45 protein-coding genes and 1 pseudogene (2 of these 46 cut by a window edge) are annotated in these 57671 nt (G+C 71.4%); 30 read left to right on the top strand and 16 right to left on the bottom strand.

Going from position 1 to position 57671, the window contains the following annotated elements:
• The 3 genes from ACGF5U_RS06255 to ACGF5U_RS06245 all read left to right on the top strand — a co-directional run.
• Positions 1-518, top strand: partial view of a thiamine ABC transporter substrate binding subunit gene (locus tag ACGF5U_RS06255; protein ID WP_392710794.1) — the end only. Its footprint begins 574 nt before the window's first position; the window shows 518 of its 1092 coding nt (coding positions 575-1092); the start codon falls outside the window, past its left edge; it ends in the stop codon at positions 516-518.
• 101 nt (positions 519-619) lie between these two features.
• The gene (locus ACGF5U_RS06250) at positions 620-2227 is read left to right on the top strand and encodes an ABC transporter permease (RefSeq protein WP_392711275.1); all 1608 of its coding nucleotides are present in this window, start codon (positions 620-622) and stop codon (positions 2225-2227) included.
• Positions 2228-2229: 2 nt separating this feature from the next.
• A complete protein-coding gene (locus ACGF5U_RS06245) occupies positions 2230-3270 on the top strand; it encodes an ABC transporter ATP-binding protein (RefSeq protein ID WP_392710793.1) in 1041 nt (346 codons plus the stop codon).
• A gap of 167 nt (positions 3271-3437) precedes the next feature.
• On the opposite strand, the gene ACGF5U_RS06240 is transcribed toward ACGF5U_RS06245, so the two are convergent.
• From ACGF5U_RS06240 to ACGF5U_RS06215, 6 genes are all read right to left on the bottom strand, one after another.
• A complete protein-coding gene (locus tag ACGF5U_RS06240; protein WP_392710792.1) occupies positions 3438-4418 on the bottom strand; it encodes a hypothetical protein in 981 nt (326 codons plus the stop codon).
• Positions 4419-4496: 78 nt separating this feature from the next.
• Positions 4497-5627 carry an LOG family protein gene (locus tag ACGF5U_RS06235; RefSeq protein ID WP_392710791.1) on the bottom strand — a complete coding sequence of 377 codons (1131 nt, stop codon included), beginning with the start codon at positions 5625-5627 and terminating at the stop codon, positions 4497-4499.
• Positions 5628-5694: 67 nt separating this feature from the next.
• Positions 5695-6858, bottom strand: coding sequence for a hypothetical protein (locus ACGF5U_RS06230; protein ID WP_392710790.1), 1164 nt, complete (start codon positions 6856-6858; stop codon positions 5695-5697).
• Positions 6840-7568, bottom strand: coding sequence for an ABC transporter ATP-binding protein (locus tag ACGF5U_RS06225; protein ID WP_392711274.1), 729 nt, complete (start codon positions 7566-7568; stop codon positions 6840-6842). Before ACGF5U_RS06225 ends, ACGF5U_RS06230 begins: the two co-directional genes overlap by 19 nt.
• Before the next feature lie 215 nt (positions 7569-7783).
• Complete coding sequence (locus ACGF5U_RS06220) at positions 7784-9154, bottom strand: aspartate aminotransferase family protein (RefSeq protein ID WP_392710789.1); 1371 nt, start codon at positions 9152-9154, stop codon at positions 7784-7786.
• Positions 9155-9156: 2 nt separating this feature from the next.
• Positions 9157-9663 (bottom strand): Lrp/AsnC family transcriptional regulator, encoded by a 507-nt coding sequence (locus tag ACGF5U_RS06215; protein ID WP_392710788.1) that lies wholly within the window; start codon positions 9661-9663, stop codon positions 9157-9159.
• Between the two features lie 215 nt (positions 9664-9878).
• Here ACGF5U_RS06215 and ACGF5U_RS06210 point away from each other — a divergent pair, with 215 nt between their 5' ends.
• The 3 genes from ACGF5U_RS06210 to ACGF5U_RS06200 all read left to right on the top strand — a co-directional run bounded on the left by ACGF5U_RS06210 (position 9879) and on the right by ACGF5U_RS06200 (position 12656).
• The gene (locus ACGF5U_RS06210) at positions 9879-11315 is read left to right on the top strand and encodes a gamma-aminobutyraldehyde dehydrogenase (protein WP_392710787.1); all 1437 of its coding nucleotides are present in this window, start codon (positions 9879-9881) and stop codon (positions 11313-11315) included.
• Positions 11316-11559: 244 nt separating this feature from the next.
• Positions 11560-12087, top strand: a complete 528-nt coding sequence (locus ACGF5U_RS06205) for an HXXEE domain-containing protein (protein ID WP_392710786.1) — start codon at positions 11560-11562, stop codon at positions 12085-12087.
• 32 nt (positions 12088-12119) lie between these two features.
• A complete protein-coding gene (locus ACGF5U_RS06200; protein ID WP_392710785.1) occupies positions 12120-12656 on the top strand; it encodes a hypothetical protein in 537 nt (178 codons plus the stop codon).
• 389 nt (positions 12657-13045) lie between these two features.
• Here ACGF5U_RS06200 and ACGF5U_RS06195 read toward each other — a convergent pair whose 3' ends face one another.
• Positions 13046-13360 (bottom strand): hypothetical protein, encoded by a 315-nt coding sequence (locus ACGF5U_RS06195; RefSeq protein WP_392710784.1) that lies wholly within the window; start codon positions 13358-13360, stop codon positions 13046-13048.
• Positions 13361-13369: 9 nt separating this feature from the next.
• Positions 13370-13585 carry a hypothetical protein gene (locus ACGF5U_RS06190; RefSeq protein ID WP_392710783.1) on the bottom strand — a complete coding sequence of 72 codons (216 nt, stop codon included), beginning with the start codon at positions 13583-13585 and terminating at the stop codon, positions 13370-13372.
• On the opposite strand from ACGF5U_RS06190, the gene ACGF5U_RS06185 reads away from it, so the two are divergent.
• A complete protein-coding gene (locus tag ACGF5U_RS06185) occupies positions 13577-14020 on the top strand; it encodes a hypothetical protein (protein ID WP_392710781.1) in 444 nt (147 codons plus the stop codon). The genes ACGF5U_RS06190 and ACGF5U_RS06185 overlap by 9 nt on opposite strands.
• Before the next feature lie 109 nt (positions 14021-14129).
• Here the strand turns inward: ACGF5U_RS06185 and ACGF5U_RS06180 are convergent, their stop codons facing one another.
• Positions 14130-14684, bottom strand: a complete 555-nt coding sequence (locus ACGF5U_RS06180) for a hypothetical protein (protein WP_392710780.1) — start codon at positions 14682-14684, stop codon at positions 14130-14132.
• Positions 14681-21883: pseudogene (locus tag ACGF5U_RS06175) on the bottom strand (polymorphic toxin-type HINT domain-containing protein); the annotation flags it as partial. The gene ACGF5U_RS06180 and the pseudogene ACGF5U_RS06175, both read right to left, overlap by 4 nt.
• A gap of 62 nt (positions 21884-21945) precedes the next feature.
• Here ACGF5U_RS06175 and ACGF5U_RS06170 point away from each other — a divergent pair.
• On the top strand, positions 21946-23295 hold the full coding sequence (locus tag ACGF5U_RS06170; protein WP_392710778.1) for an FG-GAP repeat domain-containing protein: 1350 nt from the start codon (positions 21946-21948) through the stop codon (positions 23293-23295).
• Positions 23296-23344: 49 nt separating this feature from the next.
• On the opposite strand, the gene ACGF5U_RS06165 is transcribed toward ACGF5U_RS06170, so the two are convergent.
• Both ACGF5U_RS06165 and ACGF5U_RS06160 read right to left on the bottom strand, forming a co-directional pair.
• On the bottom strand, positions 23345-24151 hold the full coding sequence (locus ACGF5U_RS06165; RefSeq protein ID WP_392710777.1) for a glycerophosphodiester phosphodiesterase: 807 nt from the start codon (positions 24149-24151) through the stop codon (positions 23345-23347).
• On the bottom strand, positions 24136-25161 hold the full coding sequence (locus ACGF5U_RS06160; protein WP_392710776.1) for an adenosine deaminase: 1026 nt from the start codon (positions 25159-25161) through the stop codon (positions 24136-24138). Before ACGF5U_RS06160 ends, ACGF5U_RS06165 begins: the two co-directional genes overlap by 16 nt.
• A gap of 86 nt (positions 25162-25247) precedes the next feature.
• On the opposite strand from ACGF5U_RS06160, the gene ACGF5U_RS06155 reads away from it, so the two are divergent.
• A complete protein-coding gene (locus ACGF5U_RS06155; RefSeq protein WP_392710775.1) occupies positions 25248-25874 on the top strand; it encodes a DUF4190 domain-containing protein in 627 nt (208 codons plus the stop codon).
• 154 nt (positions 25875-26028) lie between these two features.
• Here ACGF5U_RS06155 and ACGF5U_RS06150 read toward each other — a convergent pair whose 3' ends face one another.
• Positions 26029-26586, bottom strand: a complete 558-nt coding sequence (locus ACGF5U_RS06150; protein WP_392710774.1) for an NADAR family protein — start codon at positions 26584-26586, stop codon at positions 26029-26031.
• Positions 26587-26761: 175 nt separating this feature from the next.
• Here ACGF5U_RS06150 and ACGF5U_RS06145 point away from each other — a divergent pair, with 175 nt between their 5' ends.
• The 8 genes from ACGF5U_RS06145 to ACGF5U_RS06110 all read left to right on the top strand — a co-directional run bounded on the left by ACGF5U_RS06145 (position 26762) and on the right by ACGF5U_RS06110 (position 36621).
• Positions 26762-28279, top strand: coding sequence for a gamma-aminobutyraldehyde dehydrogenase (locus ACGF5U_RS06145; RefSeq protein ID WP_392710773.1), 1518 nt, complete (start codon positions 26762-26764; stop codon positions 28277-28279).
• Between the two features lie 69 nt (positions 28280-28348).
• On the top strand, positions 28349-29596 hold the full coding sequence (locus ACGF5U_RS06140; RefSeq protein WP_392710771.1) for a spermidine/putrescine ABC transporter substrate-binding protein: 1248 nt from the start codon (positions 28349-28351) through the stop codon (positions 29594-29596).
• Positions 29597-29639: 43 nt separating this feature from the next.
• Positions 29640-30788 (top strand): ABC transporter ATP-binding protein, encoded by a 1149-nt coding sequence (locus ACGF5U_RS06135; RefSeq protein WP_392710769.1) that lies wholly within the window; start codon positions 29640-29642, stop codon positions 30786-30788.
• The gene (locus ACGF5U_RS06130; RefSeq protein WP_392710768.1) at positions 30785-31720 is read left to right on the top strand and encodes an ABC transporter permease; all 936 of its coding nucleotides are present in this window, start codon (positions 30785-30787) and stop codon (positions 31718-31720) included. The genes ACGF5U_RS06135 and ACGF5U_RS06130 overlap by 4 nt, the downstream gene beginning before the upstream one ends.
• Positions 31720-32520 (top strand): ABC transporter permease, encoded by an 801-nt coding sequence (locus tag ACGF5U_RS06125; RefSeq protein WP_392710766.1) that lies wholly within the window; start codon positions 31720-31722, stop codon positions 32518-32520. Before ACGF5U_RS06130 ends, ACGF5U_RS06125 begins: the two co-directional genes overlap by 1 nt.
• A gap of 39 nt (positions 32521-32559) precedes the next feature.
• On the top strand, positions 32560-33978 hold the full coding sequence (locus ACGF5U_RS06120; protein WP_392710765.1) for an NAD(P)/FAD-dependent oxidoreductase: 1419 nt from the start codon (positions 32560-32562) through the stop codon (positions 33976-33978).
• Positions 33979-34209: 231 nt separating this feature from the next.
• Positions 34210-34725 carry a hypothetical protein gene (locus tag ACGF5U_RS06115; RefSeq protein WP_392710764.1) on the top strand — a complete coding sequence of 172 codons (516 nt, stop codon included), beginning with the start codon at positions 34210-34212 and terminating at the stop codon, positions 34723-34725.
• Positions 34726-34791: 66 nt separating this feature from the next.
• A complete protein-coding gene (locus ACGF5U_RS06110) occupies positions 34792-36621 on the top strand; it encodes a chitinase (RefSeq protein ID WP_392710763.1) in 1830 nt (609 codons plus the stop codon).
• Here the strand turns inward: ACGF5U_RS06110 and ACGF5U_RS06105 are convergent.
• The 3 genes from ACGF5U_RS06105 to ACGF5U_RS06095 form a co-directional block, all read right to left on the bottom strand.
• Positions 36572-37375: a phosphatase PAP2 family protein gene (locus tag ACGF5U_RS06105; RefSeq protein WP_392710762.1), complete on the bottom strand. Its 804-nt coding sequence runs from the start codon at positions 37373-37375 to the stop codon at positions 36572-36574. The two genes, ACGF5U_RS06110 and ACGF5U_RS06105, sit on opposite strands and share 50 nt — an antisense overlap.
• 92 nt (positions 37376-37467) lie before the next feature.
• A complete protein-coding gene (gene gabT / locus ACGF5U_RS06100) occupies positions 37468-38802 on the bottom strand; it encodes a 4-aminobutyrate--2-oxoglutarate transaminase (protein WP_392710760.1) in 1335 nt (444 codons plus the stop codon).
• Positions 38803-39110: 308 nt separating this feature from the next.
• Positions 39111-40133, bottom strand: coding sequence for a LuxR family transcriptional regulator (locus tag ACGF5U_RS06095; protein WP_392710759.1), 1023 nt, complete (start codon positions 40131-40133; stop codon positions 39111-39113).
• A 536-nt stretch (positions 40134-40669) separates the two neighbouring features.
• Here ACGF5U_RS06095 and ACGF5U_RS06090 point away from each other — a divergent pair.
• From ACGF5U_RS06090 to ACGF5U_RS06030, 13 genes are all read left to right on the top strand, one after another.
• Positions 40670-41215 (top strand): stress protein, encoded by a 546-nt coding sequence (locus ACGF5U_RS06090; RefSeq protein WP_392710757.1) that lies wholly within the window; start codon positions 40670-40672, stop codon positions 41213-41215.
• Between the two features lie 95 nt (positions 41216-41310).
• The gene (locus ACGF5U_RS06085) at positions 41311-41814 is read left to right on the top strand and encodes a stress protein (protein WP_392710756.1); all 504 of its coding nucleotides are present in this window, start codon (positions 41311-41313) and stop codon (positions 41812-41814) included.
• A gap of 141 nt (positions 41815-41955) precedes the next feature.
• Positions 41956-44238 (top strand): ATP-binding protein, encoded by a 2283-nt coding sequence (locus tag ACGF5U_RS06080; RefSeq protein WP_392710755.1) that lies wholly within the window; start codon positions 41956-41958, stop codon positions 44236-44238.
• Between the two features lie 293 nt (positions 44239-44531).
• Positions 44532-46196, top strand: a complete 1665-nt coding sequence (locus ACGF5U_RS06075; RefSeq protein ID WP_392710754.1) for a PucR family transcriptional regulator — start codon at positions 44532-44534, stop codon at positions 46194-46196.
• 463 nt (positions 46197-46659) lie between these two features.
• Positions 46660-47610 (top strand): EamA family transporter, encoded by a 951-nt coding sequence (locus tag ACGF5U_RS06070; protein WP_392710753.1) that lies wholly within the window; start codon positions 46660-46662, stop codon positions 47608-47610.
• 152 nt (positions 47611-47762) lie between these two features.
• A complete protein-coding gene (locus tag ACGF5U_RS06065) occupies positions 47763-49208 on the top strand; it encodes an aldehyde dehydrogenase family protein (protein WP_392710752.1) in 1446 nt (481 codons plus the stop codon).
• Between the two features lie 164 nt (positions 49209-49372).
• Positions 49373-51310, top strand: coding sequence for an acyl-CoA dehydrogenase family protein (locus tag ACGF5U_RS06060; protein WP_392710750.1), 1938 nt, complete (start codon positions 49373-49375; stop codon positions 51308-51310).
• A 120-nt stretch (positions 51311-51430) separates the two neighbouring features.
• Positions 51431-52696, top strand: a complete 1266-nt coding sequence (gene dxr, locus ACGF5U_RS06055; protein ID WP_392710749.1) for a 1-deoxy-D-xylulose-5-phosphate reductoisomerase — start codon at positions 51431-51433, stop codon at positions 52694-52696.
• A complete protein-coding gene (locus ACGF5U_RS06050) occupies positions 52693-53994 on the top strand; it encodes a M50 family metallopeptidase (RefSeq protein ID WP_392710748.1) in 1302 nt (433 codons plus the stop codon). Before dxr ends, ACGF5U_RS06050 begins: the two co-directional genes overlap by 4 nt.
• 174 nt (positions 53995-54168) lie before the next feature.
• Positions 54169-55326 carry a flavodoxin-dependent (E)-4-hydroxy-3-methylbut-2-enyl-diphosphate synthase gene (gene ispG / locus ACGF5U_RS06045; RefSeq protein WP_392710747.1) on the top strand — a complete coding sequence of 386 codons (1158 nt, stop codon included), beginning with the start codon at positions 54169-54171 and terminating at the stop codon, positions 55324-55326.
• Between the two features lie 136 nt (positions 55327-55462).
• A complete protein-coding gene (locus ACGF5U_RS06040) occupies positions 55463-56308 on the top strand; it encodes a GNAT family N-acetyltransferase (protein WP_392710746.1) in 846 nt (281 codons plus the stop codon).
• A 30-nt stretch (positions 56309-56338) separates the two neighbouring features.
• Positions 56339-56875 carry a GNAT family N-acetyltransferase gene (locus ACGF5U_RS06035; RefSeq protein WP_392710744.1) on the top strand — a complete coding sequence of 179 codons (537 nt, stop codon included), beginning with the start codon at positions 56339-56341 and terminating at the stop codon, positions 56873-56875.
• A 254-nt stretch (positions 56876-57129) separates the two neighbouring features.
• Positions 57130-57671, top strand: the 5' end (the start) of a protein-coding gene (locus ACGF5U_RS06030) for a proline--tRNA ligase (protein ID WP_392710743.1). The gene runs 1153 nt beyond the window's last position; only the first 542 of its 1695 coding nucleotides appear in the window; the start codon lies at positions 57130-57132; its stop codon lies off the right edge, out of view.

The following is a 57671-nucleotide window of genomic DNA, read 5'->3' as shown; positions in this document are numbered from 1 at the left end:
GCACGGCCGCCGCCTACGGGGACACCGGCTGGCAGGACTACTGGAAGAAGCTGAAGGCCAACGGCGTGAAGGTGGTCGACAGCTGGGAGATCGCCTACAACCAGGAGTTCTCCGGCTCCGCCGGCGGCAAGCAGGCCAAGGCGGACCGGCCGCTCGTCGTGTCGTACGCCTCCAGCCCGCCGGTCGAGGTGCTGTACGCCGACCCGCAGCCGAGCGAGGCGCCCACCGGCGTGTCCACCGGCACCTGCTTCCGGCAGATCGAGTTCGCAGGGCTGCTGACCGGCGCGAAGAACGAGGCCGGCGGCAAGGCCCTGATCGACTTCCTGATCGGCAAGCGGTTCCAGGAGGACATGCCGCTGCAGATGTTCGTGAACCCGGTCGCCGACGACGCGAAGCTGCCCGCGCTGTTCACCCAGCACGGCGTGGTGGTCGACAAGCCGGAGACCGTCGCCCCTGACAAGATCGCCAAGAACCGGGACGAGTGGATCCAGACGTGGTCCTCGCTCGTCCTGAAGTGACGGACCCGCCGGCCGACGGCCGGCCCGCCCGAGGCGGGACCGCCAGGGGCGGGACGGCCAGGGGCGGGACGGCCAGGGGCGGGCTGGTCAGGGGCGGGCTCCTGCTCCTGCCCCTGGCCTTCTTCGCCCTGTTCTTCGCCTACCCGGTCGCCGCGATCGTCGGCCGGGGGCTGAAGGCCGACGGGGTGTGGAAGTTCGGCCGGCTCGGGCAGGTCCTGAGCCGGCCGGACATCCTCGACGTCCTGTGGTTCACCACCTGGCAGGCACTCGCCTCCACCGCGCTCACCCTGCTCGTCGCGCTGCCCGGCGCGTACGTCTTCGCCCGGTTCGACTTCCCCGGCAAGCAGCTGCTGCGGGCCGTGGTGACCGTGCCGTTCGTCCTGCCGACGGTCGTCGTCGGCACGGCGTTCCTGGCGGTCGTCGGCCGAGGGGGGCTGCTGGACGACCTGTGGGGCGTACGGCTCGACACGACCGTATGGGCGATCCTCCTCGCGCACGTCTTCTTCAACTACGCCGTCGTCGTCCGGACGGTCGGCGGCCTGTGGGCCCAGCTCGACCCCCGGCAGGAGGAGGCCGCCCGGGTCCTCGGGGCGTCCCGGCTCGGCGCCTGGCGGCGGGTGACACTGCCGGCGCTCGCACCCGCCGTCGCCGCCGCCGCGCTGATGGTGTTCCTGTTCACGTACACCTCGTTCGGTGTCGTGCTGATCCTCGGCGGGCCCGGCTACCGGACCCTGGAGGCGGAGATCTACCGGCAGACCGCGCAGCTGCTGGACCTGCCGACGGCCGCCGTGCTCACGCTCGTGCAGTTCGCCGCGGTCGGCGGCATCCTCGCGGTGCACGCCTGGACGGTACGGCGCCGGGAGGCCGCGCTGCGGCTGGTCGACCCGGCGCGGACCGCCCGCCGGCCGCGCGGAGCCGGACAGTGGGCCCTGCTCGGCGGCGTCCTCGTCTCGGTCGCCGTGCTGCTGCTCCTGCCGCTCGGGGTGCTGGTCGCCCGGTCGCTGGACGCCTCCGGCGGGCTCGGGTACTACCGGGCGCTGCGGTCGGCCGGCTCCGGCGGCGGCACCTTCCTGGTGCCGCCGATGGAGGCGGTCTGGAACTCCCTCCAGTACGCGCTGGCCGCCACCGCGATCGCCGTGGTCGTCGGGGGGCTCGCCGCCGCCGCGCTGACCCGGCGGGCGGGCCGGCTGGTGCGCGGCTTCGACGCGCTGCTGATGCTGCCGCTCGGCGTGTCCGCCGTGACCGTCGGTTTCGGTTTCCTGATCGCGCTGGACGAGCCGCCGCTGGACCTGCGCACCTCGTGGATCCTGGTGCCGCTCGCCCAGGCCCTGGTCGGGGTGCCCTTCGTCGTACGGACCATGCTGCCCGTCCTGCGGGCCGTGGACCCGAGGCTGCGCGAGGCGGCCGCCGTACTCGGCGCGTCACCGCTGCGGGCCTGGCGGGAGGTGGACCTGCCGATGGTGCGGCGGGCGCTGCTGGTCGCCGCCGGGTTCGCGTTCGCCGTGTCGCTGGGCGAGTTCGGGGCGACCGTGTTCATCGCCCGCGCCGACAGCCCGACCCTGCCGGTGGCCGTGGCACGGCTGCTCGGCCGGCCCGGCGAGCTCAACTACGGGCAGGCCATGGCGCTGTCCACCATCCTCATGGTGGTCTGCGCGGTGGCGCTGCTGCTGCTCGAACGTGTTCGTACCGATCGCTCGGGAGAGTTCTAGACATGCTGGCGCTGGAAGGCGTGACCGTACGCTTCGGGGCCCGGGACACGGCGCGGACCGCCCTCGACGCGGTGGACCTGACGGTCGCCGACCACGAGATCGTGTGCGTGCTCGGGCCGAGCGGCAGCGGGAAGTCGACGCTGCTGCGGGTCGTCGCCGGGCTCCAGCACGCCGACGCGGGCCGGGTGCTGCTCGCGGGCGCCGACCAGGCGGGCGTGCCCGTGCACCGGCGGGGCGTCGGCCTGATGTTCCAGGACCACCAGCTGTTCCCGCAGCGCGATGTGGGCGGCAACGTCGCGTTCGGGCTGCGGATGCACGGCGCGTCGCGGGCCGAGCGGGCCGCGCGGGTCGCCGAACTCCTCGACCTCGTCGGGCTGCCCGGCACGGAACGGCGCTCCGTCGCCGCCCTGTCCGGCGGTGAGCAGCAGCGCGTGGCGCTGGCCAGGGCGCTGGCCCCCCGGCCCCGGCTGCTGATGCTGGACGAGCCCCTCGGCCAGCTCGACCGGGGGCTGCGTGAGCGGATCGTGGTCGAGCTGCGCGGACTGTTCGGGCGGCTGGGCACGACCGTGCTGGCCGTCACCCATGACCAGGGGGAGGCGTTCGCCCTCGCCGACCGGGTCGTGGTGATGCGCGACGGCCGGATCGCCCAGGTGGGCACGCCCACCGAGGTGTGGGAGCGGCCCGCGTCCGAGTTCGTGGCCCGGTTCCTGGGCTTCGACAACGTGGTGGCGGCGCGGGTGGGCGGCGAGGCGGCCGACACGGTGTGGGGCAGGGTGCCGGTGCCCGCCGGTACGCCGCAGTGCGAGACGCGGCTGCTGGTGCGGCCCGCCGGGGTGCTGCTCGGCGATCCGGCGGACGGGCTGCGCTGCACCGTGGAGGCGCGGACGTTCCGGGGCCATCACGTCGCCGTGCGGTTGCGGCCGTCCGGCGGGGACGCGCCGCCGCTGGAGGCGGAGTGCGGCCTGCGCGACGCGCCGGAGCCGGGCGCGGCGGTCGGGGTGACGTTCGCCCCGGACGAGGTCGTCGTCCTGGACGCCGCCTGACGCCGCGCGGGCCGCGAACGCGGCGGGTACGGCACCCCTGGCGCGGCGGGCCGGGCGGCCCCGTAACGCGGCGGGCAGTGCGCCCCCGGAACGCGCGGGCCGGGCGGCCCCGTAACCCGGCGTCCCAGGGGACGGCACGGCTCCGCCGGGTGGGCGGAGCCGGGTGCTCAGCCGACGGCGGCGGGCGCGCGTTCCGGTTCGGCTCCGGCCCCGTCGTCGGCGCCCGGTGCCGCCGGCCCGCCGTGGCCTTCCGGCGCGCCGAACCAGGCGACGGCCACCGCGCCCGCCACGGCGAGGACGAAGCCGAGCACGGCGAGCCAGCCCAGACCGGCGCGGGCCGCGTCGCCGAGCCACAGCACGCCGATCGCGCCGGGCAGCACCGTCTCACCGACGACGAGCGCGGCCGTGGCGCCGTTCACGGAGCCGATCTGGAGCGCGACGGTGTGCAGGTACATACCGCCGAACCCGGCGACGAGGATCGCGTACAGGGCCGGGTCGGTGAGCAGCGTGAAGGGGTCGAACGGATCGATGCCGCCCAGGATGCGCACGCCGACGCCGAGCGCGCCGAAGCCCAGTCCGGACAGCAGACCGGCGAGGATCGCGGCCCGTGCGCCCAGCAGCCGTACGACCACGGTGCCGCCGACGATCAGCAGCAGCGAGATCGCCAGCAGCCACCAGTGGGTGCTGATCGGGGTGTGTCCGCTGCCCTCGGGCCCTGCCGCCGTGGCCAGGAGCACCAGCGCCGAGCAGACGACGCCGATCGACGTCCATTCGGCGCGGGTCAGCCGGATGCCGAGCATCTTGACGCTCAGCACGGCGGTGATCACCAGGTTCGCGCTGATCACCGTCTGGGACAGGAACAGCGGCAGCATCCTGGCGGCCAGCGCGCCGAGTCCGAAGCCGATGAAGTCGAGGATCGTGCCGACGATGAACTCCCAGGTCATCGCGGCCTTCGCGGTGGACGACAGGGACGGGCCGCCGTGCTGGGTGACCCCGGGAGCGGCGGTGGGACCGGTGCCGGAGCCCGCTCGCGCTCTCGCCGCCGCGGCCTCCTGACGCGCGGACCTGCGCGAGCCCACGGCTTGCAGGACCGAGCCCGTGCCGTAGCAGATCGAGGCCGCGATGGCCGTCAACAGTCCTATGAGCACACCGGGCTCCGTTCCGAGATGGTCTGTACCGTCTGCCAGACGTCGGTTCGGTGCCGAAAGTTGCTTCTGTCTGTTTCGCTACGTGGCCGACGCGAGCCGCAGCAGCTCCTCCGCCGCTTCCTCCACCGTGTCGACCAGCGCGATCCGCGGCGCCATCGAGCGGCCCTCGGCCAGCGCCCGCAGCAGCGGCCACGCGGGCAGGTGCTCGGTCCAGTGCGTACGGTTCACCAGGACCATCGGGGTCGGTTCGCCCCGCGACTCGTAGTAGTTGGGCGTCGCGTTGTCGAAGATCTCCTGCACCGTGCCGGCCGCGCCCGGCAGATAGACCACACCGGCCGTGCAGCGCGCGAGGAGGCCGTCCTCGCGGGTGGCGTTGGCGAAGTACTTGGCGATGTGCTCGGCGAACGCGTTCGGCGGCTCGTGCCCGTAGAACCAGGTCGGGATGCCGATCGAGTCGCCGCCGCGCGGCCAGCGCGCCCGCACCTCGAACGCCACGCGGGCCCAGGCGCCGATCGACGGCGCGTACGACGGCTCCTTGCCGAGCAGCAGCAGCGCGTCGTCCAGCATCCCGTCGGGGTGCGGCGCGGCGTACGCGCCCAGGTTCGCGGCCTCCATCGCGCCGGGACCTCCACCGGTGGCAACCGTCAGCCCGGCGCGGCTCAGCGTGCGGCCGAGCCGGGCGGCGCCGGCGTACGCGTCGGTGCCCCGAGCCATGGCGTGGCCCCCCATGACACCGACGACCCGGGCACCGGCGAGCCGCTCGTCCAGCGCGTCGGAGACGGAGTCGTCGTGGACGGCGCGCAGCATCGACGCGAAGACGTCGCCGTCCGCCAGGGTCCGCTGGAACCACTCGTACGTCAGGGCGTCCGGCGTGGCCCCGTACCCGTGCTCGGCCAGGGCCGTGAACAGTTCGTCGGGGGAGTAGAGCAGCCCCCGGTACGGGTCGAACGGCAGATCCGGTACGGGCGGGAACACGAGCGCCCCCTCGCCCCGTACCTTCGTCGCCGCGTCCGGCAGCATGGGGCAGCCGAGGAACACGGCTCCCGTGGTGTCGACGGACAGCAGGGCGAACGTACGGTCCGTCAGATCGACGGACTGGACGCGGTGTCCGACGAGGCTGCCGCGCGCGACGACCGCGTCGAACTCCTCCAGCGTCTCGATCTCTCGGTCGTGGCCGTGCGGGTGTCCATGCCGGTGAAGGTGCGCCATGCGGCCACGATAGGCCCTGCCCGGCGGCGAGTTGCCCCCTGCCCCCGAGGTGGCGGGGGCGCCCGGGTCAGTACCGCAGCGGCAGCGCCGCCAGCAGCGCCACGGCCCACGTCAACGGTCCGAAGACGGTCAGCAGGAGCCCGGCGCGCAGGGCGGCGGCCGTACGCAGCATCGACGCGGGGGCGCCGAGCCGGATCAGCGCGGCCGTCGTCCCGGCCCGGCACTGGCGGGTCTCCAGCGCGGCGGTGAGGAGCGTGGCCAGGGTGCAGGCCATCACCAGGCCCGCGCCGAGACCGGTCAGCGGCCCGAGCGGGCGCCCGCCCGCCCCGTGCAGGACGGTCGCCGTGATCGTGGCCGACCCCACCGCGCACACCACGCCCAGGGGCCGCCCGATCCGGTGCGCCTCCTCCATCAGGGCGCGCCCCGCGAGCAGCCGGGTCGGTCCGGGCCGCAGCGCCTGGAGCAGTCGGCCGCACAGGTGGGCGAGGCCCGGCCCCGCGACGGCGAGCCCCACCGCGGTGAGCAGCCAGCCGGCGAGGACCCCGACCGGCCCGCCGTCGAGCCCGCCAGGCAGCAGCGGCGGCGCCGTACCGGTCGTGCCGAGGGCCGCGTACGTCTCGACGGCGAGCCCGACCGCCATCAGCGCCACACCCCAGGCCAGCCCGGCCGGTTCGGGCGCCGGGTCGAAGGGGTCCTTGGCCTCCTCGCCCGCCGCCTGGCCGCGTCGCGGGCGCAGCGTCAGACCGGTGGCGGCGGACGCGGCGACCGGGACGACGGCGAGGAGCGTCAGCGCGGCCGGCAGGGGCAGCGGCGCGCCCGCGTCGAGCAGCTCGGCCGCGGCCCCGTCGAACGGCAGGCCCGTGAGGTCGCCCCGCAGGTGCAGGTAGAACAGGAGCGCCAGGGCGGAGCCGAGGGCGCAGGACACCGCGGTGGACGTGGCCGCGATCGCGGCGAGCCGTACCGGACCGAGGCCCAGGGACGACAGTCCGGGCCGGGGCCGGGTGCCCGGGTCCGTACGGGCCACCGCGACCGCCAGATGGACCGTCGCGGCCAGCGGCAGGACGCACCACAGGAGCCGTGGCACGGACGCGGACGGTTCGCCGGGGTTCGCGACGGCGTGGCCCAGCGTGTACAGGAGCAGGAAGCCGACCCCGGCCGACGCGGCGGTCACCAGCAGCCGGCGTGCCAGGACGACCGCGTGGCCGCCGCGGGCTAGACGGAGAGCGAGCACGCGTCGCGGCCCTCCGCTGCGTCGAGCTGTACGGGGTTGGCGCGCCGCCCGTCGACGAGCGTGACCGCGCGGTCGGCGAGGGCGGCGACGTCCGCGTCATGGGTGGCGAGGACGACGGTGATGCGGTGGGAGCGCGCGGCGGCGGTCAGGGTGCGCAGGACCTGGGAGCGGTCGGCGCTGTGCAGGACCGCCGTCGGCTCGTCCGCGAAGAGGACGGCGGGCATGGCGACGAGGGCCCGCGCGACGGCGGTGCGCTGGCGCTGCGACTGGAGCAGGGCGTGCGGCCGCTTCATGGCACAGGCGCCGATGTCGAGGCGCTCCAGCCACTCCAGGGCGGTCTCCTTGGCCGCGCGGTGGGGGAGGCCGCGCAGCAGCAGCGGGAGGGCGGCGTTCTCCCAGGTCTTGAGTTCGGGGACCAGGGTGGGTCGCGGGTCGATCCAGCCGAAGCGGTCGCGGCGCAGCCGCTCGCGCTGGAGCGGGGTCATGGTGTGGACGGGGGCGCTGTTGAACCAGACCTCGCCCTGGTCGGGGACGACCTGGCCGGACAGACAGCGCAGGAGGGTCGTCTTCCCGCAGCCGCGCGGTCCGTGCACGGCGAGGATCTCGCCCTCGCGTACGCCGAGGGAGACTCCGCTCAGCGCGGGCGAGCCGCTCAGCGTGTGGTGCAGGGAGCGCGCCCACAGGACGTCGTTGTCGGGCGGGGCCACCATGTCAGTCACACCTCAGATCCGCTCGGAGCCGTCGATTTCCCCCCGAAACGGTGGGAACGTAACACGTGGCTCATCGGGGCCCAACGGTGTGGCACGGCATCCGGAAACGCCCGTGGCCCGGATGCACCCGTGTGGGTGAAGCCGGGCCACGGTCGGCCGACGACGGGCGGTCGGGGGAACCGCCCGGGGGAGCCCCGCGAGGGGCGCCCGTGCGATCAGAGCTTGGTCCAGGCCTCGGTGAGGGTGGCCCGGAGGATCTGCTCGATCTCGTCGAACGTCGACTGGTCGGAGACCAGCGGCGGGGCGAGCTGGACGACCGGGTCGCCACGGTCGTCGGCGCGGCAGTACAGGCCGTTGTCGAACAGCGCCTTGGAGAGGAAGCCGTACAGGACGCGCTCCGTCTCCTCGTCGTCGAACGACTCCTTGGTGACCTTGTCCTTGACCAGCTCGATGCCGTAGAAGAACCCGTTGCCGCGCACGTCGCCGACGATCGGCAGGTCGTGCAGCTTCTCCAGGGTCGACCGGAACGCGCCCTCGTTGTCCAGCACGTGCTGGTTGAGGTTCTCGCGCTCGAAGATGTCGAGGTTGGCGAGGCCGACGGCCGCGGAGACCGGGTGGCCGCCGAAGGTGTAGCCGTGCAGGAAGGTGTTGTCACCCTTGTAGAACGGCTCGGCGAGGCGGTCGGAGATGATGCACGCGCCGATCGGGGAGTAGCCCGACGTCATGCCCTTGGCGCAGGTGATCATGTCCGGCACGTAGTCGAACTTGTCACAGGCGAACATCGTGCCGAGGCGGCCGAAGGCGCAGATGACCTCGTCCGAGACGAGCAGCACGTCGTACTTGTCGCAGATCTCGCGGACCCGCTGGAAGTACCCGGGCGGCGGCGGGAAGCAGCCGCCGGCGTTCTGCACCGGCTCCAGGAACACCGCGGCGACGGTGTCGGGGCCCTCGAAGAGGATCTGCTGCTCGATCTGGTCGGCGGCCCAGCGGCCGTACGCCTCGGGGTCGTCGCCGTGGATCGGGGCGCGGTAGATGTTGGTGTTCGGCACCTTGTGCGCGCCGGGGACCAGCGGCTCGAAGGGGGCCTTGAGGCCCGGCAGGCCGGTGATCGACAGGGCGCCCTGCGGGGTGCCGTGGTAGGCGACCGCGCGGGAGATGACCTTGTACTTGGTCGGCTTGCCGACCAGCTTGAAGTACTGCTTCGCCAGCTTCCAGGCGGTCTCGACCGCCTCTCCGCCACCGGTGGTGAAGAAGACCTTGTTCAGGTCGCCGGGGGCGTGGTGGGCGAGGCGCTCGGCCAGCTCGACGGCCTTCGGGTGGGCGTAGGACCACACCGGGAAGAAGGCGAGCTCCTGGGCCTGCTTGTAGGCGGTCTCGGCGAGCTCGGTGCGCCCGTGGCCCGCCTGGACCACGAAGAGCCCGGCGAGACCGTCGAGGTAGCGCCTGCCCTTGTCGTCGTAGATGTAGGTTCCCTCGCCGCGGACGATGGTCGGGACGGGGCTGTTCTCGTACGACGACATGCGGGTGAAGTGCATCCACAGGTGGTCGTAGGCGGTCTTTGACAGGTCGCTGCGGGAGTTGCTCACGGCTATCGGGTTCCCCACATGTAGGTCTGCTTCTTGAGCTTGAGGTAGACGAAGCTCTCGGTGGAGCGAACGCCGGGGAGGGTCCGGATGCGCTTGTTGATCACATCCAGCAGGTGGTCGTCGTCCTCGCAGACGATCTCCACCATCAGGTCGAAGGAGCCCGCGGTCATCACCACGTACTCGCATTCGGCCATGGCCGTCACCGCGTCCGCCACCTGCTCCACGTCGCCCTCGACGTTGATGCCGACCATCGCCTGCCGACGGAAGCCCACGGTGAGCGGGTCGGTCACGGCGACGATCTGCATCACGCCCTGGTCGAGGAGTTTCTGGACGCGCTGCCGTACGGCCGCTTCCGAGAGGCCGACGGCCTTTCCGATGGCGGCGTAGGGACGGCGTCCGTCCTCCTGGAGCTGTTCGATGATCGCCAGGGACACGGCATCGATCGCGGGGGACGATCCGTTGCCGGGCCTGGAGTCTGCGCTTCGGCTGGCCACAACCTCACTGTGCACCGAGACTCGTCGGTCTCGCAACCCCAGATCGATGAAATTCGTTGTTCTGAGGTCTGGATCTCACTGAATCCGAAGTTATGGAGCGTCGGGCCTGTTGAAAGCGTCGCCTCAGCGATTAGGGTAGGTGTCTCATCCACCGGACACCGATCCTGGGAAGCAGGGCCGGCACCGAGTCGGATACAGAGATCGTCAGGAATCGACAGGAGGGGTGGCTTGTGACCACCGAACTGCGTCGTCTGCGCAACTACATCAACGGCGAGTTCCGCGATGCCGCCGACGGCAGGACCATCGACGTCGTCAACCCGGTCACCGGTGACGTGTACGCCACTTCTCCGCTCTCCGGGCAGGCCGACGTGGACGCCGCCATGGAGGCCGCGGCCGCCGCCTTCCCGGCCTGGCGGGACACCACCCCCAGTGAGCGGCAGAAGGCCCTGCTGAGGATCGCCGACGCGTTCGAGGAGCGCGCCGAGGACCTCATCGCCGCGGAGTGCGAGAACACCGGCAAGCCGATCGGCCTCACGCGAAGTGAGGAGATCCCGCCGATGGTGGACCAGATCCGCTTCTTCGCCGGCGCGGCCCGGCTGCTCGAGGGCCGCTCGGCCGGCGAGTACATGGAGGGCATGACCTCGATCGTCCGCCGCGAGCCGGTCGGCGTCTGCGCGCAGGTCGCGCCGTGGAACTACCCGATGATGATGGCCGTGTGGAAGTTCGCGCCGGCCATCGCCGCGGGCAACACCGTCGTGCTCAAGCCGTCCGACACGACACCCGCGTCCACCGTGCTGATCGCCGAGATCATCGGCTCCATCCTGCCCAAGGGCGTCTTCAACGTCCTGTGCGGCGACCGCGAGACCGGCCGGGCCATGGTCGAGCACCCGACGCCCGCGATGGCCTCCATCACCGGCTCCGTACGCGCCGGCATGCAGGTCGCCGAGTCCGCCGCCAAGGACGTCAAGCGCGTCCACCTGGAGCTGGGCGGCAAGGCCCCGGTCGTCGTCTTCGAGGACACCGACATCGCCAAGGCCGTCGAGGACATCTCCGTGGCCGGCTTCTTCAACGCCGGCCAGGACTGCACCGCCGCGACCCGGGTGCTCGTCCAGGAGTCCGTCCACGACGAGTTCGTCGCCGCGCTCGCCAAGGCGGCCGCCGACACCAAGACCGGCGCCCCGGACGACGAGGACGCCCTGTACGGCCCGCTGAACAACGCCAACCAGCTGGCGCAGGTCAGCGGCTTCATCGACCGGCTGCCCGCGCACGCCAAGGTCGAGGCCGGCGGCCACCGCGTCGGCGACAAGGGCTACTTCTACGCCCCGACCGTCGTCTCCGGCCTCAACCAGGACGACGAGATCGTCCAGAACGAGGTCTTCGGCCCCGTCATCACCGTCCAGTCGTTCCGCGACGAGGAGCAGGCGCTGGAGTACGCCAACGGCGTCGAGTACGCGCTCGCGTCGTCCGTGTGGACCAAGGACCACGCCCGCGCCATGCGGATGTCCCGGTCGCTGGACTTCGGCTGCGTGTGGATCAACACCCACATCCCGCTCGTCGCGGAGATGCCGCACGGCGGCTACAAGAAGTCCGGCTACGGCAAGGACCTGTCGGCCTACGGCTTCGAGGACTACACCCGCATCAAGCACGTGATGACGTCCCTCGGCTGACGGACGATCCGTGCGTGACGGCACGCCGTGAACGACGGAAGGGCGGGCCGGGAGACACTCCCGGCCCGCCCGCCCGTCTCGCCGGGCCGCGCCGCGCCGCGCCCTGCGCGGCAGAACGCGCGCATGAGCACCACGCGCGCACGAGCTGAACGCGCGTACGAGCACTACGCGCGTACGAGCACTACGCGCGTACGAGCACAACGTGCGGACGAACGAACCACGCGCGTACGAGCACAATGCGTCTATGACACGGAACACCGACCTCGCCGTCGCCTACGGCCTGTTGGCCGCCTGGGCCCTGCACGACGCGGAGGAGGTGGCCTTCGGGCCACGCTGGCTCCGCGACCACCTGCCGGAGCTGCGCGAGCGGTTCCCCGGTGTCCCCGAGCGGATATGGCGGGCCGCCGAGGCCGTGGACCAGCGGGAGTTCACCGTCGCCGTGGGCCTCATGGGCGGGATCGTCGCCGCCGCATCCGTCGCCGGGCACCGCACCGGCGGGCGGTCCGGCTTCTACCAGGCCGCGCTGACCGGATTCGGGCTGCACGGGCTCGTCCACCTCGCCCAGGCCGCCGCCGTACGCGGCTACACGCCCGGCTCCGTGACCTCGCCGCTGCTCGTCGTCCCGTTCACGCTGTGGGCGCGCGGCCGGCTGCGCCGCGCAGGGGTGCTGCGACCCGCCCGTACGCGCGACGCCGTGACCGGACTGGCCATGGCGGCAGGCGCCACCATCCTCTCGCACGCCGTCGCGCGAAGGGTCACCGGGGCCCGGTGAAGGGCCGGTAAACCCCGGCGTACGCTGCGGACATGACCGAGGCAAGCGCCCTACTACGGCGCATTCGCGTGTGGTTGGTGTTCTTCATCGTGTGCCTGGTGCTGAGCGGGGCGACCGCCTTCCCGCTCGTCACCGAACTGCGCCTGACCGAGGAGGCGCTGACCGGCTGGGCGGCGCCCGTCGCGGACACCTTCCCCGGCCTGCTGGAGTGGATCCAGCGGGTCAGGGAGGGCCTCGGCACCGCCGACTCCCGGTACCCGTTCCTCCTCTACGGCACGGACTGGCTCGCCTTCGCGCACCTGGTGATCGCCGTCGCCTTCTACGGCCCCTACCGCGACCCCGTCCGCAACATATGGGTGATCGACTTCGGTGTGATCGCCTGCGCCGGGATCATCCCCCTCGCGCTGATCTGCGGTCCGATCCGTGGCATCCCGTTCTGGTGGACCGTGATCGACATGTCGTTCGGGGTCTTCGGCGTCGTACCGCTGCTCCTCGTCCGTCGGCTCATCAAGCGCCTGGAGGCGCTGACGGCACCCGTCGGCACGGTGCCGCGAACGCTGCTCGTGTGACCCGCTCGTGCACTGCGGCGATGTACCGCTGCTGGGGGTGTCGGTAAGCCCGGCGGTCGCGGTCATGGTGGTGGTCGTCGTCGCGGACGTGGAGGCACGTCGGACGGAGATCAGCGGCGGCGGGAGCGCGGCACCGATCGCGCGGGCGATGCTCGCGGAGGGGCTATGGCTGGAAAGGCGGGGCGGGGCGTCCACAGGGGAAAGGCAGGAGCCCCGACCGATGTCCCGGTCGGGGCTCCTGTTGGGTGCTCCGCTGTGGCCGGCCCGGCCGCAATCCTCGTGTCTGATCATGCGGATGGCGACCTTCACGGTACGTGTGAGGGCCCTGCCGGAGACCGTCTCCGGCAGGGCCCTCACCCATCGCTATTCAGGTGTCGCGGCGTGCGCGACTACGCGGCAGGCCATCGCTGCAGTGCTGTGACGATCTCTTCGAGGCGGGCCTCGAAGTCCGCGGAGGCCATATCACCGCGGCCGTAGAACTCCCAGAGTTCCACGAGTTCGTCGACGAGCTCGCCTTGACGGATAAGAAGCTCCGCCAGCTCGAGCCCGGGGGTCGACGCCTTGCCACCGGCGAGCATCCAAAGGGTCGCGGCGGCGTCGGCGGAGATACCCCTTCCGGCGATCTCCACCGCCCGCCACGTCACTCTGCTGTCACCGGCGATCTGCAACAGCACATCGAGTGCCTCGGAGTTCCTTGCAGTCATGTGCCTCTCTCACCTTCTCCTGCCGCCGCTACCGCCGAGCAGTCTGGTCGCCCACGGGATCGCGGCTCTGCCTTCGGAGAGGTTCGGTTCACCTGCGTTCAAGACCCGCATGCAGTAGTTGAGACAGTTGTTGCTCAACTCGGTGTACTGACGCCAAGAACCTTGATTGTTCCGCTGGAAATCCAGCGCGGCCCGTTCGTCCGGGATTTCGAACGTATGGGTCATGATTCCAGGGTCACCACCGTAGGGGCCGACGACGGCTACGCCGTCATGCGACATGAGGTGGTGGGAGCCAGGTCGTTTGTGTCTGTCACTTCGACGCTGAAGTGGTTGCCTCCCGCCGTGGTAGTGCAGCGTGGCGAGACCGGCGACCGGGCAGGACTCACCGTCGTTGTGGGACAGAAGCGCTACGTCTGCCGCCAACGCGTAGTACGTGTGCGTGTTGCCGACGGTGAGGTTGTGGACGGAGGCCGCCTGGGCGGTCCAGCGCTTGGGGCGGCGATCTGGAGGCCGGACGGAGCCGGCGGCCTGATCCGGGTGCCGACTGCCGCGGTCGCGGTGGTCATCGAGGACGGCGAGGCACGTCGGACGGAATCAGCGGTGGCAAGGAGCCCGGCACCGATCGTGCGGGCGATGACGGTGGAGGCGCTGCGGCTGTAAGGCGGGGCGTTCGTAGGGGAAAGGCAGGAGCCCCGACTGATGTAACAGTCGGGGCTCCTGTGGGCGCTCCAGTGTGCCCGGCCCGGCATGACCGGGCCGGGCCGCACTGCTAGTGGCTGTCGAGCCAGCGGCGTGCCGCCGGACTCAGCGGCGGTTCGTCAGGCTCGTCCATCGCTCCCTTCGCCACCCATTCGGCGAACCGTCGGAGGACCTGTGAACGATGCGGCGTCGGCAGCACGGAGGTGCTGATGTCGTGCTCCCACGTCGTCGCGAAGCACAGCACGTTGCCGTCGAGCGAGAGCATGCTGAACTCGGGTCGGCAGGGCGCGCTGCCGAGCAGCCCGGCAGCACCCTTCCCCATGATGTCCCACTCACTCTGCAGCTCGACGCAGAACCACCGCGAGGGGCTGTTCTCGTCGGGGCTGAGTGCGAGCAGGAACCTGCGGTCGGTCTCGGAGAAGAGCCCACCTTCGACCGACAGCCGGTACCAGTCGGCGTTCGCCTTCTCGTGCAGGAGCGGGTCGTGGATGTCTAGCATCGCCTCGACGCGGCCTTCCTCAGCTGGGCAGCTCGCCGCCTGGCCGGCGACGAGGGGCGGGATGAGCCCTTCGGGCTCATTCCATACGTCCACGATCAGCAGACCCGCTGCTGCGAGAGATTTCATGAGTGTGCGTTCAACCAACTCTGCGGTGGTGCGTTATGTCTGCCAGGAAGACGCCCGGCGTATCCGTACTCGTGGATCTGATTGTAGTTGTGCCCCAGTACGTACCCGACTACGCCGTCCGCGCGGACGAGCACACGGGTCAGGGTGTTGTTCGCGTTCGTGCTCCGGCCGTTGCCGACGCCGGTGTAGATGGTCGCGCCGTACCACGGGTGGTTGGTGTTGTGGGTGCCGTTGGGCCTGCGGGCATCGAACCAGTCGAGGCCGTTGTGGTTGGTCCGCTGGCTGATCGAGCCGTCCTCCACACCGTTGACGGTGTGGTGGACTTCCTTCGGAATCTCCGACCAGTTGGCCGCGTTCTTGTCCTGTCGCGCCTTGGTGAGCTCAGGCGAGTACGGGTCGCGCTCCGGAGGACCCTCTCCGCCCGTCGGGCAGGTCTCGTTATGGTTCAGGAGCGAGGTGCCCGCAGCCATCACGTAGTACGTGTGGATGTCGGAGACCGTCAGATTGTGAACGGTCGCCGCCTGGGCGGTCCAGCGCTGAATCGCGGTGATCTGGACCCGGGTGCCCGCGCTGGTCTGGAGCCACTGGCCCGATGCCAGCTCGGTGGCCTTCAGCCAGGCACGGAGTTCGGGGACCCAGAACGGGTGACCCTCGGTCGCGGTGACCTGGGCCGTCTTCGCGCCGGCCGTGCCGTCGATATCGACGGTGATCTTGACGAGGTGCTTGAGGCCCTGGCCCTTGATCTCGGCCGTGACCGTCTCGGTCCGGGTCTCACCGGACACGGGGTCGGTCGCGAGGACCTTGTCGCCGGTCCTGACCTTCTCGATCGGCTTGGTGGAGCCGTCCGCCATCAACACCTTCGTGCCGGGCACGAAGCTGTTGCAGCCCGCCTTGCCTGAACCACCGCCACCGCTGGAGCCACCCGCGCTGCGGGAGGAACCACCGGAGCTGCCGCCCGGCTTGGACGTACTGGGCTTGGTGGTGCTGCCTCCGCCCTGGGAGGAGGACTTCGGTGCGGCCTTGGCCTGGGACTGCTTCTGAACCGGGTTACCGGTCTTCTTCTTTGCGGCCGCCGCCGCTTCGGCCTTCCGTTTGGCGGCCTCGGCTGCCTTCTTCTTGGCCCGTTGCGCGGCCTCCTTCTTGGCCTTCTCGATCGCGGCCTTCTTGGCCTTCAAGGCCGCGGCCTCGGCGGCCTTGGCGGCCTTCAGGACCTTCTCGGCGGCAGCCTTCGCCTTCTTGAACGCCTGGATGGCGTCGATCGTGCGGTTGACCGCCTTCAGGACGGACGGGATCTTGCCCAGCTTGGCCCACGGGATCGCCCCGATGATCATGCTGCCGCAGGACCACATGTCACCGCCGAAGCAGGCCATGGCGTCGCTGAGACCGATGAAGTCGCTCAGGATGCTCCAGGCGGCAGCGAGGATCACCGAGGTCAGGGACTTGCCCATGGTGGCCTGTGCCTGCGCGACCTGCGCCGCGGACAGGCCCGCGCCGGCCAGGGCCGCCGCCTTCTCCGAGGCGGTCAGCGCGATGGCCAGACCGGTCGGGTCGGAGTGCGTGACCGGGTTGTTGTGGGCGTAGACGTACCCGTTGGCCTGCAGCGGGTCGTTCAGGTCCATCTGCGGGTCGGCGGACAGGAAACGTCCGACGACCGGGTCGTAGAACCGGGCACCCAGCAGTGTGTAGCCGGACCCGTCGTCCCGGGTCTTGCTGAGGAACCCGGTGTGGGCCTGCATGTTGACACCGACCGTGCCCGCACCGCGCTGGTTGCCGAACGGGTCCTGCTTGCGGATCCGCACCGCCATCGTGCCGCTCATGGCGACCTCGGCGTAGGTCGAGCCCTGGTGGTCACTGGTCAGGCCGACCAGGCTCTCCGGGCCCATGCCGTAGGCGTAGCGCATGACCGCACCACCGGGGGTGGTGTAGGTGCGCTGGGTGTTGACCAGGACACCGCCCTGCTGGACGGTGACCTCCGTGTCACCCAGGTGCAGGGTGGCCGTCTTGCCCTTGATGGTGAGCAGCTGCTCGCCGCCGGGGCCGTAGATGTGGCGGGTGTCGTTCTGCGGCGCCCACAGCTGCGCGGCGGAGGTGCCGTCGCAGGCCGCGAGGACGATCGGGGTGCCGCTGGCCGAGTTGCCACCCTGCACCGCCAGGCACAGGTTCGACGCGATGTGCGTGAGCTGACCGGCAGTGGTGCGCTTCAGCTCCTGCGCGGCGGTGCCGTTGCACTTCTGGAGCTGGAGCGCGGACCCGGCCGTGTTCGCGGCCGGCTGGACGCACCAGTCGTCGTACGCCGACAGGGTGCCCCGGTCGGGATTGGTCTGCGGAGCCGTCGGCGTGCCCGGGGTGGGCGTGAACTTCCAGCTCTGCGCCACGGAGGTGTTGCAGCTGTACAGCTGGATCGGCTGTGCGGCGGCCGCGAGCCCGCTCTTGAGGTCGAGGCATTTGTCGGCAAGACCCACATAGGGGGTCTTGCCGCCGGTCCCCGCGCCGGTGATCCGGTCGACCTTGCCGTCAGCCGTCCAGGACAGCGTCTGCTTGTCACCGTTCTGGACGGAGGTGATGGACTTGGTCTGGCCCGTGAGCTCGTACAGACGCTCGGCCTCGGCCTTGACCTGCGTACCCGTGGGGGTGGTGTAGGTCTTCGACACCTTGGTCAGCGTGTGCGGTTGGCTCTTGGCCGCGCCCACACCGTATGCGTACGTGGTGGTCGCGTCCTTGGCCGTGGCGCCGGTCAGGTCCTTTTCGACCAGCTTGGTGCGGTTGCCCAGCAGGTCGTACTCGTACTCCTGCCAGTAGCCCGAACTGTCCTTGCCGCCGGTGACGTTGAGCGTGCCATCGGTGTTCTTCGGACCGGTGCACTTCTCCTGGTCCTTGGAGGTCCAGGCCGACTTCAGCTGACCCAGCGGGTCGTACGTGAAGCACTGACGCTCCTCGATCCCGGTGGCGTGCTCACGGATGCCCGTGACGTTGCCGGCGGGGTCGTAGGCGTACTCGCGGTTGGAGACCATGTTGTTGCCGGGCAGCGGGGTCTGCTCGCGGTAGACCATCTGGTTCTGCAGCTCACCGGTGGACTCGTCGTACGAGTTCTGCGTCCACACGCGGTAGGGCTGCGCGCCCATGGTCGAGCGCAGGACCTGGCCGTACGGGGAGTAGACGGTCTCCGAGCCGTACCAGTCCTTGCCCGAGATCGAGAGCGGATTGCCGTCCTTGTTGTAACGGATGATCAGCTTCTCGGGGTCGAACCTACCGGCCTTCGGAAGGCTCGCCTCCTCCAGCATGCCGTTGTCGGAGAACTTGTAGTCGTACCGGTAATCCGCCGGCACGCCCCATGCGCTGGCTATCGAAGAGGGCAGCGACAGCGTCGTCGAGGTCGGCTGGTAGTCCGTCGTGTAGCCGTTGACCTTCTGCGTGTACGCCAGCCCGTCGGTGTAGCGGGTGGCGGAGGCGGGCATGCCCTTGCCGCCGGCGACGGTGTCGTACGAGAACCCGGCGAGAAGCGTGCCCGTGGAGCTGCTCAGGCGCTGCTCCTTGGGGCGGGACAGCTCGTCGTACCCGTTCCAGAGCGTGATGCCGCGTGCGTCGGTCGTGGTCAGGATCCGGTCACGGTGGTCGTACGTGGTCCGCGTGGTGCCCGTGTCGGGATCGGTCGCCGTCTCCATCCGGCCACGCTTGTCGAACGTCCACGACCACGGGTGGGTCGGGTCGGCCGAGCTGGTCGCCTTCGTCAGGTGACCGCGGTTGTCGTACTCGTAGCGCGTCGACGTGTGACCGTCGGGCGCCGCCGGGTTGATGGTGTCCGTGCGGACGGTGCGGCCCAGGGCGTCGGTGAAGACCCGGTAGGAGGAGTTGCCCTGCGGGTGGATCACCTTGGACCAGTCGGCGCCGTACTCGTAGCGGGTCGCCTTCTCCGGGACCTCCCGGGAGATGGCCTCGGTGGTCCCGGGGGCCATGACCTTGAGGACCGGCATCTCCTCGAGCACGCGGCCGAGGCCGTCGTACTTGTAGCGGGTGATGTTCGGAACCGTGGTGTCCGCGCGCGGGGTGAAGAGCTCCCCGCTGGGTGCGTCCTCGTTCAGGTAGGCGTTGTTGGTCTGGTAGACCTCGCCGGCCTTGTTGTAGAGCGTGTCGGTGATCAGACGGCCGCCGCCGTCCGCCTCCTCCTGCGTCTGGCGCTCACGGCCCAGACCGTCGTAGATGATGACGGCCTTCTCGATCCGGTCCTCGTAGCCACGCGAGTAGGTGGTGACGTACGGAGGCTTGCGGATCTTGCGGGTGGAGTCCTCCGGGTCGGTCTGCTCCGCCGGGATCACGTACTCGGCCTTGAAGTCCGGGATCGCACCCGTGGACTGGGTGCGGCCCGGGGCCCAGGCCTCGGTGAGACGGCCCAGCGCGTCGAACTTGGCCTCGCTCACGTGACCGTTGGCGTCGGTCGTCTTCAGCGCGACCGCTCGGCCCGGCTCCAGCTCCTGGACCTGCGTGTGCCCGAGGGGGTTGGTCTGGGTGATCTTGAACACCTGACCCGTGGGCGGGTCGAAGGTGATCGAGGACTCCCTGAGGTCCGGGTCGATCTGCTTGGTGACACGGCCGAGGGCGTCGAAGGCCACCCTACCGCCGGTCTGGAAGCCGGTGCCGGTGCCGTTCAGCGACCACGTCTCGGTGGCGAGACCGCGGCTCGTGTCGGCGATCGGGGTGCCGTACGCCGTGTTGTCGTACGCGGTCCGCGTCGCGGCACTGAGCGTGGTGAGGTCGGCCCAGTTGGCGTTCGCACACGGGGTGGGCGAGACGAGGACCTGCTTGGACAGACCGATGAGGTTCTTGCCCGTGTGGTGCAGGTACTCGAGCTTGGTGCAGGAGTCGTCACTGGTCTTGTCGGCGGCGGTGTCGCCGAACGACTCGACGTAGGTCGGCAGACCGTAGGTCGACTCGAACGTCGTCTTGGTGCGGACAGTCCGCAGCTTGCGGGTGTCGTCACCCGTGCCGGAGGACTTGGTGTACGCGATCTCCTCGGGCTCGGTGACGCGCCAGGCCTTCAGCGGGTCCAGGCCGTCGCCGCGGGCGCGGCTGGCGAGCTCCGTCGCCGCGGGGACGGTGAGGCTGCGGGTCAGCCAGTTGGTGTCCGCGTCGGAGGCGTTGGAGTAGCTGAACTCCTCGGCGATGCGGCCGGCGAACGCCTCGCGGTCGTAGACGGTCGCACCGTTGTGGGTGAGCGTGGCGCCCGTGATGTCCTTCATGGGGACGGTGTCGCCCATGCCGCGGTAGAAGCGGGTGACGGCCTTGGTCCTGGGACCGTCTACTCCCGGTGTGTCCTCGGCTGGCGTGGACCCCTCACCGCTGTCGGCGGTGGCCTTGCGCTCGCCCGTGATGACCGTGGTCTGCTCGAAGCCCGCGAAGGTCGAGTAGGTCCGGGTGGACTTCTTCGAGAACTCGGCTTCGGCGAGCTTCCAGCCGGCGTTCTTGTACTCGTACGACGTCAGGGTCGAGTACGAGCCGTCGATGTTCGGCAGCTCCTCGATCGACTCGACCACGTACTTGTGGAACCAGTCGATGTCCTCGATCTCGGAGTCGGGGTGCCAGAACTGCGGGTAGCAGAGCCGGCTGTTGGACTTCAGCGCCGCCGTCTCGGTCTTGCCCGGCAGACCCACGCCGGAGAGGCACTGGCCCTCGCGCGGCTTGTAGGTGACGACCGTCTCGCCGCCGTACTCGTTGATCACCCGCTCGATGCGCAGGCGGGAGAAACGGGGACGCGGGTCGTTGGCACCCCGCAGGACACGGTTCGGCATGTCCTCGGAGTTCGACTCGAACCGCACCGGGTTCAGCTTGACGAAGGCGTCCGTCGAGCCGTTGCGGGCGTAGCCGGTGCGCTGGATGGACTCCAGCCACAGCGCGGTGTTCACGCCGGTCTTGAGCACCGGGAAGCTCTGCTTGAGCTGGAACTCGTCGACGACCTGGCGCGCGCTGGTGTCGGTACGCCGCTGTGCGGAGGTGGTGATCTTGTCCAGGCGCTTGCGGGACCAGAAGGTCGGACCGGCGTTCCAGCACTTCCGCGTGTACGTCGCGGTGACCGCCTCGCAGCGCAGGTCCGCCGGGGTGTCATACCAGATGCGGTACTTGCCCGGATCCTTGTCCGCGAAGTTCGCGTCCGAGCAGGTCAGCGTACCCTCTGTGAAGCAGCGCTCCTCGACCTTGAAGCTGACGCGGGCCGGGGCCGTCGCGGAGAAGATGTTGCTCCTGCGCTGGCCGTAGTGGATGTGCGACAGGTAGCCGCCGCGGTCGTACTTGACCGGGCCCTTGAAGTAGAAGTTCTTCGCGTAGTAGTTCTGCTCCTTCTCCCACCACAGGGACATGGCGTTGCCGTGGATGTCCTCGATGTAGTCGAGGCTCCACCGCCAGCCCTGGGTGCAGGAGGAGGCCTTCCAGTCGGTGGTCGTCGGCCCCTTGTAGCAGTCCTCGTCGGGGTGGTTGCCGTACACCGGCACGGTCAGGACCGACTTGGTCTGCGGGTCGTCGTTGGCGGTGCCGTTGTCCGACCAGCCCGGGAGCTTGTTCAGACCGAAGTGGTACTTCGTGCCGTCCCTGGTGGTGACACGCCAGTACTCGCCCTGGTAGGCGCCGTTGCCGGTGGCCTCGCCGGTGACCCGCTCGATCTTCGAGCCGTCACCGTTGGCGGTGAACCACTTGCCCTTGGACGAGTCCCACACCAGCTCGGTCGTCATGCCGCCCAGGGAGAGGGTGGCGTTGTTCGAGCCCCAGCAGAGGTCAGCGGTCTTGTGGGTCGCGTTGTTCGCCCCGGCCTTCTTGGCGTCCTGGCGGCAGTTGACGTACGTCCGGGTGATCGAACCGGGGTTGTAGTCCCAGCCGTCACCGATCCAGGATGCCTGGTTGTTGGACGCCGAGGTGCGGCCGTCGACCGTCTGCGACGAGTAGCTCAGGTTGACCTTCGGCATCAGACCGCCGGCGGTCTCCGGCACCTGCACCTGGTACGAGTAGGTGAACGCGCCGTTCGACGAACCCGCCGCCCAGGAACCCGAGGACAGCAGCGGCGAGGCGGTGAAGTCACCGGTCGCCGAGGCGCCGGTGTCCATCGCGCCCACGACCTGCCGGCCCGAGGCGGCCGCCACCGGGAAGGCGGCCTGCACCGCGCCAGTCGTCTTCGAGGAAGCGCCCCTCTCCGGCAGCAGGTTCGCGACCGGAACGGAAGACCGGCACGAGCACCCGGAGCGAGTACGTCGCCACCCCGTCCTCCACCGGCTACGGCCAGATGGTCATCCCGGCCACCGATCCGCTGCTGAAGGACATCACGACCAACACCCTGTACTCATGGGACGTACGCGCCGAGGACGCGGCCGGTGCGGTCTCGACGTACTTCCCGGACGGCACCGAGCCGTGCCGGATCACCGTCGACCCGACGGCCCCGCCGCAGCCGGACATCACCAGCACCGTGTTCACGGAGGCCACCAGCGACGGCAAGACCTGGGCGAAGGTGAACTTCGGCAAGCCAGGCGACTTCACGTTCACCGCGGCCGGCGCGACCAAGTTCCGCTGGGCCTTCGAGGGCGTCGGCTATGTCGACGCGCCGCCGCCGGTCAACGGCAAGGTCACGATCAGCAACGTGACGCCGAAGCACGCGGGCCCGAACGTGCTGACCGTCTACGCCTACGACGCCAGCGGCAACAGGAGCATCCGCGGGGACTACCGGTTCTACCTGCCTCCGCGCGACAGGGCCGACGGCCCCGGCGACACCGGCGGCGACGACATCGCCGACCTCCTCGTCGTCGACGCCAGGGGCAACCTGCGGAACTGCGTCGGCTCTCCCGACGGCGAGCTGTACACCTGCCTGGCCGCCTCCTACGTGACCGCCGGCAAGAAGCTCGACCCCGCCGGCCACTGGTGGAACGGCAGCAAGGCGGCGCTGATCGCGCACTACGACGACGTCTACCCCGGTGACGGTTCGACCGACCTGTTCTCGGTCTCCCCGGACGGCCGGTTCTGGCTCTACCCGGGCGACGGCTACGGCAGCTTCAACGTCGACGACCGCATCAAGATCCGCCTGCCCGCGGGCACCCCGGAACCGTCCACCTGGACGCAGATGAAGGCGATCGGCGACATCACCGGCGACAAGAAGCCCGACGTGGTCCTGCGGGCCGGCACGGGCTTCTGGGTGCTGTCCGGCTACACCGGCGGCGCCTTCGAGTCCGCCACGCTGATGTGGGCGACCGCCTGGGACCGCCGCGACATCGTCAACCTCGCCGACATCAACAAGGACGGGACGCCCGACCTGCTCTGGCGCAACCTGGACAACGGCAACATGTACGTCCGCCACGGCAAGCCCGGGACGGGCACAGGCAGCGTCGACCTGGACTCGCTCAAGCTGGCCTCCAACTCCCTGAACGGTGACGTCTCCTACGGCACCAACTGGACGGAGGCCAACGTGGGGGTCGCGATCGGCATCCCGGACATCAACGCCACCAAGGACGGCGTGCCGGACATCTGGGCGCGCTTCGAGGACACCGGAAACATCAAGGTCTACCACCCGTCCACCACCAACACGAACGCACCGGTCAAGACGGTGCTGTCGGTGGACTGGCGCACCGTCAAGTCCTTCGGCTGACCCCGTTCCCCACTCTGTGAGCCCCCGGCGCCCTCGCGGCACCGGGGGCTCACCCCGTTCCGTCCCCGTCCTCCCCGTCCCCGTCCGCGATCGCCGCCGGGACCGTATAACGCCCGGTGGGCGCTCGCCTCCCGGACGGCGGGCGCAGTACGGAGGCCAGCGCGTCCACGCGGTTGGTGGTGATCGAATCCACCCCGTCCGCGATCAGCCTCCGCATGGTCCTGCGGGTGTCGGCGGTCCAGGCGGACACCAGCAGCCCGTCCCGGTGGACCCGGTCGGCCAGCGGCCGGCTCAGCAGCCCGAAGCGGTAGTTGAGCCAGCGCGGCGCCACGGCGTCGAGCAGGACGCGCCGGGGCGGGGCCAGGGTCGTCCAGGTCAGGGCGATCTCGGCGGCCGGGTCGACGGCCCGGACCAGCAACATCGCGGCCGCGCCCGAGCAGTAGTACACGCGGTCGGCCGCGCCGCACTCCCGGACCGTGCCGACGACGGCCCGCACCGCCGCCTCGTCCGCGCCCGGCAGGTCGATCATCACCCGGTGCCCGTCGGTCGCGAGCAGCGCATCGCGCAGCGTCGGCACGCCCTCCGGGCCCGTCAGCTCCCGCACGTCGGCGAGCGTGAGCGCGCCCAGCCGCCGGTCCACGCGCCACAGCCGCTTCAGCGTGTCGTCGTGGAGGAGCACCGGGACCCGGTCGGCGGTGACCCGGACGTCGATCTCGACGGCGTCCGCGCCCCGGGCCAGCGCCGAGCGGAGCGACGCGAGCGTGTTCTCCCGGACCCGGTACGGGTCGCCCCGGTGGCCCACGACGGTGACGGCGCGCGGGGCCCCGTGCCCGGGAGCGGTCAGAGGGCGAGCCACTGGTTCGTGTACGCGTCGATCTCGGCGGTGATCCTGGCCTTGCCCGCCGGGTCGAGGAAGGACGCCTCCACGGCGTTCTTGGCGAGACCGGCGACGCCCCGCTCGTCCAGCCCGAGGAGCCGGGCCGCCACTCCGTACTCGTTGTTGAGGTCGGTGCCGAACATGGGCGGGTCGTCGGAGTTGACGGTGACCAGGACCCCGGCCTCGACCATCTCCTTGACGGGGTGCTTGTCGAGGTCGACCACGGCGCGCGTGGCGATGTTGGAGGTCGGGCAGACCTCCAGCGCGATCCGGTGCTCGGCCAGGTGGGCCAGGAGCTCGGGGTCCCGGGTGGCGCTGGTGCCGTGCCCGATGCGCTCGGCGCCCAGCTCGTTCAGGGCGTCCCAGATGGTCTGCGGCCCCGTGGTCTCGCCCGCGTGCGGGACGGAGCGCAGCCCGGCGGCGATGGCCCGGTCGAAGTACGGCTTGAACTGCGGGCGCGGGACACCGATCTCGGGGCCGCCGAGCCCGAACGACACCAGGCCCTCGGGCCGCAGGTCGACGGCGAGCCGCGCGGTCTCCTCGGCGGCCTCCAGACCGGCCTCGCCGGGGATGTCGAAGCACCAGCGCAGGATGACGCCGAGTTCGGTCTCGGCGGCGGTGCGGGCGTCCTCGATCGCGGCCATGAAGGCCTTCTCGTCGATGCCCCGCCGGGTCGAGCTGAACGGCGTGATGGTCAGCTCGGCGTACCGGATGTTCTGCCGGGCCATGTCGCGGGCGACCTCGAACGTCAGCAGCCGGACGTCCTCCGGGGTGCGGACCAGGTCCACGACCGACAGGTAGACCTCGATGAAGTGCGCGAAGTCGGTGAACGTGAAGTAGTCGGCGAGCGCCTCGGGGTCCGTGGGTACCTTGGAGTCGGGGTGCCGGGCGGCGAGCTCGGAGACGATCCGCGGGGACGCCGAGCCGACATGGTGAACATGCAGTTCCGCCTTGGGCAGCCCCGCGATGAAGGGGTGCAGATCGGTCATCGGGGTCCTCCGCGCACTGGGGCCGTCCTGGTCACGGCTCATCGTAGGCGGGCCGTTAGCATGACCGGACACGATGGGGGAGGCCCATGTCAGAGAAGAGCGAGCCGAACGATCCCTGGGCGCCGCCGGAGAGCCGTCCGCCCGTGGGCGACGCGCCGCACGGCCGTCCGCCCGTGCACGACCAGCCGACGATGGCGTCCATGCCGGGCGCCGGTTTCGGACCGGTCGGCGGCGATGTGCCGCCGCCCCCGGTCGCGCCCGGAGGGCCCGCGCAGCCCGAGCCCGGCCCGTACGGCTATCCGGCGGCCACCGGTGCCGCGCCGACCGTGGGCGGCTACGGCTACGCCGGCTACCCCGGTTACAGCCCGTACGGCCAGGGCGGCTGGCAGCAGGCCCCCGCGAACGGCATGGGCATCACGTCGATGGTGCTCGGCATCATCTCCGTGGTCGGCTTCTGCCTGTACGGCCTCGGCATGATCCTCGGCGTCCTGGCGCTGATCTTCGGCATCATCGGCCGCAAGCGGGTGCAGCGGGGCGAGGCCAACAACGCGGGCATGGCCACGGCCGGGATCGTCACCGGGGTGATCGGCACCGTGCTCTCCGCGGCGTTCCTCGGCTTCATCATCTGGGCGATCGCCACCGGCGAGGAGTTCGCCTCCGAGAGGGACCGCGACTCGTACTCGACGACGCTGGTCGTGGACACGGCGCACTGAGCTGAGGAGCGGGGCCCGGCCCCGCTCCCGCGCCGACGGCCGCAGGGCCCGCCCGCTCCCGTGCCGACGGCCGCAGGCCCCCGCCCGCGCTCCCGCGCCGACGGCCCCACGGCTCGGCCCGCCTCGCGCCCATGTCGGCTGCCGGGGTCGGGTGCTACGCGCCGGCCGCCGCGCGGAGCCGCTCGCGGGCGTCCATCAGCGCGAAGCCCAGCAGGTTCAGGCCGCGCCAGCGGACCGGGTCGTGGGCGCGCTCGTCGTCGGAGGCCAGACCGATGCCCCATATGCGGTCCACCGGGCTGGCCTCGACCAGCACCCGGCCGCCCGTGGTCAGCAGGTAGTCGCGCAGCTCGGGGTTCTGCCCGAACTTCGCCACGCTTCCGTCGACCACGATGCCGTACCGCTCCCGCTTCCACACCGCCTCGTCGAAGCCGCGCACCAGACGCCCCACCTTCTTCGCGAGGGCCGGGTTCGACGCCTCGACCGCCTTCCGCTCGGCCTCCGCGTCCCCGAACAGCCGGGCCTTCGCCGCCATCATCCAGTGCTCGGCCGTCGCGTACACCACGCCGTCGACCGTGAACGGGGCCGGCCACCACTGGCTGAGACAGCTCGGTCCGATCGCCCCGTCGGGCCTTGGACGGTGGCCCCAGAAGTGCAGATACTTGACCCGTTCACCCGTGCTGACCTGCTCGATCAGCGCATGCGCTCGTTCCATGCACGCGAGTGTCCCAGTCGCCACCGGCACCGCGTACGGAGATTTTCGGCATGGCGCGACACATGGTCGACAGAATCCGTCGCGTAACCAAAAGGCAACAACGGAATCCCTTGTTGGGTGGGCATCCCTCTGTCAGGATCGGCACTCAACTCAGGCTGGGACAACGGAGAGCGTCATGGGCAACCGCTTCCAGGCACAGGAAGTGCGGGACCGTTTCACCGCCGGCGCGCAGTACATCGGCGGCCGGCAGCGACCCGGAACCTCGGGCCGCGACCACACCGTGGTCGACCCCGCCACCGGCGACGACGTGTTCACCTACGCGCTCGCAGGACCCGCCGACGTGGACGCGGCCGTCGCCGCCGCCCGCGCGGCCTTCCCCGGCTGGTCCGGGGCCACACCGGGCGAGCGCTCCGACGCGCTCCACCGCCTGGCCGGCGTACTCGCCGAGCGCGCGGAGGAGTTCGCCCAGGTGGAGTCGGTCCAGTGCGGCAAGCCGCTCAAGCTGACGCGCGAGTTCGACGTGCCCGGCACCGTCGACAACACCGCCTTCTTCGCCGGGGCCGCGCGGCACCTCCAGGGCCAGTCGGCGGGCGAGTACAGCGGCGACCACACCTCGTACATCCGCCGTGAACCCATCGGCGTCGTCGGCTCCATCGCCCCCTGGAACTACCCGCTCCAGATGGCGGCCTGGAAGATCCTCCCCGCCATCGCGGCGGGCAACACGATCGTGCTCAAGCCGGCCGAACTGACCCCGCTGACCTCCCTGTTGTTCGCCCGGGCCGCCACCGACGCGGGCATCCCGGACGGTGTCGTCAACATCGTCACGGGCGCCGGCCGCGACGCGGGGGAACACCTGGTGAGCCACCCGGACGTCGCGATGGTCTCGTTCACCGGCTCCACACCCGTCGGCAGGCGGGTCGCCGAGCTCGCCACCGCCACCGTCAAGCGCCTGCACCTCGAACTCGGCGGCAAGGCGCCGTTCGTCGTCTTCGACGACGCCGACCTGGAGGCCGCCGCGCACGGCGCGGTCGCCGGCGCCCTCATCAACACCGGCCAGGACTGCACCGCAGCCACCCGCGCCTACGTCCAGCGACCGCTGTACGACGCGTTCGTCGCACGCGTCGCGGCGCTCATGGAGACCGTCCGGCTCGGCGACCCCTTCGAGGACGGCACCGACCTCGGCCCGCTGATCAGCCACGCCCAGCGCGACCGCGTCGCCGCCTTCGTGGACCGCGCCCGCGCCCACGCCACCGTCGTCACCGGCGGCGAACCCCTGAAGGACCACGCCGGCGCCTACTACCGGCCCACCCTCGTCACGGGCGCCGCCCAGGACAGCGAGATCGTGCGGAGCGAGATCTTCGGCCCCGTCCTCGTGGCGCTGCCCTTCGACACCGACGACGAGGGCCTCGCCCTCGCCAACGACACCCCCTACGGCCTCGCCGCCTCCGCCTGGACCCGCGACGTCTACCGCGCCGGACGCGCGACCCGCGAGATCAAGGCCGGCTGCGTCTGGATCAACGATCACATTCCGATCATCAGCGAGATGCCGCACGGCGGCTATCGGGCGTCCGGCTTCGGAAAGGACATGTCGACGTACTCCTTCGACGAGTACACCCAGGTCAAGCATGTGATGTACGACAACACGGCGATCGCCAGGAAGGACTGGCACCGCACGATCTTCGGGGACCGATAGACCGCCAGACCGTCCAGGGGCGCCGCCCGACCACCGGCCCCCTTTCCCCATCGCGAAAGGGCACAGCGCATGGAGCAGTACGAGCCCGACAGCCTGTCCGCGGCACAGCTCGCGGCGATGCGGCGCAGCATGACCAACGGCAGGGCCTCCCTCACCCGCCGTTCGCTGCTGCGCGCCTCGGGCGTCGGCGCGCTCACCCTCGGCGGCCTCGCCGGGCTGAGCGCGTGCGGTATCCCGCCGGCCAAGCGGGAAGGCACCGGTCCCGCCTCCACCGACCACTCCGCCAAGGAGAAGGAGCTCACCTTCTCCAACTGGACGCAGTACATCGACATCAGCGAGGACGAGAAGCGCCGCCCCACCCTGGAGGCGTTCACCAGGCGCACCGGGATCAAGGTCAAGTACACCGAGGACATCAACGACAACGTCGAGTTCTTCGGCAAGATCAAGCCCCAGCTCGCCGCAGGTCAGGACACCGGACGCGACCTGATCTGCGTCACCGACTGGCTCGCCGCGCGCATCATCCGGCTCGGCTGGGCGCAGAAGCTGGACCCGGCGAACCTCCCCACCGCGTACGCCAACCTGGCCCCCCAGTTCCGCAGCCCCGACTGGGACCCCGGGCGCGCCCACTCGTACCCGTGGACGGGCATCTCCACCGTCATCGCCTACAACATCAAGGCGACCGGCGGCCGCAGGATCGACTCCGTGACCCAGCTCCTCGACGACCCCCGGCTCAAGGGCAAGGTCGCCTTCCTCTCCGAGATGCGCGACTCCATCGGCATGACCCTGCTCGACATGGGCAAGGACCCCGGCGCCTTCACCACGGCCGACTTCGACACCGCGCTCGGCCGCCTGCAGAAGGGCGTCGACACCCGGCAGATCCGCCGCTTCACGGGCAACGACTACACCGCCGACCTCAGCAAGGGCGACCTCGCCGCCTGCCTCGCCTGGGCCGGCGACCTCATCCAGCTCCAGGTCGACAACCCCGACATCCGGTTCGCGATCCCGGCCGCCGGATACATGACGTCCACGGACAACCTGCTGGTCCCCGCCAACGCACGGCACAAGACCAACGCAGAGAAGCTCATCGACTACTACTACGAGCCCCCGGTCGCCGCCCAGCTCGCCGCGTACATCAACTACGTCTGCCCGGTCGACGGCGTACGCGAGGAACTCGCCAGGATCGACGAGTCGCTGGCGTCGAACACACTGATCCTCCCCGACAAGGCCATGGCCGCCAAGTCGCACGCCTTCCGCTCCCTCACCAGCGAAGAGGAGACGGCGTACGAGGAGAAGTTCGCCAGGCTCATCGGTGCCTGAGCCGCCCGCCGCCCGCCCCCTCACCAACCCTGGGACCGCACCCATGACTGACACGCACACCGGCGGCGACGTCCGCCTGACCGGGATCAGCAAGACCTACGGGTCGTTCACCGCCGTCCACCCGCTCGACCTCACCGTCCCCCAGGGCTCGTTCTTCGCCCTGCTCGGCGCCTCCGGCTGCGGCAAGACGACCACCCTGCGCATGATCGCCGGCCTGGAGGACCCCACCACCGGCACCGTCCACCTCGGCGACCGCGACGTCACCGACCTGCCGCCGCACAAACGCCCCGTCAACACCGTCTTCCAGTCGTACGCGCTCTTCCCGCACCTCGACATCCGCGAGAACGTCGCCTTCGGGCTGCGCCGCCGCGGCATCAGGTCCGTGGACAAGCAGGTCGCCGAGATGCTCGACCTCGTCCAGCTCGGCGACAAGGCCCGGCACAAGCCGCACCAGCTCTCCGGCGGCCAGCAGCAGCGCGTCGCCGTCGCCCGCGCGCTGATCAACCACCCGCAGGTGCTCCTCCTCGACGAGCCGCTCGGCGCCCTCGACCTCAAGCTGCGCCGCCAGATGCAGCTGGAGCTCAAGCGCATCCAGACCGAGGTCGGCATCACCTTCATCCATGTCACCCACGACCAGGAGGAGGCCATGACCATGGCCGACACGGTCGCGGTGATGAACGGCGGCCGCGTCGAACAGCTCGGCGCGCCCGCCGACCTCTACGAGAAGCCCCGCACCACCTTCGTCGCGAACTTCCTCGGCACCTCCAACCTCATCGAGGCCGAGGTCGAGGAGACCGGCTCCGACATCGTGGTCACCGCCGGCGGCGGCAGACTGCGGCTCCCCGCCGACCGCTGCTCCGCCACCGTCCGCACCGGCGGGAAACTCCTCGTCGGCGTCCGCCCGGAGAAGATCTCGCTCGCGCACGCCGACGACGCGGGCGCGATCCCCGGCGGACGCGACAAGGTCACCGGCCGGATCGCCGACTCCTCCTACATCGGCGTCTCCACCCAGTACGTCGTGGAAAGCCCGGCCGGCGCCGCCCTGCAGGTGTACGAGCAGAACATCGAGCGCGATCCGCGCCTCGTCCCCGGCACCGAGGTCGTCCTGCACTGGAACCCGGCCCACGCCTTCGGCCTCGACGGCGACCAGGCCATCGACGCGGGCGTGGAGACGGTGGAGGCCGCCTCATGACGACCCTCACCGAGACGCCACCGGCCGCCGAACCGCCCGCCGAGGCGCCCGTCGCCCGCAAGAGGTCCACGCGCAGGCGGCTCGTCCCGTACTGGCTGCTCCTGCCCGGCATCCTGTGGCTGCTGGTCTTCTTCGCGCTGCCGATGGTCTACCAGGCGTCCACCTCCGTGCAGACCGGCTCCCTGGAGCAGGGCTTCGAGGTCACCTGGCGCTTCGCCACCTACTGGGACGCGCTCGCCGAGTACTACCCGCAGTTCGCCAAGTCCGTCCTGTACGCCGGTACGGCGACACTGCTGTGCCTGCTGTTCGGCTACCCGCTCGCCTACCTCATCGCGTTCAAGGCCGGCCGCTGGCGCAATCTGCTGCTCGTCCTCGTCATCGCCCCGTTCTTCACCAGCTTCCTCATCCGTACGCTGGCCTGGAAGACGATCCTCGCGGACGGCGGCGCCGTCGTCGGAACCCTCGACGCGCTGCACATCCTCGATGTGACGAGCCGTCTGGGACTGACCGAGGGCGACCGCGTGCTCGCCACGCCGCTCGCCGTCGTGTGCGGTCTGACGTACAACTTCCTGCCGTTCATGATCCTGCCGCTGTACACCTCGCTGGAGCGGATCGACGGCCGGCTCCACGAGGCCGCCAAGGACCTGTACGCGTCCCCCGCCACCACCTTCCGCAAGGTGACGTTCCCGCTGTCCATGCCGGGGGTCGTCTCCGGCACGCTGCTCACCTTCATCCCGGCCAGCGGCGACTACGTCAACGCCGAACTGCTCGGCTCGACCGACACCAAGATGATCGGCAACGTCATCCAGTCGCAGTTCCTGCGGGTCCTCGACTACCCGACGGCGGCCGCGCTGTCCTTCATCCTGATGGCCATCGTGCTGATCATGGTCACCGTCTACATCCGCCGGGCCGGAACGGAGGACCTGGTCTGATGATCCGCTGGATACGGCGCAACGTCGTCGTCATCGCGGGCCTGCTCACGCTCGCCTACCTGATGCTGCCCAACGTCGTCGTCATGGCGTTCTCGTTCAACAAGCCGAACGGCCGCTTCAACTACTCCTGGCAGCGGTTCTCGCTCGACGCCTGGAAGGACCCGTGCGGCGTCCCCGACCTGTGCGGCTCGCTGACCCTGTCCCTCCAGCTCGCCGGCTGGGCCACGCTCGGCGCCACCGTGCTCGGCACGATGATCGCCTTCGCGCTGGTCCGCTACCGCTTCAGGGCCCGCGGCGCGATCAACTCGCTGATCTTCCTGCCGATGTCCATGCCCGAGGTCGTCATGGCGGCCTCGCTGCTCACGCTCTTCCTCAACATGGGGGCCGAGCTGGGCTTCTGGACGGTCCTGATCGCCCACATCATGTTCTGCCTCAGCTTCGTGGTGGTGGCGGTCAAGGCCCGGGTGATGTCCATGGACCCCCGCCTGGAAGAGGCCGCCAGGGACCTGTACGCGGGACCCGTGCAGACCTTCCTGCGCGTCACCCTGCCGATCGCGGCGCCCGGCATCGCCGCCGGTGCGCTGCTCGCGTTCGCCCTCTCCTTCGACGACTTCATCATCACCAACTTCAACGCGGGCTCCACCGTGACCTTCCCCATGTTCGTGTGGGGATCCGCGCAGCGCGGCACGCCCGTGCAGATCAACGTCATCGGTACGGCGATGTTCGTCATCGCGGTGCTGGTGGTCGTCGCCGGCCAGGTGGTCGCGAGCCGGCGAAAGCGCACCGAACACCTCCGATAGATCCGGATACTCCGGAAGTTCCCGAGGGAGTTGGAAACCATGGCCCCAGTCGCCATGCGTACGGCCGCACAATCACTCTCGGACGCCCAGCCCGTCCCCTTCTGGCTGGAAGACCCCGGCAAGCCCGGCGCACTGCCCGCCCTCACCGCCGTCGAGCACTGCGATCTGCTCGTCGTCGGCGGCGGCTACAGCGGACTGTGGACCGCGCTCCTCGCCAAGGAGCGCGACCCACGGCGAGAGGTCGTCCTGATCGAGGGCCGGGAGGCGGGCTGGGCCGCCTCCGGCCGCAACGGCGGCTTCTGCGCCGCGTCCCTCACCCACGGCTTCGGCAACGGACTGGCCCGCTGGCCCGGTGAACTGGCGCGGCTGGAGGAACTCGGCGAACGCAACCTCGACGCCATCGAGGAGGCCGTCGCCACCTACGGCATCGACTGCGACTTCGAACGGACCGGCGAGATCGACGTCGCCACCGAGGCCCACCAGCTCGCCGAGCTGCGCGAGACGTACGAGGCGGCCGACCGGCTCGGGCTCGCCGGCGACCTGGAGCTCCTCGACCGGGACGCGGTCCGCGCCCAGGTCGACTCGCCCACCTTCATCGGCGGGCTCTGGGACCGGCGCGGGGTCGCCCTGCTCCACCCCGCCAAGCTCGCCTGGGGCCTGCGACGGGCCTGCCTGGAGCGGGGCGTGCGGATCTACGAGAACACCCGGGGCCTGGACCTGACCCGCGCCGGGGCGGGCATGGCCGTGCGCACCCCGTACGGCCGGGTCGTCGCCCGTCAGGTCGCGCTCGGCACCAACATCTTCCCCTCACTGGTCAGACGCGTCCGCGCCTACACCGTCCCCGTGTACGACTACGCGCTGATGACCGAACCGCTGACGGCCGATCAGCTCGCCGCCATCGGCTGGAAGAACCGCCAGGGCCTCGGCGACAGCGCCAACCGGTTCCACTACTTCCGGCTCAGCGCCGACAACCGGATCCTGTGGGGCGGATACGACGCGGTCTACCCCTTCGGCGGCCGGGTCCGCGCCGAGCTGGACCAGCGGCCGGAGACGTATCTGAAGCTGGCCGAGCACTTCTTCCGCTGCTTCCCGCAGCTGGCGGGGGTCCGCTTCAGCCACGCGTGGGGCGGCGCCATCGACACCTGCTCCCGGTTCTCCGCCTTCTTCGGTACGGCGCACGGCGGCCGTGTGGCGTACGCCGCCGGGTTCACCGGGCTCGGTGTGGGCGCCACCCGGTTCGGCGCCGATGTGATGCTCGACCTGCTGTCGGGCGAACCCACCGAGCGCACCGCGCTGGAGATGGTGCGCTCCAAGCCGCTGCCGTTCCCGCCGGAGCCGTTCGCCTGGGCGGGCATCGGCCTCACCAAGTGGTCCCTGGCCCGCGCCGACGCCAACGGCGGGCGCCGCAACCTGTGGCTGCGCGCGATGGACCGGCTCGGGCTCGGCTTCGACAGCTGACGCGGGCGGGCCGGGCCGGGTCTCGTTCCGGGGCACGTACCGGCCCGGCGCCGACCCCTCACCCCGCTGGTTCCCGTGGCGCCCCTCACCGCGCCGGTCGTGCGCCCCCGTGCGCCGGTTCACTCCATCGTGCCCGCCGAACCCGCGTAATGATCCACGACCACCCTCCTCTCCCCGTGTGGACGCACTGCTCACAGGGGCAGTCACAGACGGACATGGAGGCTGTGGGCGATGACTGGTTCGGGGGCTTCGGGAACGGGTCCCGGCGGTTCGGGGGCGCAGGGCGCGGCCGGCGCCAGGGCGGCGGTGGAGTGGCTGGCGTCGGCGGCGCCGGACCCGGACGCCTGCCGGTGGGAGTGGGAGCGCCATCCGCTCGGGGTGGCGCTCCTCCCGGCCGGACGGCGCTGGGACGTGCTGATCATCCCCGGCAGGCTCGGCTACCCCACCCTCGACGTACTGTCCCGGCTCGTCGACCGGCCGGGACCGGTCCTCGCCGACTTCGGCGAAGAGCGCATGGGCTTCTTCGTCCCGGCCGGCACGGCCGCGCGCTGGGTCGGCACCGGGATGCGCAGCGCCGGGCGCGGCACCTGGATCGTCGTCCCGTACCCGGGCCGGACCTCCGGCGGGGTGCGCTGGCTGGTGCTGCCGGACGGCGCCGGCACCCTGACCGATCCGGCGCTGCTTGAGCTGGCCCTGCACGAGGCGGCGGGGCAGCTCGCGCGGGAGGAGGACGACCGCAGACCTTGACAACCCGATTGGTCTGGACCATGTTGTGCGCGCCGTACCTCGACACCCCCACCCCCAGAGGCAGTTGTGGACCGCACCAGCCGCGCCACCCGCACCAGACCTCTCGCCGTCGCCGTGGCGGCCGTCCTCGCGGCGGGCGGACTCGTCGCCTCCGCACCCGGCGCCGCCCAGGCCGCGGACTCCGAACTCGCCCGCAACGGCGGCTTCGAAGCCGGCCTGGACGGCTGGACCTGCACCGCCGGCAGCGGAACCGCCGTCACCGCCCCCGTCCACGGCGGCAGCCGCGCCCTCCGGGCCACCCCGGCGGGCAACGACAACGCCCGCTGCTCCCAGACGGTCACCGTCCGCCCCGACTCCGCGTACACGCTCAGCGGCTGGGTCCGCGGCGGCTACGCGTACCTCGGCGCGTCCGGCACCGGCACCGCGGACGTCTCCACCTGGACCCCGTCCGCCCCCGACTGGCAGCGGCTGACCACGAGCTTCCGCACCGGCCCCGCCACCACCACGGTCACCCTCTACACCCACGGCTGGTACGGCACCCCCGCCTACCACGCCGACGACCTGTCCCTCACCGGACCGGCCGGCGACCCGGTCCAGCTCCCCGCCGCGCCCACCGGTCTCACGGCCGGTACCCCCGCCCCGTCCAGCGTCCCGCTCAGCTGGCAGCCCGTCACCGGCGCGACCGGCTACACCGTCTACCGCGACGGCGCCAAGGCCGCCACCACGACCGGCACGTCGGCCACCGTCACCGGCCTCGCCGCCGCCACCCGGTACACCTTCCACGTCACGGCGACCAACAGCGCCGGGGAGTCCCCCCGGTCCGCCGCCGTCACCGCCACCACCGCGCCCGGCGGCACCGGACCCGGACCCGGCCCCGGGCTCCCCGCGCACGCCCTCGTCGGCTACCTCCACACGAGCTTCGCCAACGGCTCCGGCTACACCCGCCTCGCCGACGTCCCCGACACCTGGGACGTCGTCAACCTCGCGTTCGGCGAACCGACGTCGGTGACCTCCGGCGACATCCGCTTCAGCCTCTGCCCCGCGTCGGAGTGCCCCGGCGTCGAGTCCGCCGCCGAGTTCAAGGCGGCCGTGAAGGCCAAGCAGGCGGCAGGCAAGAAGGTGCTGATCTCCATCGGCGGCCAGAACGGACAGGTCCGGCTCGCCACCACGGCCGCCCGCGACGCCTTCGTCACCTCCGTATCGAAGATCATCGACGAGTACGGTCTCGACGGCCTCGACATCGACTTCGAGGGCCACTCCCTCTCCCTCGACACCGGCGACACCGACTTCAGGAACCCCAAGAGCCCCGTCATCGTCCACCTGATCTCGGCGCTGAAGACACTGAAGGCCAGGTACGGCCCCGGGTTCGTCCTGACCATGGCCCCCGAGACCTTCTTCGTCCAGCTCGGCTACCAGTTCTACGGATCGGGCCCCTGGGGCGGCCAGGACCCGCGCGCCGGCGCCTACCTGCCCGTCATCCACGCCCTGCGCGACGACCTGACCCTGCTCCACGTCCAGGACTACAACTCGGGCCCGATCATGGGCCTCGACAACCAGTACCACTCGATGGGCGGCGCCGACTTCCACATCGCCATGACCGACATGCTGCTCACCGGCTTCCCGGTCGCGGGCGACACCGGCCGCCTCTTCCCCGCCCTGCGCCCCGAGCAGGTCGCCATCGGACTGCCCGCGTCCCCGCACGCGGGCAACGGCCACACCCCGCCCGCCGAGGTGAACAAGGCGCTGAACTGCCTGACCAGGGGCGTCGACTGCGGGACGTACCGGACCCACGGCACCTGGCCGGCCCTGCGCGGGCTGATGACCTGGTCCATCAACTGGGACCGGTTCAACCAGGGGGAGTTCTCCCGGAACTTCGACGCCTACCGGTGGCCGTGACGGCCCACCACAGCGGCCCGCACAGGAGCACGCTCCCCAGGACGTCCAGCGGCCAGTGGTAGCCGCGCAGCACCAGGCCGATGCCCGTCGCCACCGTCAGCAGGACGGCGACGGGCATCAGCGCGCGACGGCGGACCAGGCAAGCGGCGCCGCAGTACGCCACCAGGGCGGTCGCCGTGTGGCCGGACGGGTAGTACCCGGTCGCGTCGGTGAGCGGCCCCTGCCGGTCCAGCAGCAGCTTCAACGGGACGACGACGGCGGGTACGAGGGCCAACGCGAGCCCCGCGTACAGCGCCCGCGCGCGGCGGCCGCGCCACACGGCGTACGCCATCGCGGCGGCCAGCACGGGGACGGCGACCCACAGGCTGCCGAGGTCGGCGCCGAGTTCGGTGAGCCCGCCCGGGCCGCGCCCGGCCAGCGCGCGGCCGACGCGCTCGTCCAGCCGGGCCAGCGGCCCTTGGACGGCGACCTGCCAGGTGATCAGCGCGAAACCGCACAGCGGCGGCACGACGGACCGCACGAGGCCGGAAACGGAAGCCGGCCGTCCCGGAACAGGGGGGGTTGTTCCGGAACGGCCGCCAAGACCGGTGTGCCGCCGGCCCCGGGGGGTTTGGGGCGGGCGACGGTCCGATCGGTGAGGAGTTCCGGAGCCGGAGGCTCCGGTGGTGTGCGCGAAGGCACGACCAGAACGGAACTGGGGAGGCCCCGTCCTGGTGCCGCTCGCAGTCCCCTGCGGGCGGGGTGTCTCTCTCATCTGCCATGACCGTACGGCAGAGACAGGGGGGACCGACAGCGGGATCCCCATCCCGCCATCGGCCCCCCACAGCTTCTTCACGCTTCACACGCTCACAGGCCGGCGAAGGCGCTCTCGATGATGTCCAGGCCCTCGTTGAGGAGGTCCTCACCGATGACCAGCGGCGGCAGGAAACGCAGCACGTTGCCGTAGGTGCCGCAGGTCAGGACCAGCAGGCCCTCCGCGTGGCAGGCCTTCGCCAGCGCGACGGCGGCCTCCGGGTTCGGCTCCTTGGTCGCCGGGTCCCTGACCAGCTCGATCGCGATCATGGCGCCGCGGCCGCGGATGTCGCCGATGATCTCGTTCTTCTCCTGCATGGCGGCGAGGCGACCCTTCATGATCTCCTCGATGCGCTTCGCCTTGCCGTTGAGGTCGAGCTCCCTCATCGTCTCGATGGAGCCGAGCGCACCGGCGCAGGCCACCGGGTTGCCGCCGTAGGTGCCGCCGAGGCCGCCCGCGTGCGGAGCGTCCATGATCTCGGCGCGGCCCGTCACGGCGGCGAGCGGCAGACCGCCCGCGATGCCCTTGGCCGTGGTGATCAGGTCCGGGACGACGCCCTCGTCCTCGCACGCGAACCACTGGCCCGTACGGCAGAAGCCGGACTGGATCTCGTCCGCGACGAAGACGATGCCGTTCTCGTTGGCGAACTTCACGATCTCCGGCAGGAAGCCCTTCGCCGGCTCGATGAAGCCGCCCTCGCCGAGGACCGGCTCGATGATGATCGCCGCGACGTTCTCCGCGCCGATCTGCTTGCTGATCTGGTCGATCGCCTGGGCGGCGGCCTCGGGGCCGCAGTTCTCCGCGCCGGTCGGCCAGCGGTAGCCGTACGCCACCGGCACCCGGTAGACCTCGGGCGCGAACGGGCCGAAGCCGTGCTTGTACGGCATGTTCTTGGCCGTCAGCGCCATCGTGAGGTTCGTACGGCCGTGGTAGCCGTGGTCGAAGACGACGACGGCCTGGCGCCTGGTGTACGCGCGGGCGATCTTCACGGCGTTCTCGACGGCCTCGGCACCGCTGTTGAACAGCGCGGACTTCTTGGCGTGGTCGCCCGGCGTGAGCTCGGCGAGCGCCTCGCACACCTCGACGTAGCCCTCGTACGGCGTGACCATGAAACAGGTGTGCGTGAAGTCGGCGAGCTGCGCGGACGCGCGGCGCACGACGGCCTCGGCGGAGGCGCCCACGGAGGTCACGGCGATACCGGAACCGAAGTCGATGAGGCGGTTGCCGTCGACGTCCTCGATGATGCCGCCGCCGGCACGGGCCGTGAAGACCGGCAGCACGGAGCCGACGCCGCCCGCGACGGTGGAGACGCGGCGGGCCTGAAGCTCCTGCGACTTCGGGCCGGGGATGGCGGTGACGACGCGGCGCTCCTGCGGGATTTCGGTCATGCGGGGCTCCTGGGGGTGTTCCGGACGCTTTTCTGGGTTTCTCGCAGGCTAGGCGCGCGGACGGCACCCGGGCATGCGCCGATCGGTAGTGATCCGGTGCGTGTCGTTGTCCGCGACGGACATAGCCCGGCCCCCGGGCCGCGCTCGGGGCTCGTCCGGCGCGGGTGCCGGGGCGATTCCGGCGGGTCCGGACGGGTCCTGGGGCCTCCGGGCGGGCTCCGGGCGGATTCCGGCGGGCTCCGGGCGGCCCCAAGGCTCCGAGCGGGTTCCGGGCGGGCCCCGGGGTTCCGGGCGTGTCCTGCGCTGGTTCAGGGGCCGGTGCGGGGCAGGGGGCCGGGGCCGGGCGGCGGCCCATCGGACCGTAATCGCCGTGCCAGCAGGAAGCCCGCCTGGAAACGGCTGGTCGCGCCCAGCTCGTCCAGCAGGTCCGAGACGCGCCGCCGCAGGGTCCGCAGCGACATCCCCAGCTTGCGGGCGATCACCTCGTCCTTGGCGCCCGTGGTGAGCAGTTCGGCGATCGAGTCGTGCAGCTGGAGCTCGGTCGTCTCGGTGTACGTCGTGCCGAACGGCTCGGCCGCGTGCCACGCGTGCGTGAAGACCGAGCCGAGGAAGGCGACGGCGGACGGTTCCCGCAGCACCACCGCCCCGTTCGCGTCGTCCCGCACGGGCAGGAACGCGGTGGTCCGGTCGAACACCAGCATCTTGCCGAACAGCTCGCCAAGGGTCCGCACCTCCGCGCCCGCGTCGGTGACGGCCCGTACGTACTCCTGCGTGGCCGGGCTGTAGCGGGCGGTGTGCTGGTACAGCGTCCGCAGCGACACCCCGCGCGCCAGCATGTCCAGGTCGCGCGGCAGCGCCCGCTCCAGGTACCCGGCGGGGCGGCCGCCACCGGGCTGGACGGTGAGCACCTCGTGGGCGCAGCGGGCGGCCGCGTCGGCGATCAGCAGCATCACCCGCTCGCGGGAGGCGACCACCTCGACGGCGCCCGAATCGCGGTGGAGCCGGTACGCCCGCTCGTACAGCGGGCCGAGCGCGTCCAGCCGGGCGCGGGTGCGTTCGAGGACCTCCAGGCGGCGGCGCAGCAGGTTCTCCTCCGGGCCGACGAGCTCGGCGGCCGCGGTGTACGGGCTGACAGCTCTGAGCCGGGCGCCGGGACCCTCGGCCTCGCGGGTCGCGAGCCGGTGGCCGAGCAACTCGTCCACGGCGTGGTCCAGCTGCTGCTGCGAGACGCCGAGCGCGGCCCGTACGGCACCCGGCGTCACGGAGCCGTGCTCCAGGACGTGCGAGTAGGCGCGCAGGGCCGTCTCCCCGAGGTCGGTCAGCTCCTCCACGTCCACCACAGCACCCCCCGATGCTATGCAATCTATGGATATGTCCATCTTTTACCCCCTCCCCTTCCTGCCAGGCACCTTGCTGACGGCGGATTCCCTGGACCGGGCGGTGCGGGCCATGGATTCTTGAGGCATCGGGAAAAGGAAAACCCGAGTATCCCGCCGGGCGTGGGAATTCACTATCAGCAGGAGGACGGCATGAAGGTCACCCGTTTCATTTGTGCTGCGGAGCTGCTCGGTGGCGGTTCGTCGCCGCAGGACACCGAGTGGTACGGCTGAAAATTCATTCCAGTAAAGCAGTTCCGCTATTACCGCACGGTGTCCGGAATGTCTTTGGCCGGAAATTGGTGCGGTAGGTACGGGAATCGGTCGCGGTGCGTGTCGTGGTGCACCGTTCCGCGACCTGAGCCGTCTTCCTGAAAACGCTCTCAATCCACGTCCCGGACCAGTCCCGAGCCAGTCCTGAAGCAGTCCCGAGCCAGTCCTGAAGCAGTCCTGCAGCAGTCCTGAAGCATGTCCCGAAAAGGAGCTCCGTCATGAGTACTCGTCGTCGGCGCATCGCCACACTCGTCGTCAGCTCGGCCGTCCTGACCGGCATCCTGCTCCCGTCGGCGGCGCTCGCCGCGTCACCGGCCGCCACTCCGGCCACTCCGGCCTCGCCCGCCGCGGCCGGCGTCGACGTCCGGGGAGTGGTCCCCGGTGAGGCGGGCGCGCAGGCGGGCAAGGTGGATGTCGCCTCAGCCGTCCTCGACATCACCCAGCGCATCATCCGCATCGTCAACGACGCCATCGAGCGCAAGCAGAACCGCAGCGGCTATGTGAAGAGCCTCATGGAAGGCGCCTTCTACGAGGCCGGCCAGCGCTACAACGTGATGATCATCAATGACGCCAACCGGCACACCGCCCGGCTCAACGGTGTCGTCTACGACGCCAAGGTCAGCGGGATCCACGGCAAGTACCGCGTCCTCGTCTTCGAGTCCGGCGAATTCACCAACCACGGCGACGGCGGCTGGATCAACTGGGCCTTCCGCGGATGGTTCGACCGCGACGGCGGCTTCGTCCGGTTCCACCGCTCCTGGTGACACACCCCGGGCGACACGGCCGCCCCGCGCCCGATCCCCCGATCCCCGGATCCCCAGATTCCGCTGTTTTCCGTACCGGAAGGAACCGACCCACCATGCGACGCAGCACCACCCTCGCCACGCTCGCCCTCGTCTCGGCCACCCTCGTCGGCGGCGCGGCGCTCCCGGCCCAGGCGGCCGACGCGGCGGAGAAGCCCTCGACCCACGCCGCCACCTCCGCCTTACCCGCCAAGGGCAAGACCGTGACCGTCAAGGTCGCCCTCGACCAGCTCGGCGCGGGCGGCAGGATCGCCGACGCCCTCAAGGGCATCAACACCGACGACCGGGGCAAGTTCGTCCAGGAGGCCGTGAACAAGGCGTTCGACGCCGCCGGCGGCCGGCACAACGTGATGCTGATGAACCTCAGCCAGAACTACCAGGAACGCCTCCAGGGCAAGCGGATCTACGCCAACGTGCAGTGGGGCAACATCTACTACGGCCTGTGGATCGCCGAGTCCGGCGAGTTCACCAACCAGGGCGACGGCGGCTGGATCAACTGGGGCTTCAAGGGCTGGTTCGACCGCAACGGCGGCCATGTGAAGTTCCACCGCTCCTGGTGACACCCCGTCACCCCCGTACGGTCCCCTCCGGCAGCGGCGCCGGAGGGGACCGCCGTACGCGTCGGCCGCGCCAACCCCCGGGCATGGCACTAGATTGACGGATGCACGGACGCGGCCTGGCTGGTCAGGGGGCAGGGAATCATGGACAGGGACGGTACGTCGTCGTACGACGCGCGGGGCATCCACGCCGACCCCGTGCCACGCCCCGCCGGACCACCACCGCGACCACCCGCCACCCCGCCGGGGTCGGCCACGCCGGGTGCGCCCGCCACCCCGCCGGCGCCCGCCACCACTCCTGCCGTACCTCCCGCACCAGGTGCCCATCCCGCACCTGGTGCCCATCCCGCACCAGGTGCCCATCCCGCACCTCCCGTACCGCCCCAGCCGGAGCGTGCCCCCGCGCCCGCCACCGGGGCGTCCGTCGTGGACTGGCTGCGCACACCCCGACCCGAGGCCGAACCAGGCGTCTGGCGCTTCGGGCACCGGCCGCGCCCCCAAGAAGAGCCCGAACACGTACCCGCCCGGCGGCTCTTCGCCGGCGCGCTGATCGCCCTGCTCAGCGGCTGGCTCCTGTGGTCCCTCCTCTGGAACGGCTACCTCGGCCGCTACTGGCTCTGGCCGCTCCTCGCGCTCACCCCCGACGCCTGGCGCTCCGAACCCGACCTGTGGGCCGCCGCCAGCTACGTCTACTACGCCCTCGTCGGCGGTGGCCTCCTCGTCTTCTTCGCGCGCATCGGCCACGTACCCGAGATCTGGCGCCGGTACGCCCGCAGGCGCCCCGGCCGGCAGACCCCCCCGCCCCCGCCGCCCCGGCCCGGCGCCGACCCCGCCGACTGGCCCGAGCTGCGCGACGCCGGACTCGTCGAACCCGCCGCCAGGCTCGCCGACGCCACCCGCTCCGGGGCGCTCGGCGACGTCGACTACGCCCGCATCAGGCGCGCCTGGCAGGGCGTACGGACCCACCCGTCCCGGCTCGCCGCCTTCGCCGACTCCGTACGGGCCCACGGCGCCGCCGCCTGCGCCCACCCCTCGGGCGTGCGCGACCTGCCCCTGCGCACCGCCGTACACGACCTGGTCACCGCACAGGTCCGCATCGGCACCGCCGCCGACCACCCACGCAACCCGTACGCCCGCCGCACCACGGGCGTCGCCCTGGAACCCGACCTGCTCGGCACCTCGCTGCTCGCGGTCGGCCCCGCCGGTTCCGGCAAGACCGTACGGCTGATCCGGCCGGTCACCGAAGCACTGTGCCTCCAGGCGCTCAGCGGCCGCGCGGCCGTCATCGCCGTCACCGACCAGGGCGCCGCGCTCGCCCCCGACGACGCCTTCGACGTCGTCATCGGGATCGGCAGGCCCGGCTCCCGGCACGACCTCGACCTGTACGGCGGCGCCGACGACCCGGACGAGGCCGCCCGGATGCTCGCCGAGGCCCTCGTCGGCGACCTCGTCCCCGACAGCCGCCGCGCCGCCACCACCCTGGCCCAGCTCATCGGCCCGTTCCGCGCCGCGCACGGCCGCTTCCCCGCCGTACCGGAGCTGCGCGACCTCCTCGGCGGCTCGCCCCAGGCCCTCGCCGACCTCCGCGCGGCCGTCGCCCACGACCCGGCACAGCTACGCGAGCTCGACGCCCGCGACCGGCAGTCCGGGCGCGGCGACGAGACCGGCGTCCTGCTCGCCGAGCGCGTCGCGTTCCTGGACCGCCCCGCCTTCGCCCGGTTCTTCCGCACCGACCGCGGTACCGGCGGCACCGGTGGCAGCGGCGGCGACACCGGCGAGACCGGCGAGACCCGGCAGTTCTCGCTGCGCGCGATCGAACATCCGCTGCGCGTCCGCGTCGACCTCCCCGAACGCGGCCACGCCGAGGCGTCCCGGATCGTCGCCCGGCTGCTGCTCGCCCAGTTCACGGAGGCGGCGCTCGCCCGCGCCGACCGCTCGCTGTTCGCCTGCCTCGTCCTGGACGACGCCACGTACACCGTCACCGCCGACTCGGTGCGCGCCGTGCAGCGGCTGCGCTCGGCCCACGCGGGCGTCGTGCTCGCCCTGCGCACCCTCCAGGACGTACCCGAGGCGCTGCGCGGCCCCCTGCTCGGCGCCGTCGGCTGCCGGATGGCGTTCGCGGGGCTCGCGCCCTGGGACGGCGGGCGGTTCGCCGAGGTGTGGGGCACCGAGTGGGTGCAGACCCGGGACGTCACCAACCGGCAGATCATCTCCGACGAGCCCCTCACCAAGGCCCTGCACTTCATGCGCCGCCTCGTCACCGGCAAGGCGGCGACGGCGGAGGCCGTCACGGTCAGGGAGGTGGAGCGCGAGCGCTGGTCCGCGTCCGAACTGGCGCACGCCGTACCCCCCGGGCATGCCGTGCTGTCGTTGACCGGCGTCCGCGGGGAGCACAGCCCGCCGCTCCTGGTGGACCTCCGGACCTGAGCACGGGGCGGGCGGTCAGGGCAGACGTCCTGACGCCCGGAAGCGGGTTTTGTCGGGTGGGTCCGGCGTTGTCGGGCGCTGTCGCTGTCGCTGTCGCTGTCGCTGTCGCTGTCGCTGTCGGTCGGGGGTCGGTCGGGGTCGATTCCTGTCGGGTGTCGGGTGTCGGGTGTCGGGTGTGTCGGGCGTCGCAGCCCGTGGACGTGCGTTCGCCGCTGTCGTACGTGCTGGCAGAATTGAGGGGCGCCGTTCATACGGGACGGCGAAATCCCCCTCCCTAAGGTCCTGTCGGTCCCATGCCCCTGACGCTCGCCTCACTCGTCCAGCACTCCGCGCTCAAGCTCACCGTGCGCGCGGGGGAGGGCCACCTCGACACGCCCGTGCGCTGGGCCCATGTCAGCGAGCTCGCCGACCCCGTCCCGTACATGGAAGGCGGCGAGCTGCTGCTCATCACCGCCATGAAGCTCGACGCCGACGACCCCGCCGCGATGCGCCGCTATGTGCGGCGGCTGGCCGGCGCGGGCGTCGTCGGCATCGGCTTCGCCGTGGGCGTCAACTACGACGAGATCCCGCAGGCACTGCTGGACGCGGCGCGGGAAGAGGACCTGCCGCTGCTGGAGGTGCCCCGCCGCACCCCGTTCCTGGCGATCTCCAAGGCGGTGTCCGCCGCGCTCGCCGCCGACCAGTACCGGGCGGTCACAGCCGGGTTCGAGGTACAGCGCGAGCTGACCCGGGCAGCGCTCGCCGAGGGGCCCGACGCGGTCGTGGCGCGGCTCGCCGCCCACGTCGACGGCTGGGCCGCGCTGTACGACGCGTCCGGCGCCGTGGTGACCGCCGCACCCGAATGGGCGGCCCGCCGCGCGGCCCGGCTCACCTCCGAGGTCGAGCGGCTGCGCGAGCGCGCCGCCCCCGCGAGCGCCGTCGTGGGCGGCACCGACGACCGGGTGGAGCTCCAGTCGCTGGGCAGCGGGCGCCGGGTGCGCGGCGCGCTGGCGGTGGGCACGGGCGCGCCGCTGGGCACGGCGGAGCGGTACGCGGTGCACTCGGCGATCGCGCTGCTGACCCTGACGACGGAACGCTCCCGCTCCCTCCAGGCCGCCGAGCAGCGCCTGGGCGCCGCGGTGCTGCGCCTGATGCTGGCCGGGCAGCCGGACCACGCCAGGGCGGTCGCCGGCGACCTGTACGGCGGGCTGCTCGACGCCCCGTTCCGGCTGCTGATCGCCGAAGCGACGGGTGAGCAGCGGACGGGCGAGCGGGCCGGCGACCGTACGCAGGAGGGTGCGGGGGACCGTCCTGCCGACCGTGCCGTCGACCGTCCTGCCGACCGGTCCGGCGCCCCGGGGGCGGGCGCGGCCGTCGAGCCGGCGCTGCCCGTGCTCGCCGAGACGCTGGAGGCCGCGGCCGCCCGAGCCGGCGAGGCCGTGCTCACCGTGCCCGAGGGCGACGACCGGCTGATCGTGGTGGCGGGCGACGGGGGAGCGGTGGTCACCGCGTGCGACGCGTACGCCGCGCAGGAGGCGGAGGACGCGCAGGTCGTCATCGGTCTGTCGGCGCCGACGGGGCCGATAGCGGCCGCGGCCGCGTACAAGCAGGCCGAACAGGCCCTGTCGGTGGCCCGCAGGCGGGGCCGCGCCCTGGTCGAGCACGAGGAGCTGGCGGCGGGCTCGGTGCTGCCGCTGCTCGCCGACGACGCGGTGCGGGCGTTCGCCGACGGCATGCTGCGGGCGCTGTACGAGCACGACGCGACCGGCCGGGGCGACCTGGTGGCCTCCCTGCGCGCCTGGCTGTCGCGGCACGGGCAGTGGGACGCGGCGGCGGCGGACCTGGGCGTGCACCGGCACACCCTGCGCTACCGGATGCGCCGCGTGGAGGAGATCCTCGGCCGTTCCCTGGACGACCCGGACGCCCGTATGGAGCTGTGGCTGGCCCTCAAGGCCACCGGCGACCGCCCCGCGTCCTGACGCTGCCCCGCCCCCGCCGTGCCGGCCCGCGGCGGGCGGTGTGGTGGGGCCGTGGGCGCTCCGGGCTCACGTGCTCGGGTCGGCGGGCGGCGGGTCCCGGTACGGCGAACCCGGCGACGACCGCCGACCCTGCGCGCGCGACCCTGCGCACCCCCGTCCCGCCGGCTCGCGGCTGACCGCCTGGGGAGGGCTGGGGAGGGCTGGGGAGGGCTGGGGAGGGCTGGGGAGGGGTGCGGTGCGGGCGGGGTGCGGTGCGGGCGGGGTGCGGTGCGGGCGGGGTGCGGTGCGGGCGGGGTGCGGTGCGGGCGGGGTGCGGTGCGGGTGGGGTGGGGTGGTGCGCTTCCGGTTCTTGCGGATATGTCTCTGGGGGTCCGTCCGGTTCGGCTGTGGTTCTCGGCTGATTCTGCCCGGAAGCGGGCAGAATCTTTGCTGTTCGGGACTTCGGGTTCATATTCTCGCGGGCATGACAACGCCTGCCGTCGACACGGCGCCCCAGACCCCGGCCCCCGCGAAGCCCGCGCCCCGTCGCCGTATCGGCGGCGCCGTCTGGGCGGCCCTCGCGATCGTGTACGTCGTGTGGGGCTCCACCTACCTCGGCATCCGGGTCGTCGTGGAGACCATGCCGCCCTTCCTGTCCGCCGGCGCCAGGTTCGTCGTCGCCGGGCTCGTCCTCGGGGCGCTGATCGCCTGGCGGCAGGGGCTCGGCGCACTCAAGGTCACGCGTGCGCAGCTCGGCTCCGCCGCACTCGTCGGCGTGCTGCTGCTCCTCGGCGGCAACGGGCTCGTCGTCCTCGCCGAGATGTCCGTGCCCTCGGGCCTCACCGCGCTGCTCATCGCCGTCGTACCGGCCTGGGTCGTCCTCCTGCGGACCGCCTTCGGCGAGCGGCCGGGACTCGGCGCGTACTCCGGTGTCGCCCTCGGTCTCGCCGGACTCGGTGTCCTGACCCTCCCGGGACTGAGCGGCGAGGTACGCATCGGCGGCGTCCTCACCGTGGTCGTGGCGACCGTGATGTGGTCCGTCGGGTCCTTCTCCTCGGCGCGCATACCGATGCCCCGCGACCCGTTCACGGCCAGCGCGTACGAGATGGCCGCCGGCGGCCTCGCCTGCCTGCTGCTCGGTCTCGCCAGGGGCGAACAGCGGGGGCTGGACCTCGCCGCGGTGTCTGCCAGGTCCTGGACCGCGTTCGCCTACCTCGTCCTGTTCGGCTCGATCATCGCGTTCACGGCGTACGCGTGGCTTCTTCAGAAGGCGCCGCTCTCCCTCGTCGCGACGTACGCGTACGTCAACCCGGTCGTCGCCGTCCTCCTCGGCTGGCTGATCGTCGACGAGGCTCTGACCTGGCCGATCGCGCTGGGCGGTGCCGTCGTCGTGGCGGGTGTGTGCCTGATCGTGAGCACCGAGCGCCGCTCGTGAGCGGGGGTGGGGTCCCGCCCGGCGGTTGTGCATCTGCCGAACCGGCGGGAGCGGCACGCCGACCACTCCACCACGGACAAACGACCGCGCCGGCCCCCGGCCCTACCGTGTGAGCACACACCCATCTCCCACGTGAAAGGGCCGGGACCGCGATGACCGCCACCCACGCCTTCTGGCTCGCCGGCCGTCAGGCCACCGGCGAGACCACCTTCGACGTCACATCGCCCTGGGACGGCCGCGTCGTCGGCAAGGTCGCCGTGCCCACCGACGCCCAGGTCGAGGAGGCGGTGGCCGCCGCCCACGCCGTCGTGGACGAGTTCGCCGCGACGCCCGCCCACGTCCGCGCCGCGGCCCTCGACCATGTGTCGAAGCGGCTCGTCGAGCGGACCGAGGAGATCGCCCAGCTGATCTCCGCCGAGAACGGCAAGCCCGTCAAGTGGGCCCGCGGCGAGGTCGGCCGCGCGGTGTCGGTGTTCCGGTTCGCGGCGGAGGAGGCGCGGCGCTTCAACGGCGGCGAGGCCCAGCGCCTCGACACCGACGCCGGCGGCACCGGCCGGCTCGCCCTGACCCGCCGCTTCCCCAAGGGCGTCGTCCTCGGCATCGCGCCGTTCAACTTCCCGCTGAACCTGTGCGCACACAAGGTCGCCCCGGCCATCGCCGTCGGCGCGCCCATCATCCTCAAGCCGGCCCCCGCCACGCCGCTGTCCGGCCTCGTCCTCGGCGAGCTGCTCGCCGAGACCGAGCTGCCCGCCGGTTCCTGGTCGGTGCTGCCGGTCACCAACGACCGCATGCCCGCCCTCGTCCAGGACGAGCGCCTGCCGGTGATCTCCTTCACCGGCTCCGACAAGGTCGGCTACGCCATCCAGGAGTCCGTGCCGCACAAGCACTGCACCCTGGAGCTCGGCGGCAACGCCGCGGCCGTCGTCCTCGCCGACTGGGCCTCCGAAGAGGACCTGGACTGGGCGGCGACCCGGATCGCCACCTTCTCCAACTACCAGGCCGGCCAGTCCTGCATCTCCGTGCAGCGCGTCATCGCGGACGCCGCCGTCTACGACCGGCTCGTCCCGAAGGTCGTCGCGGCCGTCGAGGCGCAGGGCACCGGCGACCCGTCCGACGACAGCACCGACGTCGGCCCGCTGGTCAGCGAGGACGCCGCGAAGCGCGTCGAGTCGTGGGTGGACGAGGCCGTCAAGGCCGGCGCCACCCTGCTGACCGGCGGCAAGCGGGAGGGCGCCAGCTACGCCCCCACCGTGCTCGCGGACCTGCCCGCCGATGTCACCCTCGCCTGCGAGGAGGTCTTCGGCCCGGTCCTCACCCTGCACCGGACGGACGGGGAGGCCGCCGCGTTCGCCGCGGTCAACGACTCCAAGTTCGGCCTGCAGGCGGGCGTCTTCACCCACGACCTGCAGACCGCCTTCCGCGCGCACCGCACCCTGGAGGTCGGCGGCGTGATCGTCGGCGACGTCCCGTCCTACCGCGCCGACCAGATGCCGTACGGCGGCGTCAAGCAGTCCGGCGTCGGCCGCGAGGGCGTGCGCTACGCCATGGACGACTACACGTACGAGCGGGTGCTGGTCCTCACCGGCCTGGCCCTGTAGGTCACTCGTACGGCCCACGAGCCGGCGGCCCGAGCCCACTGTGCGGGGGCTCGGGCCGCCTTTCCGTATTTTCGTACGCGCTGTCATCGGGTAATACGGATGGGTAGCACCGACCGGTAGGACGACCGGCCGGCCGCCCCCGATCAGCGGCGAGGTGAGCCCTCATGCCCGGCACCCACCCCCAGCCCAAAGTCTCCGAGCGAGAAGCCCGGCAGGTCGCCGAGGCGGCACGTCAGCAGGACTGGCACAAACCGAGCTTCGCCAAGGAACTGTTCCTCGGCCGCTTCCGGCTCGACCTCATCCACCCGCACCCCATGCCGCCGGACGACGACATCCAGCGCGGCGAGGAGTTCCTCGCCAAACTCCGCGACTTCTGCGAGACGAAGATCGACGGAGCCCTGATCGAGCGCGAGGCCCGCATCCCCGACGCGGTGATCGACGGCCTGAAGGAGCTCGGCGCGCTCGGCATGAAGATCGACACCAAGTACGGCGGCCTCGGCCTCACCCAGGTGTACTACAACAAGGCCCTCGCGCTGGTCGGCTCCGTGAGTCCCGCCGTCGGCGCGCTCCTCTCCGCGCATCAGTCGATCGGCGTACCGCAGCCGCTGAAGATCTTCGGGACGCCCGAGCAGAAGGAGACCTTCCTGCCGCGCCTGGCCCGTACCGACATCTCCGCGTTCCTGCTCACCGAGCCGGACGTCGGCTCCGACCCGGCCCGCCTCGCCACCACCGCCGTCCCCGACGGCGACGCGTACGTCCTCGACGGGGTGAAGCTCTGGACCACCAACGGCGTCGTCGCCGACCTCCTCGTCGTCATGGCCCGGGTACCGAAGTCGGACGGCCACAAGGGCGGCATCACCGCGTTCGTCGTCGAAGCCGCGTCCGAGGGCATCACCGTCGAGAACCGCAACGCCTTCATGGGCCTGCGCGGCCTGGAGAACGGCGTCACGCGCTTCCACCGCGTCCGGGTACCCGCCGAGAACCGCATCGGCCCCGAGGGCTCCGGCCTCAAGATCGCGCTCACCACCCTCAACACCGGCCGCCTGTCCCTGCCCGCCATGTGCGCGGGCGCCGGCAAGTGGTGCCTGAAGATCGCCCGCGAGTGGAGCGCCGTCCGCGAACAGTGGGGCAGGCCGGTCGCCCGCCACGAGGCCGTCGGCGCGAAGATCTCCTTCATCGCCGCCACCACCTTCGCCCTCGAAGCCGTCCTCGACCTGTCCAGCCAGATGGCCGACGAGGACCGCAACGACATCCGCATCGAGGCGGCCCTCGCCAAGCTGTACGGCTCCGAGATGGCCTGGCTCATGGCCGACGAACTCGTCCAGATCCGCGGCGGCCGCGGCTACGAGACCGCCGACTCCCTCGCCGCCCGCGGCGAACGCCCCGTCCCCGTGGAGCAGCTCCTGCGCGACCTGCGCATCAACCGGATCTTCGAGGGCTCCACCGAGATCATGCACCTGCTGATCGCCCGCGAGGCCGTCGACGCCCACCTCGCGGTCGCCGGCGACATCATCGACCCCGACAAGACCCTCGGCGACAAGGCGAAGGCGGGCGCCCACGCCACCGCCTTCTACGCCCGCTGGCTGCCCAAGCTCGTCGCCGGGCCGGGCCAGCTGCCCGGCGCCTACGGGGACTTCCACCCGCGCGGCCACGCCGACCTCGCCACCCACCTGCGGTACGTCGAGCGGACCTCCCGCAAGCTCGCCCGGTCCACGTTCTACGCCATGTCCCGCTGGCAGGGCCGGATGGAGACCAAACAGGGGTTCCTGGGCCGGATCGTGGACATCGGCGCCGAACTGTTCGCGATGAGCGCCGCCTGCGTACGCGCCGAACTGCTGCGGACGCAGGGCGACCACGGCCGCGCGGCGTACGAACTCGCCGACGTGTTCTGCCGCCAGTCCCGCATCCGCGTCGAGGAGCTCTTCGGCCGTCTCTGGCACAACACCGACGACCAGGACCGCACCGTCGTCAAGGGCGTGCTCGCCGGCCGCTACACCTGGCTGGAGGAGGGCGTTCTCGACCCGAGCGGCGAAGGACCCTGGATCGCCGACGCCACGCCGGGCCCCTCCACCCGGGAGAACGTCCACCGCCCCATCCGCTGACGCACCGGCGCCCCGGCCGCGTCCGGCGGGCACGGTGAGAACGGTCCCGGGCCCGACGGCCCGGCCCGGGACCCGCACCCGTGGTCACCGCCCCCGCCGGATGCGGCAAGAATGGTGTCCATGAGCGACAGCGCACCCGCACCCCTCGCCGACCCGCACATCGCCTTCGATCCGGCCGAAGGCCGCCGGGACATCGTCGTCCTCGGCTCCACCGGGTCCATCGGCACCCAGGCCATCGACCTGGTGCTGCGCAACCCCGACCGGTTCCGCGTCACCGCGCTGTCCGCCGCGGGCGGCCGACCGGGCCTCCTCGCCGACCAGGCGCACCGGCTGCGGGTCCGTACGGTCGCGGTGGCCCGCGAGGACGCGGTGCCCGAGCTGCGCGACGCGCTGACGGAGCGGTACGCGGGCGAGCCGCTGCCCGAGATCATCGCCGGGCCCGACGCCGCCACCCAGGTCGCGGCGTCGGAATGCCACACCGTCCTCAACGGCATCACCGGTTCCATCGGCCTGGCCCCCACGCTCGCCGCACTCGAAGCCGGCCGCACCCTCGCCCTCGCCAACAAGGAGTCGCTGATCGTCGGCGGCCCCCTGGTGAAGGCCCTCGCCAAGCCCGGCCAGATCATTCCGGTCGACTCCGAGCACGCCGCACTGTTCCAGGCCCTCGCCGCCGGCACCCGCGCCGACGTCCGCAAGCTCGTCGTCACCGCGTCCGGCGGCCCCTTCCGAGGCCGTACGAAGGCGGAGCTGGCCCACGTCACCCGCGAGGACGCCCTCGCGCACCCCACCTGGGCCATGGGCCCGGTGATCACCGTCAACAGCGCGACCCTGGTCAACAAGGGCCTGGAGGTGATCGAGGCCCATCTGCTCTACGACATCCCGTTCGACCGCATCGAGGTCGTCGTCCACCCCCAGTCGTATGTGCACTCCATGGTCGAGTTCACCGACGGCTCCACCCTCGCCCAGGCCACCCCGCCCGACATGCGCGGCCCCATCGCCATCGGCATCGGCTGGCCCGAGCGCGTACCCGACGCGGCCCCCGCCTTCGACTGGTCCACCGCCTCCACGTGGGAGTTCTTCCCGCTGGACACCGAGGCGTTCCCGTCCGTCGGCCTCGCCAGGCACGTCGGTGAGCTCGGCGGCACCGCACCCGCCGTGTTCAACGCCGCGAACGAGGAGTGCGTGGAGGCGTTTCTCGCCGGACGCCTGCCGTTCACCGGAATCATGGATACGGTCACCGCTGTCGTCACCGAACACGGGACCCCCGCCCGGGGAACTTCCCTCACGGTGGCGGACGTCCTCGAAGCGGAGACCTGGGCGCGCGCCCGGGCTCGTGAGACGGCACGGAAGATCAGCGGAGAGCAGCCGGTGGAGGCGCGCGCATGACCATTCTTCTCACCATCCTGGGCATCGCGCTCTTCGCCTTCGGCCTGCTCTTCTCCATCGCCTGGCACGAGCTCGGCCACCTCTCCACGGCCAAGCTCTTCGGCATCCGGGTGCCCCAGTACATGGTCGGCTTCGGCCCGACGCTCTGGTCGCGGCGCAAGGGCGAGACCGAGTACGGCATCAAGGCCATCCCCATGGGCGGCTACATCCGCATGATCGGGATGTTCCCGCCCGGCGAGGACGGCCGGATCGAGGCCCGCTCCACCTCGCCGTGGCGCGGCATGATCGAGGACGCCCGCACCGCCGCGTACGAGGAGCTCCAGCCCGGCGACGAGACCCGGCTCTTCTACACGCGCACGCCGTGGAAGCGCGTCATCGTGATGTTCGCGGGCCCGTTCATGAACCTGGTCCTCGCCGCCGCGATCTTCCTCACGGTCTGTATGACCTTCGGGTTCGCCACCCAGACCACCGAAGTCGCCGGCGTCCAGAAGTGCGTCATCGCGCAGAGCGAGAAGCGCGACAAGTGCGCGGCGGGCGACCCCGTCTCGCCCGCGCACGCCGCGGGGCTGAAGGAGGGCGACAGGATCGTCGCCTTCAACGGCGAGCCCGTCGCCGACTGGCCCACGCTCTCCGCCCACATCCGCGACACCATCGGCCCCGCCACCCTCACCGTCGAGCGCGGCGGCGAGGAAGTCGTCCTCCACCCCACCCTCGCCAAGAACATGGTGGCCAAGAAGGACGCCGACGGAGAGGTCGTCCCCGGCGAGTTCGTCGCGGCCGGATACCTCGGCTTCGCCTCCAAGAGCGAGATCCTGCCCCTCACCTTCGGCCAGTCCGTCGAGCGGATGGGCGACATGATCGAGGACGGCGTCCAGGCCGTCGTCGCGCTGCCCTCCAAGATCCCCGACCTGTGGGACGCCGCCTTCGGCGACGGGGAGCGCAAGGCCGACTCCCCGGTCGGCGTCGTCGGCGCCGCCCGGATCAGCGGTGAGGTCATGAACCTCGACGTCCCGACCGAGAGCATCGTCGCGACGTTCATGATGGTCCTCGCCACCTTCAACCTGTCGCTGTTCCTGTTCAACATGCTCCCGCTGCTGCCGCTGGACGGCGGACACATCGCCGGCGCGCTGTGGGAGTCCGTACGGCGCAACGTGGCGAAGGTGTTCCGGCGGCCCGACCCGGGCCCGTTCGACGTCGCGAAGCTCATGCCGGTCGCCTACGTCGTCGCGGGCCTCTTCATCTGCTTCACGCTGCTCGTCCTGGTCGCGGACATCGTGAACCCCGTACGGATCTCCTGACCCCGCCGTACGGCACAGGTGGCGAGCGGCCGGGCGCACGCCGGCGCCCGGCCGCTCCCTTCGGGTGGCGTTCACCGGCGCGATGTGCTGCCCGGAGCCCCGCCCCTGTAATCTCGAAGACCTGGAGCCCGCCGATCTCGGGACCTCGATCCACACCTTGGGGTTGCACAGCAGATGACCGCGATTTCTCTCGGTATCCCGTCCGTACCGACCAAGCTCGCCGACCGCCGGGTCAGCCGCAAGATCCAGGTCGGCTCGGTCGCCGTCGGCGGTGACGCGCCCGTGTCGGTGCAGTCGATGACGACGACCCGCACCTCCGACATCGGTGCCACGCTCCAGCAGATCGCCGAACTCACCGCCTCCGGCTGCCAGATCGTGCGCGTCGCCTGCCCGACGCAGGACGACGCCGACGCGCTGGCCACCATCGCGAAGAAGTCCCAGATCCCCGTGATCGCGGACATCCACTTCCAGCCCAAGTACGTCTTCGCCGCGATCGACGCCGGCTGCGCCGCCGTCCGGGTCAACCCGGGCAACATCAAGCAGTTCGACGACAAGGTCAAGGAGATCGCGAAGGCCGCGGGCTCGGCCGGCACCCCCATCCGGATCGGCGTCAACGCGGGCTCCCTCGACCGGCGCCTGCTGGAGAAGTACGGCAAGGCCACCCCCGAGGCCCTCGTCGAGTCCGCCCTGTGGGAGGCGTCCCTCTTCGAGGAGCACGGCTTCCACGACATCAAGATCTCGGTCAAGCACAACGACCCGGTCGTCATGGTCAACGCCTACCGCCAGCTCGCCGCCCGGTGCGACTACCCGCTGCACCTCGGCGTCACCGAGGCCGGCCCCGCGTTCCAGGGCACCATCAAGTCGGCGGTCGCCTTCGGCGCACTGCTCAGCGAGGGCATCGGCGACACCATCCGCGTCTCGCTGTCCGCGCCGCCCGCCGAAGAGGTCAAGGTCGGCATCCAGATCCTGGAGTCCCTGAACCTGCGCCAGCGCCGCCTGGAGATCGTCTCCTGCCCGTCCTGCGGCCGCGCCCAGGTCGACGTCTACAAGCTCGCCGACGAGGTCACCGCCGGCCTGGAGGGCATGGAGGTGCCGCTGCGCGTCGCCGTCATGGGCTGCGTCGTCAACGGCCCCGGCGAGGCCCGCGAGGCCGACCTCGGTGTCGCATCGGGCAACGGCAAGGGCCAGATCTTCGTCAAGGGCGAGGTCATCAAGACCGTCCCCGAGTCGAAGATCGTCGAGACCCTCATCGAAGAGGCGCTGAAGATCGCCGAGCAGATGGAGAAGGACGGCATCGCCTCCGGCGAGCCCCAGGTCTCCGTCGCCGGCTGACCTTCCGGCGCACCACCGCACGCCGACCGCAGAGCCCCGCCCGCACCCCGCGCGGCGGGGCTTCGCACTGGGCCGACACAGCCCCTGGAGCGCCAGGTACAGTGCCTGGACAGACAGACCATGGTGAGGCCCCCTCGTGTTGACGCAGACCACCACCCGGGTCCTCGAACCCGGTGACCTCGGCGCCGCGCTCGCCGTCCTGGAGAGCGAACCCGTCGCCAACGCGTTCGTCACCGCACGCGTCCAGGTCGCCGGACTCGACCCCTGGCGCCTCGGCGGCGAGATGTGGGGCTTCTACACCGACGGACACCTGCGGTCGCTGTGCTACTCCGGCGCGAACCTCGTGCCGATCTGCGCCACCCCCGAAGCCGTCCGCGCCTTCGCCGACCGCGCCCGCCGCGCCGGCCGCCGCTGCTCCTCCATCGTCGGCCCCGCCGAACCCACCGCCCAGCTGTGGCGGCTGCTCGAACCCAGCTGGGGCCCGGCCCGCGACGTCCGCCCCCACCAGCCGCTCATGGTCACCGAGCGGCCCGCACCCGACATCGAACCCGACCCGCTCGTCCGCCGCATCCGCAAGGACGAGATGGACGTGATCATGCCGGCGTGCGTGGCCATGTTCACCGAGGAGGTCGGCGTCTCGCCGATGGCGGGCGACGGCGGACTCCTCTACCAGGCGCGCGTCGCCGAACTCGTCGGCTCCGGCCGCTCCTTCGCCCGGATCGAGGACGGCAAGGTCGTCTTCAAGGCCGAGATCGGCGCCGCCACCTCGAGGGCCTGCCAGATCCAGGGCGTCTGGGTCGCCCCCGAGTACCGCGGCCGGGGCCTGTCCGAGACCGGCATGGCGGCCGTCCTGCGGTACGCACTCGCCGATGTCGCCCCCGTCGTCAGCCTGTACGTCAACGACTACAACGCCCCGGCCCGCGCCGCGTACCGCCGTGTCGGATTCCGTGAGGTCGGCGCCTTCATGAGCGTGCTGTTCTGAATGCCCGGCGCGGAAAGTAGGGTGCGGCGCATGGATGATGTGCTGGTCGGACCGCTGGACCTCGCCGACCGCGTGGACGACGCGCTCGCCGTGCAGGCCCTGGCCTTCGGGCTCACCGAGGGCGAGATCGCGGTGCGCCACCACATCGTGCTGCGCCATCTGCGCTGCCGCGGCGCCCGCGCGTACGGCGCCACCACCCCGACCGGACGGCTGGTCGGCTTCGTGTACGGGATGCCCAACGACCGCACCCACTGGTGGTCCACCGTCGTCCAGCCGTACCTGGTCCGCGGCGGCCACGACAGCTGGCTCGACGACTCCTTCGTGATCACCGAACTGCATGTCCACCCGGACCACCAGGGCCGGGGGATCGGCCGCGAGCTGATCACCACCATCACCGACACCGCCGACGAACCGCGCTCGATCCTCTCCGCGATCGACACCGAGAGCCCCGCCCGCAAGCTGTACCGGAAGCTCGGCTACGTCGACCTGGCCCGCCAGGTCCACTTCCCCAGCGCCTCGCGCCCGTACGCGGTGATGGGGGCGTGGTTGCCGTTGGGGCGGGGGTGAGCGGGTCTGCTGGGGGTCCGGGGGTCGTCCCCCGGGGTGCGGGGTCCCAGCGCCTCGCGCCCGTACGCGGTGATGGGGGCGTGGTTGCCGCTGGGGCGGGGGTGAGCGGGTCTGCGCGGCTGCCGCTGGAGCGGGGGTGAGCGGTCTGCGCGGCTGCCGCCGAAGCGGCGGAACGGGTCCAACTGATTTCCGCCAGCCGGTGCCGCCCGGCTAACCTCCTGCCCATCACACTTTTCACCGCAGGAGAGTTCCCCATGGCCCAGGTCCAGCGCATGTCCCGGTTGATGGTCAAGACACTGCGCGACGACCCGGCGGACGCCGAGACGCTCAGCCACAAGCTGCTCGTCCGCGCCGGTTACGTCCGCCGCAACGCCGCCGGCATCTGGTCCTGGCTGCCGCTCGGCAAGAAGGTCCTGGAGAACGTCACCCGTGTCGTCCGCGAGGAGATGGACGCCATCGGCGCGCAGGAGGTCCTCCTGCCGGCCCTGCTGCCCAAGGAGCCGTACGAGGCGACGGGCCGCTGGGAGGAGTACGGCGCCGAACTGTTCCGCCTGAAGGACCGCAAGGGCGCCGACTACCTCCTCGGCCCCACCCACGAGGAGATCTTCACCCAGCTGGTCAAGGACCAGTGCACGTCCTACAAGGACCTGCCGGTGATCCTCTACCAGATCCAGTCGAAGTACCGCGACGAGGCCCGCCCCCGTTCCGGCATCCTGCGCGGCCGCGAGTTCCTGATGAAGGACTCGTACTCCTTCGACACCACCGACGAGGGCCTGTCGGAGTCGTACGCCCTGCA

This window comes from Streptomyces sp. NPDC047886, from assembly GCF_043204435.1.
Lineage (GTDB): Bacteria > Actinomycetota > Actinomycetes > Streptomycetales > Streptomycetaceae > Streptomyces.
Note: the sequence above shows the minus strand (reverse complement) of the source record. Positions and strands in the feature narration are given on the sequence as shown.

Excerpts from the sequence above, each read along its gene's own strand:
- ACGF5U_RS06180 (WP_392710780.1), bottom strand. The coding sequence starts at position 14,684 with ATGAAATCTCTCGCAGCAGCGGGTCTGCTGATCGTGGACGTATGGAAT.
- ACGF5U_RS06075 (WP_392710754.1), top strand. The coding sequence starts at position 44,532 with ATGCCCCTGACGCTCGCCTCACTCGTCCAGCACTCCGCGCTCAAGCTC.
- ACGF5U_RS06160 (WP_392710776.1), bottom strand. The coding sequence starts at position 25,161 with ATGACCGATCTGCACCCCTTCATCGCGGGGCTGCCCAAGGCGGAACTG.
- ACGF5U_RS06070 (WP_392710753.1), top strand. The coding sequence starts at position 46,660 with ATGACAACGCCTGCCGTCGACACGGCGCCCCAGACCCCGGCCCCCGCG.
- ACGF5U_RS06120 (WP_392710765.1), top strand. The coding sequence starts at position 32,560 with ATGGCCCCAGTCGCCATGCGTACGGCCGCACAATCACTCTCGGACGCC.
- ACGF5U_RS06170 (WP_392710778.1), top strand. The coding sequence starts at position 21,946 with ATGGTCATCCCGGCCACCGATCCGCTGCTGAAGGACATCACGACCAAC.
- dxr (WP_392710749.1), top strand. The coding sequence starts at position 51,431 with ATGAGCGACAGCGCACCCGCACCCCTCGCCGACCCGCACATCGCCTTC.
- ACGF5U_RS06155 (WP_392710775.1), top strand. The coding sequence starts at position 25,248 with ATGTCAGAGAAGAGCGAGCCGAACGATCCCTGGGCGCCGCCGGAGAGC.
- ACGF5U_RS06105 (WP_392710762.1), bottom strand. The coding sequence starts at position 37,375 with ATGAGAGAGACACCCCGCCCGCAGGGGACTGCGAGCGGCACCAGGACG.
- ACGF5U_RS06085 (WP_392710756.1), top strand. The coding sequence starts at position 41,311 with ATGCGACGCAGCACCACCCTCGCCACGCTCGCCCTCGTCTCGGCCACC.
- ACGF5U_RS06225 (WP_392711274.1), bottom strand. The coding sequence starts at position 7,568 with ATGGTGGCCCCGCCCGACAACGACGTCCTGTGGGCGCGCTCCCTGCAC.
- ACGF5U_RS06195 (WP_392710784.1), bottom strand. The coding sequence starts at position 13,360 with ATGACTGCAAGGAACTCCGAGGCACTCGATGTGCTGTTGCAGATCGCC.
- ispG (WP_392710747.1), top strand. The coding sequence starts at position 54,169 with ATGACCGCGATTTCTCTCGGTATCCCGTCCGTACCGACCAAGCTCGCC.
- ACGF5U_RS06135 (WP_392710769.1), top strand. The coding sequence starts at position 29,640 with ATGACTGACACGCACACCGGCGGCGACGTCCGCCTGACCGGGATCAGC.
- ACGF5U_RS06205 (WP_392710786.1), top strand. The coding sequence starts at position 11,560 with ATGACACGGAACACCGACCTCGCCGTCGCCTACGGCCTGTTGGCCGCC.
- ACGF5U_RS06245 (WP_392710793.1), top strand. The coding sequence starts at position 2,230 with ATGCTGGCGCTGGAAGGCGTGACCGTACGCTTCGGGGCCCGGGACACG.
- ACGF5U_RS06050 (WP_392710748.1), top strand. The coding sequence starts at position 52,693 with ATGACCATTCTTCTCACCATCCTGGGCATCGCGCTCTTCGCCTTCGGC.
- ACGF5U_RS06060 (WP_392710750.1), top strand. The coding sequence starts at position 49,373 with ATGCCCGGCACCCACCCCCAGCCCAAAGTCTCCGAGCGAGAAGCCCGG.
- ACGF5U_RS06200 (WP_392710785.1), top strand. The coding sequence starts at position 12,120 with ATGACCGAGGCAAGCGCCCTACTACGGCGCATTCGCGTGTGGTTGGTG.
- ACGF5U_RS06235 (WP_392710791.1), bottom strand. The coding sequence starts at position 5,627 with ATGGCGCACCTTCACCGGCATGGACACCCGCACGGCCACGACCGAGAG.
- ACGF5U_RS06185 (WP_392710781.1), top strand. The coding sequence starts at position 13,577 with ATGGGTCATGATTCCAGGGTCACCACCGTAGGGGCCGACGACGGCTAC.
- ACGF5U_RS06130 (WP_392710768.1), top strand. The coding sequence starts at position 30,785 with ATGACGACCCTCACCGAGACGCCACCGGCCGCCGAACCGCCCGCCGAG.
- ACGF5U_RS06190 (WP_392710783.1), bottom strand. The coding sequence starts at position 13,585 with ATGACCCATACGTTCGAAATCCCGGACGAACGGGCCGCGCTGGATTTC.
- ACGF5U_RS06115 (WP_392710764.1), top strand. The coding sequence starts at position 34,210 with ATGACTGGTTCGGGGGCTTCGGGAACGGGTCCCGGCGGTTCGGGGGCG.
- gabT (WP_392710760.1), bottom strand. The coding sequence starts at position 38,802 with ATGACCGAAATCCCGCAGGAGCGCCGCGTCGTCACCGCCATCCCCGGC.
- ACGF5U_RS06140 (WP_392710771.1), top strand. The coding sequence starts at position 28,349 with ATGGAGCAGTACGAGCCCGACAGCCTGTCCGCGGCACAGCTCGCGGCG.
- ACGF5U_RS06145 (WP_392710773.1), top strand. The coding sequence starts at position 26,762 with ATGGGCAACCGCTTCCAGGCACAGGAAGTGCGGGACCGTTTCACCGCC.
- ACGF5U_RS06035 (WP_392710744.1), top strand. The coding sequence starts at position 56,339 with ATGGATGATGTGCTGGTCGGACCGCTGGACCTCGCCGACCGCGTGGAC.
- ACGF5U_RS06080 (WP_392710755.1), top strand. The coding sequence starts at position 41,956 with ATGGACAGGGACGGTACGTCGTCGTACGACGCGCGGGGCATCCACGCC.
- ACGF5U_RS06065 (WP_392710752.1), top strand. The coding sequence starts at position 47,763 with ATGACCGCCACCCACGCCTTCTGGCTCGCCGGCCGTCAGGCCACCGGC.
- ACGF5U_RS06150 (WP_392710774.1), bottom strand. The coding sequence starts at position 26,586 with ATGGAACGAGCGCATGCGCTGATCGAGCAGGTCAGCACGGGTGAACGG.
- ACGF5U_RS06090 (WP_392710757.1), top strand. The coding sequence starts at position 40,670 with ATGAGTACTCGTCGTCGGCGCATCGCCACACTCGTCGTCAGCTCGGCC.
- ACGF5U_RS06125 (WP_392710766.1), top strand. The coding sequence starts at position 31,720 with ATGATCCGCTGGATACGGCGCAACGTCGTCGTCATCGCGGGCCTGCTC.